Source organism: Vibrio sp. JZG120 (assembly GCF_053890955.1).
Genome location: NZ_JBSRRK010000010.1, coordinates 57,672 through 115,342 on the forward strand (window position 1 = coordinate 57,672; position 57,671 = coordinate 115,342).

Here is a 57,671-nt window from a genome sequence, read left to right on the forward strand (position 1 = left end):
GTGGGAATAATTTTCCTCTAGACTGTTGAGTTTATAAGAACCAGCCTCCGGGCTGGTTTTTTTGTGCTTCAAATTTGTGAAGAGGGGACTCAACTTTTTTATAGGAGATATATACATGCGATAAAATTAAATATATATTCATTTTAATTATTTGAATATTATAAATGGTATTGCTATGGAACAGGCTGAAGTTACCTCTCTCATTCCCATCCTTATTACTCTTTTCCTCGCTCTGACGACGAGAAATGTCGTCGTTGGTTTATTCGCTGGTGTGGTCAGTGGCGTCGCTATGCTTGAAGGGACATTTGTCGAAAAAGGACCACTAGACTCGTTTAGTGCGTTGATGAAAAGCTATCTACTGCCGCAACTTACCGATAGCTACAACGCTGGTGTGATTTTGTTATTAGTGTTCATTGGTGGTTTCGTTGCGCTGATGGAAAAGTCTGGTGGTGGCGTTGCTTTTGCTAAAAAGGTCACTCAGTGGGTGGCGAGTAAATGCCAAGCTCAACTGTCCGCATGGTTCGGTGGTGTGGTTATTTTCTTCTCTGACCTTGGTACACCGTTGATTGTTGGTCCTGTTTTTCGTCCTTTATTTGATAAGTTAAAAGTATCACGCCAAAAATTAGCTTTTATTATCGATTCTACTTCCTCTCCCGTCGCAATCTTGATTCCTTTTATCGGATGGGGCGTTTATATCATGGGATTGATTCAAAAAGAGTTTACTGCCCTGAATGTCAGTATGAGTGACTGGGATGCTTTCATTGGCGCGATCCCGTATCAGTTTTACGCCTTTCTTGCGATCGCGATTGTGCCGATTGTCTCTTTCTTCAAATTAGATTTCGGACCGATGGCGAAGGCTGAGCAGTTAGCAGAACAGGGCTCCGACTTTGGGAAAGTGCAGGAGTCTATGAATGTATTTACGCATAAAAATGCAAAATCTAGTTTTGTATGGGCGCCTTTGCTCGTTATGCTAGTGGTTCTATGTACCATCCTCGTGCCACACGGTTTTCCATTTCAAAAAGTGGCAGGATCAACGTTTAGGGCTGCACTTTCTTCTGCATATTTCTTCGCGGCCTTCACTTTAATTGCGCTGATGGCGTTTTATGGCGTAAGAAAGCTTTCGGATGGTATTCAGGTTTATCTGAAAGGGATGTCAAACATGATGTCAGTGGCGGTGATTCTGGTATTGGCTTGGGCGCTTAGCTCGGTTGGGAAAGAATTAGGTGCAGCTGCATACATTGCTGAACAAGCTCAAGCGGGTTTCCCTTATTGGCTATTGCCAGCGGTTGCCTTTTTGCTTGCTGGTATTATCTCGTTCGCGACGGGATCGTCGTGGGGAACGTTCGCCATCATGATGCCATTAGTGATCCCAACCGCTGTTGCGATTGACGCTCCTTTGTTGGTTTGTATTGGTGCGGTGTTATCTGGTGGTCTGTTTGGCGACCACTGTTCTCCAATCTCTGAAACGACGATTTTGTCGTCGACAGGGGCAGGGTGTGAGCAGTATGAGCACTTCCGTACACAGTTGCCTTACGCATTACTCAATGGAATGATTGCATTAGGGTGTTTCCTTTTAGCTGGAATCAACGCCTCGCCAGTGATTGTGCTTGCCGCTATTGTTGCTCAGTGTGTGGTTTATTTTGTGTTGTCTAAACAAAAATCAACCGCGAAGCTAGACGTGGTTTCGGGAGAACAATAAAGATAGAAATATCATAAAGCGGAGGCTCATTGGGTCTCCGCTTTTCTTTTGAGTCAAGGTAACATTTTTCTTGTGACAAAATGTGTGCGAGGACTTATTTATTCATTTTGTCTCGCAGAATCAACGCACTTAGCTCGGCGTTTTGTATATATGATCCACTATATGTCTAGTTATTCCTTGTATATTGTATTGTTAAAATCCGGAGACTAGACATGTTTGCACTCAAACATCTTCCTCTTGCATTGAGTTGTGTCCTAGCTGCACAAGCGAATGCGAGTATGAATATCCAGCCCGATCCGCAGAATCCAAACGGTTATGTCATTGCTCGTGGTGACGTTCAAGCCGTAGAGCAAAGCAAAACCTCTGACCCTATGTATGCCATTTGGTCACAAGCATTAGAGACGCGCCCGAACTCAGTGGTGGAGGCGATTGTTCCAGGAGCGGCAACCAATCCAGAAAACGTGAAGCGTGTAGAGCGTGTGTTCCCTGAAAGTGAGTGGGACTTCCTGACTCAAATGGCGGCACCTGAATACACTTACACGCGTTTCCTACGTGCAATTGGTAAGTTCCCTGCATTCTGTGGTGAGTACACGGATGGTCGAGATTCGGATGCGATTTGTAAAAAATCGATCGTGACAGCCTTTGCTCACTTTGCGCAGGAAACTGGTGGTCATATTTCGATTGATAACGTATCGGATAACCCTCTTGGATTGGAAGAGTGGCAGCAAGCTTTGGTTCATGTGCGTGAAATGGGCTGGTCAGAAGGTCAAGAAGGTTACACGACAGGTTGTGGTCAGAATGACTGGCAAAACAAGCGTTGGCCATGTGAACCAGGACAAGGTTACTTTGGACGTGGTGCTAAACAGCTTTCTTACCATTTTAACTATGGCGCGTTCTCTGAAGTGATGTTTGATGGTGATGCATCTGTATTGCTAAAAAATCCAGGCTTGGTTGCGGATTCATGGTTGAACTTAGCATCGGCTATCTGGTTCTTCCTAACTCCACAAGCACCGAAACCTGCAATGCTGCATGTGATTGACCGTACTTGGGTGCCTTCACAGCGTGAGCTTGATGCTGGTATTGGTTACGGCTTTGGTACCACCATCAACGTGATCAATGGTGGTATTGAGTGTGGTGAGCAAAACAAGGATAAAGGTCAACCTGTTAACCGTATTCGTTATTGGGAAGGTCTTGCCGCCCATTATCAAATTCCAATTGAAGCTGATGAAACAAACACTTGTTGGCAGCAGACGCCTTACGGCAGTCTGAACCTAAATGGTGCGACAGACGTGCTTTACACCAACTGGGATGGTAACTGGAAATACTACTCAGATCGCCCTGGAGGCCATTCGTTTGAATGTGAGTTGGTTGGTTTCCAAACGGCTTACTCTGCGCTAGTTGCGGGTGATTACGAGAAGTGCGTAACTAACTTCTACCAATCTCATGCGGGGTGGCCTGAAGTTCGTGTGGTTGAAAAACTAGACCCTGTTGATCCGGTCGATCCGCCTGTAGGAGGCGTGGCAGCTTGGGATGCAGGCAAAGTGTACAACACTGGTGATCAAGTCTCTTACCAAGGTGCTGTTTATGAAGCGAAATGGTGGTCACAAGGTAATGAGCCAACGAAAGGAGACCCGTGGAAGCTGGTTTCAGGCACACCTACTGAGCCGCCTACAACAGAACCTGAACCACCGGTGACTGAGCCAGAACCGCCCGTCACAGAACCTGAGCCACCAGTAACCGAGCCAGAACCACCAGTGACAGGTAATTTTATTCAGTGGGAGCCGGGCGTAACGCAAGTCGCTAACGGCGATAAAGTGACGTACCAAAACAAATGTTTTGTTGCGAAAAATGGCCCTGGAGTGTGGGAAAGCCCAACGCAGAGCAACTGGTTCTGGGACGAGATTTCTTGCCAGTAATCGAGTGAAAAATAACCTAACCATATATAAAGACTCTGCTTTTTCGCAGGGTCTTTTTTTATATATGTAGTGGTTTATTTATGGAATCTAAGTTTTCAATAACAGCTTTTCTCTTTTGTTCTGGAGCCCATTAAAATTCGCGCGCATTTTTTATCAACATTTTTGAAAAAAGGTATTTGTACATGTCGACAAAACTGGCTAACCCAGCACCGCTAGGTCTAATGGGTTTCGGTATGACCACTATTCTGCTTAATATTCATAATGCAGGATTTTTCCCAATTGACTCTATGATTCTAGCGATGGGCATCTTTTACGGTGGCCTTAGCCAAGTAATCGTTGGCATCATGTGCTTTAAACGCGGTGACACGTTCGGCACAACTGCGTTTACTTCTTACGGTCTATTTTGGCTAACATTGGTTGGTCTAATCGTAATGCCTCACATGGGTCTTCCTGCAAGCCCTGCAAGCTTTATGGGTTGGTACCTAGCGCTTTGGGGCATCTTCACTGGTTTCATGTTCATTGGTTCTCTATGCTACCCAACAGCGAAGCAAGTGGTATTTGGTTCTCTAACTATCCTGTTCTTCTTGCTTGCTGCTCGTGATTTCACTGGTAGCGAAGTGATCGGTGCTATCGCTGGCTTCGAAGGTATCTTCTGTGGCGCAAGTGCAATTTACTTCGCAATGGCGCAGGTACTAAACAACGAATTTGGTCGTGAAGTTCTACCTGTAGGTAAAGCAAAAATCGCTCGTAAAGTTGAAGCTGTCGCTGCTTAATCCTTTACACATAATACAGAAAAGGGGATTAACCAATGGTTAATCCCCTTTTTTTATGCCCTTAAACGGACCACTGCTTTTTCTTGTTTATGCGTTAAGGCTATGTTGATGGTTGTTCTACAGTTTCTGTAGTACTGTTGTCTGCCGTTGGTGCCTTACCCGTTTTACGCTTGTACTTATCTTCCCAGTAATCTGCGCCTTTAATGCCTAGCGCTACAGGGTTGAATGTAAAGTCGGTCACACCACGTTTTTGTTGTTCTTCGTAATCGTTCAATGCTTTGAGAGCTGGTTTCGACATAAAGAAGATGATCAAAATACCGACGATGTTAAGCCATGCCATTAGACCTACACCTACATCACCCATCGCCCAGGCTAAGTTGGCGGTTTTCACGGTTCCGTAGAACACGGATGAAATAATGATGACTTTCAGAATAAACATCAGCCCATTTACTTTGAATGTACGACGAATGTAAGCAATGTTCGTTTCTGCAATGTAGTAGTAAGCCAGAATGGTCGTAAACGCAAAGAAGAAGAGTGCGATTGCGATGAATGGCTTACCCACACCAGGTAGCGCACTTTCGATCGCCATTTGCGTAAATACAGGACCATTCGCACCAATATCAGCCGGTAGGTTTTGAATTAGGAACGTACCTTCAACTGCACCATTTACGTTGTACGCGCCAGTGATAAGAATCATAAACGCGGTTGCTGAACACACAAGTAGTGTATCGATGTAAATAGAGAAAGATTGAACAAGACCTTGCTGAGCTGGGTGATCAACACTCGCTGCAGCTGCAGCGTGAGGACCAGTACCTTGACCTGCTTCGTTGGAGTAAACGCCACGTTTTACACCCCAACCGATTGCCGCACCAACACCTGCCATTGGTGTGAACGCGTCACCAATGATCATGCCGAAAATGCGTGGAACCTCACCAATGTTTAGAAGGATGATGACAAATGCAGTGATGATGTAAGCCAGCGCCATAAATGGCACAACGATTTGGGTAAAGTTCGCAATACGTTTTACGCCACCGAAGATGATGAAGGCCAGAATGACACAGACAACCGTACCAGTGAAAATTTTAGCAAAACTGAAGGTACCAATAGCGGTTTCAATCATGTCACCTGAGCCAAATGCTGCTTCTACTGCGTTACCGATGCTGTTCGATTGAACGCCAGGAAGTAGAACACCACATGCAAAGATGGTTGCGATAGCGAAGATCCAAGCGTACCATTTTTGTCCCATTGCTTTTTCAATGTAGTAAGCAGGACCACCACGGAATTCACCTTCGTCTTCTTCTTTATAGATTTGCGCAAGTGTCGACTCTGCGTATGCGGTTGCAGCGCCAAAGAAGGCAACGACCCACATCCAGAATACGGCGCCTGGTCCACCAAAACCGATAGCGGCAGCAACACCAGCAATGTTACCTGTACCTACACGGCCAGATAGTGAAACGGCAAGTGCCTGAAATGATGATATCCCTTTTGTTGAACTCTTCCCTGAAAGTAATAAGCGCCACATCTCAAAGAAGTGACGAATTTGTACAAAACGCGTCATGATTGAATAGAACAAACCTGCACCAAGGCACAGATAGATCAGTACCGGGCTCCAAATAATTCCATTCAGAAAATCAACTAATGACTGCATGAGTATTTTCCCTGTTAGTTGTGTTTGTGGTTGTTTTTCACACAATACATTACCCTTTATGTAATGCAATTGTTAACTTTTTTGGCTGTAAATCCTTTGTAGCGTGATGGTGAACACAGAATGGAGAGTGATTGTTAAAATTTAGTTCTTGTTGCTTATTTGCTCCTTTGAGGTAGAAGATTTGTCTGATGATTAAATATGCAGCACATTGTCATTAAAATGTGCTGCACATTTGATGAGTTAAAAATGCCAAATAATATGCATTTTGTGGAGTAAAGGCCTGTTTGTTTTTTATGCAGATATGTCCTTATGCATAACGGCAAAGGTTAAGCTCTGTGTCATCCATCACTTTCGCTTTTTCACCAGTCATAATGCTCGCTAGTAATTGACCAGAACCACAAGCCATAGTCCAACCCAGAGTGCCGTGTCCGGTGTTAGTAAAAAGGTTATCGTATTTAGTTGCGCCAATAATCGGTGTGCCATCAGGCGTCATTGGTCTAAAGCCACTCCAAAACTCGGCTTGGCTAAAGTCGCCGCAGCGAGGGAAAAGATCACGGATGACCATTTCGATGGTGTTTTTTCGTTTTTGCGGAAGGGAGGCATCAAACCCTGCTAATTCTGCGGTGCCCGCTACGCGAATTCTGTCATCAAACCGAGTCATGGCGACTTTATAGGTTTCATCCATCACAGTAGAGCGAGGAGAGAAGTGCTCATCTTCCATTGGGATGGTGAGCGAATAGCCTTTTACTGGATAGACAGGAATCTCAATGTCGATTTGCTTGAGTAGCGCTGTAGAATAGCTGCCAGAGGCAACCACATATTGGTCCGCTTTAAACTGTCCTCGATTCGTTTGGACACCTATGATCTTTTTGCCTACTGTAACCCAATTGCTTACTTCGGTGTCGAACTCGAACCTCACGCCATGGGCCTTAGCGAGTTCTGTTAGTTGTTGGCAAAACTGATAGCAATCGCCTGTTTCGTCATCTGGCAGGTGCAAGCCACCAACCAGTTTATCTTTCACAAGATCCAGTCCAGGTTCTTGTTCAATGCAGCGTTCTACGTCCATCAACTCAAACCGAGTCCCGCTTTGCTCTAGAAGCTGCATATCCTTTTCAATGGCTTGCAGCTGTTGAGGCGTTCGAAATACTTGCAAGGTGCCGAACTGGCGACCTTGATATTCAATGGCATGTTCTTGACGTAATTGTTCCAGACACATACGACTGTGGTTAGCTATCGAAAGCATGCGAGCTTTGTTGACTTGGTAGCGAGACAGGGTGCAGTTGGCCACCATCTTACTTGCCCAACAGATCATATCGGCATTGAGGGTTGGTTTGATTTTGAGTGGAGCATGCTCTTCCATTAACCACTTTATGGCTTTAACAGGAACACCAGGCGCAGCCCAAGGCGAAGAATAGCCGTACGAGATCTGCCCAGCATTGGCGAAACTTGTTTCCATTGCACTGCTTGGTTGACGGTCAATAACAGTAACTTGATAGCCTGCTTGAGATAAATACCAAGCAGAGGTTAAGCCGATGACGCCGCTGCCTAATACGATGACTTCCATTGATGTACTCCACACATTTATCTGAGTGGTTAGTTTCTTTTCTTTACCTTTTGTTAACAATCGATATAAATTACATACAGCGTTTAGAAAAACTATAGGCTCAAGGATGAGAAGTAATTTAATAAGTGGCTTGTGTCTGTTTAGCCAAGTCGCGGAACACAGCAGCTTTACTGGCGCGGCTAAGTTTTTGCACCTCACTACGGGAGCCGTGAGCCAACAAATTATTCATTTGGAAGCGTTATTAGGTTTTACTTTATTTGAACGCCATTCCCGCGGTATTCGTTTAACCGCTAAAGGCACTCAGTTACACCAAGCAACGCAGTTTCACTTTTCTGAGCTGAGCAAACTGCTTGATGAGCTCAAAGTAGAAAAGCACACCAATGAGATCCGCTTAAAATTAACGCCTTCTTTTGCTTTTAAATGGTTAGTCCCAAAGCTGGAAAGTTTTCATCACGAGAACCCGGATATCCAAGTGCAAATCTTCGCGGAAGGGGCGTTAGTGAATAGTGAGATAAAAGATTATGACGTCGCGATAGACTATGGTCTTCATCCTTACCGAAATGCTAACGCGGAGTTGATTTTGGATGAGCAACTGCTGCCCGTAATGAGTCCGAAGTACCTTGAGGATCATGGTTGGCTAAAAGTGCCTTTTGATGAACAAGAATCCTCAATGTCAGTGAAGAAATGGCAGGAGGCGACGCTACTACACGATGCGATGCCATGGGAAAAAGCGACGCGTGACTATGAGTGGCTATATTGGGCGTCAGCAATGGGATTAGACTTTAAAACCGATGTTGGACACTTTTTTAATCGAACGGATATGGCGATGTCTGCAGCGGAAGCAGGAGTTGGGATTGCGATGGCACGAATGGCACTGATTGAGGGTGAATTGACGACAGAGCGTTTAGTTTCTCCCTTTCAGCCGGTTCCAGCCAATGCAGGGTACTACTTGATCATGAACACACGAAGCCAGTCCACAAACAAGTTTCGTACTTGGTTATTACAGCAAGTGGAGAGTAAATAGATATAGTGCTTGGTGAGTCAGATAGAAAACACCGCCTCGATGACGGCGGTGTTTTATTTTGGATTACTGTCGTTGATAAACCGACTCGCCTCGGCTGATGGTTTCTTCCACGTTTAGGTCTTTTAGCGCCTTAGGTTCAATCTTCATCGGGTTGTTATCGAGGATGATTAAATCCGCATTCTTACCCACCTCGATAGAACCTTTATACGACTCCTCAAAGTGTTGGTAAGCCGGCCAAATGGTCATGGCTTGCAGCGCGGTATACGTGTCAACACGCTGATCTGGTCCCAGTACTTTATCGGTTCTGGTGGTGCGATTGACGGTCGCATCTAATACTCGGAATGAACTTGGCAGCGCCACAGGTGCGTCATGGTGTGTACTGAATTTTAACCCCGCCTTTCTCACCGCTTGAGTTGGTGAAATGAAATCGGCACGAGGATGGCCGAGCACCGAGTCCACATGCCAGTCACCCCAATAAAAAGTATGCATTGGGAATAGAGAAGGGAAGATGCCTTGCGCAGCTAAGCGATTCACTTGGTCTTGGCGCATGGTTTGTCCGTGAATGAGTACAGGTCGGCGGTCTTGTTTTCCTAGCTTTTCATTTGCTTTGGTCACTGCGTTGATAAATTGCTCTATCGCAGCGTCACCATTGGCATGCGTTAGCACTTGCCATTCATTTTTAAAGGCCGTTTCTACGTAATCGTAAGCTTGTTGATCTTCGAAAGTTGGGTAGCCAGCGTAGTCTTTATCTTGTCCATGTGGCGGGTGGAAGTAAGGCTGACTTAGCCATGCCGTTTTACCTTGTGGAGAGCCATCAAAGTTCAGCTTTACGCCACCGATGCGGAAATGGTTGGTGTACTCTGGCGTGTTGTATTCCGAGTCCATAAAATCACTGCTCGATACCATATCGGCGTACGCAACCAAGTCGATCATCAGTTTGTCGTTTTTCGACGCGCGTTTCATCGCTTCATAACCTTCTGATGTTGCTCGTCCTTCTTGAGCCGTGGTATAGCCATATTTCGCGTACATACCTTGCGAGGCTTCTAACATGCGATCTTGAAGCTCAGAATCAATCAACTTATTGAGGTTGAACAGCATTGCAAAGTGCGCGTTTTCTTCTAGAACACCATTTGGTTCTTGGCTGTTTTCCATTCGGCGGATAATGCCACCTTTTGGATCTTCCGATTCTGATGTGATGCCTGCGAGCTCTAACGCTTTACTGTTCGCGACACTCAAATGCCCCGAAGTGTGGATGATCAATACAGGCTTATCTGTACTGACTTTATCGAGATCCGCTTTGGTAGGGTAGTAATCCAGTTGGGCGTCGTCGTAACCAAAACCTAAAATCCAACCCGTTTTCTCAATGAATAGGCGTTGCGTATTATTGTTCTCGGCATTTTTTAGAGTTTTGATGATTTTCGCTACGGTATCGGCTTCGCCGTCAGGAGATGGCAGCACGTTTGCGACCATGGCTTGCAGACCAACACCATACACATGACTGTGCGGATCAACAAAGCCAGGCAACATAGTTTTGCCTTTTAAGTCGACCAACTGTGTTTTACCGAACTTGTGTTCCATCGCTCCATCTTTGCTGCCGACATAAATGATTTTCTCGCCTAATGTCGCGACGGCTTCGGCGTACTCTGGCTTATCGCTAGCCATGGTTAGGATTTCGCCACCATAATAAATTTTGTCTGCGGCGGTTACTTTGAGTGGCTCGGCGACGGCTTCTACTTCTTTCGCTTCTTCAGAAAAACACCCCGTTAAAGCAAGCCCAGATAGGGCAATGGGGATCCAGTTTTTGTTCATCGGTCATCTCCATACAGAGTAAGTTTTTTGCCTATTGCTCCCATCTCAATGAGTTTGAGAACTCAATAGGTCACATTCACTTTAGTTCATATTGAAGGAGGATTATCAACAAGATTAAAGACTTTCAATCAAGCGCAAGTTATACCTATCGATGAATATCAAAAATGTTACCTTTTCCTATTTCATAAACGTTTCTGGACTTGGGCAATGTGACCCATAACGAGGTTCTGTGGTTAAAAAGTCGGCATGATAAGTCCACGATTTATCTCGATGACGCTCAAGGAAGAACATGAAAGACGAAACGCTATCCATCCATTTTGGTTACGAAACTGACCCTACCACTAAATCTGTCGCGACACCGATTTATCAAACGGTCGCGTACGAGTTTGATAACGCGCAGCACGGCGCTGATCTGTTTAACTTGGAAGTACCGGGGAATATCTACACTCGCATCATGAATCCGACTAACGATGTTCTGGAAAAACGCATGGCGGCGTTAGAAGGTGGCATTGCAGGGTTGGTCGTGAGCGCGGGGAGTGCAGCGATTAACTATGCGATTCTGACGTTAGCACAAGCGGGCGATAACATCGTCTCTACGCCGCAACTTTATGGCGGTACTTACACCTTGTTTGCGCACATGCTGCCAAATCAAGGTATTCAGGTGAAGTTTGCCAAAGATGACAAACCAGAAAGTTTGGCTGAGTTAATTGATGAAAATACCAAAGCGGTGTACTGCGAGAGCATTGGTAATCCAGCCGGTAATATCATTGATTTAGAACGCGTAGCAGAGCTTGCTCACGCACAAGGCGTACCTGTGATTGTGGATAACACCGTCGCGACGCCAGTGCTGTGCAAACCCATCGAGTTCGGTGCGGATATCGTAGTTCACTCTCTCACTAAATACGTTGGTGGGCATGGCACCACATTGGGTGGAGTGATTGTGGATTCCGGTAAATTCCCTTGGGCGCAGCACAAAGACCGCTTTCCCGTTTTCAACCAACCAGAACCTTCTTACCACGGCGTGGTGTATACCGAAGCGTTTGGTGAGGCGGCATTTATCGGGCGTGCGCGTACCGTACCATTGCGTAATACCGGATCTGCATTATCACCGATGAATGCATTTATGCTTATGCAAGGGCTAGAAACGTTACCGCTGCGTATGGAGCGCCATACCGAGAACACTCTCAAAGTGGCTGAGTTCTTGGAACAGAATGACAAAGTCAGTTGGGTGAGTTATGCCGGATTGCCAAGTTCTGAACACTTCCATCTCGCCGAAAAATACATGAAAGGTAAGCCTTCTGCGATTTTGTCGTTTGGTTTAAAAGACGGCTATGACGCAGGTGTGCGCTTTTATGACGCTCTGAAAATCTTTAAGCGTTTGGTGAACATTGGCGATGCAAAATCATTGGCTTGCCATCCAGCATCGACGACTCATCGTCAGTTGAGCGAAGCAGAACAAAAACAAGCTGGTGTGTCACCAGAGATGATTCGTTTATCTGTAGGTATTGAGCATATTGACGATATTCTAGCCGATTTAGAACAGGCACTAAACGCGTAAACGATTCTGTTTTTAGCTTTTGGTTACCCATAGGCCAGCCTTTAAAAAAGCTGGCCTGTTTTTATTTTATTATTTAAATATCAAAGGCTTTGGTTCTTTTGGTTTGTGGTATTCCAAAAGCTCATAGAGGGTGAAATTTATTCCCTTGTCACGTTTGGGTTTGTTCCTGATGATGTGTGCAAATCTTATACATTGGAAGGGACTCAAATGTCTTACGTATTTCACCGTCATTGCCATGCCACGCTGCCAATCATCGATAAAGGTGAGGGTGTTTATCTATTCGATAAACAAGGGAAACAGTATCTCGATGCTTGTGGCGGCGCTGCGGTATCAAACCTTGGCCACAGTCATCAAGCCGTTAAAAAAGCCATGTTGGAACAGCTCGAGCGAGTTCCGTTTGCTCATACTGGATTTTTTACTAGTGACAGCGGTGAGCGACTAGCGGAATTGATTTGTCAGTACATGCCTGAGCAGTTCAACCATGTGTATTTAGTCAGTGGCGGATCAGAAGCGGTGGAGTCGGCACTAAAAATGGCGCGGCAGTATTTTGTGGAATCAGGTAAGCCAGAGAAGAAGCAATTCATCGCGCGTCAGCAAAGTTATCACGGCAATACGTTGGGAGCTCTGGCGGTCGGTGGTAATGAATGGCGACGTGAACCGTTCAAGCCTATCTTGCATCCGAGCCATCACATTGCCCCTTGCTATGCTTATCGGTATCAGCAGAGTGATGAGTCGGAATTGGATTACTCATTACGAACGGCGAATGAACTTGAGGCAAAAATTCTTGAGTTGGGGGCTGAGAATGTAATGGCTTTTGTCGCCGAGCCTATTGTGGGAGCCACAGCTGGAGCTGTGCCAGCAACTCAAGGTTACTTCAAACGTATTCGCGAAATATGCGACCAATACGATGTGTTATTGATCTTGGATGAAGTCATGTGTGGCGTTGGGCGCAGTGGCAGTTTTTTTGCGTTTGAGCAAGAAGAGGCAGAGCCCGATCTGGTTTGTATGGCTAAAGGGCTTGGTGCGGGTTATCAACCTATTGGCGCGGTGGTTGCGAATGATCGAGTCTATCAAGCTATTGCTGATGGAAGCGGTTTTTTCCAACACGGTCATACTTTTATGGCGCACCCTGTGGCGTGCGCTGCCGCCGTGGCAACCATTCAAACCATCTTCCAAGATGACTTATTAACGGCGGTGAATCAGCAAAGTGTTTTGCTGCGTAATGAGCTTGCTTCTGCATTGGCCCATTTACCATACATTGGCGACATTCGTGGTAAAGGCTTGTTTTTTGGCATTGAGCTGGTGGCGGATAAAGAAAGCAAGGCGCCTCTGAGTAAAACCACATTGGCAGACAAACGCATCAAACATCGAGCAATGGAAAATGGCTTAATGTGCTACCCAATGGGCGGAACGATTGATGGTGTTAATGGGCACCATATTTTGCTCGCACCGCCATTCATTATTCAGTCTCATCATATTGATGAACTAGTCGGCAAACTCTCACTGACGTTAAAAGAGGTGGCGGAGACATGGAAGTAGCAAACCAATATTTGCGAGAACCTATCGCTATTATCGTGGCTCCAAACGGCGCAAGAAAAACCAAGCACGATCACGTCAACTTACCCATGACAACAGACGAACTGGTTGCAGAGGCTATTGCTTGTCAAACGGCAGGGGCTGCCATGATCCATTTGCATGCTAGAGACGCCAACGGACGTCATTCATTAGACATCGACGACAACATGGAAATTTACCATGCCGTGAAAGAAGCGGTGGGAGAAACCATGATGGTTCAGCTCACCACAGAAGCGGTGGGTTTATATCCTCCGCCACAACAGCGGGCGTTAGTCAAAGCTGTGAAACCTGAAGCGGCTTCTTTCGCATTGAGGGAGTTAATCCCCGATCGCGCAAGTGAGAAAGAAGGGCATGCCTTTTTCCATTGGTTGGCAGAGCACAACATCGTGAGCCAAATTATTCTCTACGATGCAACCGACATTGAACGTTATTTCCAACTACGCGATGCGGGCGTGTTACCTAAAACGTATCAGCATGCCTTAGTGGTGTTAGGGCGTTATCACCAAGCTCAACAGTCTTCGCCATGGGATTTACGAGGTTTGAATTTGGCGCGTTTTGTCGAGGAAGAAATTCGATGTGCCATTTGTGCTTTTGGCGCGCGAGAGCAAGACTGTTTAGCGAGTGCGATGTTACTTGGGTTTGATGTGAGAGTTGGTTTTGAGAACAACCACTTCAATGTGGCAGGCGAATTAGCAATCAGCAACGCGGCTCAGGTGGAAGCTCTACGCGATGTGGCGCATCGCTTCGCGATACCTTTACACAGTGCGCAAAGTTTGCGTTCAGTTTTAAAGTGAATCGGTTTGAAGCAAGGAAAATAAAGAAGAACGGAAAGCAAAAAGGCTCCATCGGAGCCTTTTCGGTATTTGTCGTTAGTTTTCGGTTTGCACTGCAGGTTGGCGAGCTGGGTGTTTGATAAACACCGCCACAATGGCTGCAATTGCCAGCGCGAAACAGTAGTAAGAGTTGGCAACCACTTCTAATGGAGAAAGGTTAAATACTGAGCCTAGCAACAATACTTGCGCGCCATAAGGCAAAATGCCTTGTACCACGCACGAGAAAATATCCAACAAGCTTGCTGAGCGACGAGGAGAGACATTATTCTCTTCCGCCAGTTGGCGAGCAACGCTGCCCGATACGATGATGGCTACGGTGTTGTTTGCCGTACAGCCATTGACCATCGACACTAAGCCCGCGATACCTAGCTCGCTCGCGCGGCTGTTGGCATGCTTAGAGTGGCTAGAGCCAAACGCGTGGATAAGGCTGCTAACGAAATTGGTTAGGAAAGCAAGACCGCCTTGACGACGCATCAGTTCACTCAAACCTCCAATTAGCATGGACAACAAGAAGATCTCTTGCATGTTGCCAAAGCCTTTGTATACGTCTTGGGCTAGATTAGTCAGTCCGTAATTGTCAATCGATGCCAAGCTCACGCCGCCAGCCAAAAGGATACCAATCGACAGAACCACAAACACATTCACACCAGATACCGCTAGGATCAAAATAGTGATGTACGGCAAGACTTTTAGCCACTCAATATCGCCAGTTGCAGGCACTTGAGTCGCTGTACTGTTGAAAGCGAACACTGCAATCGCGATCAACGCCGCAGGCAAAGCAATACGAATGTTCTCTTTAAACTTGTCTTTCATCTCACAACCTTGAGAGCGTGTCGCCGCGATGGTGGTGTCAGAGATGATAGAAAGGTTATCACCAAACATAGCGCCGCTCAGCACAACGCCTGCGGTTAACGGTAAGCTCATTCCTGCTGATTCAGCAATCCCCAACGCTACGGGGGCAACGGCTGCGATGGTACCCATCGAAGTGCCCATCGCTGTTGCGATAAAAGCAGAAATCAGAAAAATGCCCGGCAAAATCATGCTGGTTGGAATTGCGGATAAACCAAGGTTCACCGTTGCATCAACACCGCCAGAGGCTTTTGCTACCGCAGCAAAGGCACCAGCAAGCAGATAGATCATACACATTGCGATGATGTCTGGGTGGCCAACACCACGCATGAAGTGTTCGATTGAGCGGTTAAGTTTCTCTTTACTTAAAAGAAACGCAATGATGATGGCTGGTAATACCGCGATGGGTGCAGGCAGCTGGTAGAAGGCAAATTCAACGCCTTGCAAAGATAAGTAAGTGCCTACGCCAATAAACAGCGCAAGGAATACAATCAATGGGATCAGTGCGACCGCAGAAGGTGCAACTGTTTTAGTTGTTTGTTGGGAACCGGACATGTAAACGACAATGTTAATAATAAGAGAGAAGAGCAGACTAATATCACATTTACGCATTGTCAACGTCTAGACGTCTAAATGGCTGTTTAAATTTTGCACGTAAAGAAAAAGATAAAAGCTCGTATTACGTATCTCACTGATACCACGAGCTTTAGTTATGCACTAATGAAGGGACTGTCGTTATTGCATTGATTTGGCTTTTTTGCGTTTAACAATACCTAAAACCATCCACGTAAATAAGACAGCAGCAAATGCCCATACAAGGTATTTGTATTCGGTGTACAGGTTGCTCAACACGCTTAAATGTTCAAATGCAAAGTGAGTTAACAAGCTGAATACCAATACCCAAACCGTCGCCGCGAGGGCGTTACCGAGCAAAAACTTTCTACGTGGCATTTTCGCGATACCGCATGCAAGAGGCATAAATTGCTTCATTCCTTCAATAAAGCGACTGACGACCAAGCACGTAGGGCCGTATTTCTGGATAGTCAGTTGAAGTGTTTGCATCTTCGGGCCAGAGATATAGCCTTTTTTATCCAACCAGCCTTCAAAGTAATAACCGATTAGGTAACCACAGGTATTCCCAAAAAAGCAGCTTAGCCACGATACCATCATAACCATACTTAGATTCATGACTTGTTCTGAAGAGAGCAAAGATGCCGCGATCATCAGCGATTGACCAGGCATCGGTACACCTATCCCTTCTAGAAATATACTGACAATCAGCGCCAAGTAGCCGTATTGCTCGAGCAAAGGCTTCATTGACATGAGAAGTTCGTTAATGTGTTCCAAAAGCTTTCCCCTAATAAAAGCGGAACGAAGTTGGAGTGATACTCCGAATGTCCTACTGGGTCAATTCTTGTTTCTCACCGCTGAGAAAAACTGACATGCCTCTGATTATTGTGCGGAATCAATCTGCTGCTTGTTTTATTCGCCGCCACGCTCCCGTGTGGCGACGAATAAGGCACACCTTTATGACTCTTTAGCTTTAGTAAATGCGCCATACAAATCAAGACGTCGGTGACGTAAGTTGGTTACTGAACCCTCGGTATTCAGTTGCTTCAACTTAGTCAAATCAACATCGGCGAAGATCATCATTTCGGTGTTGGCGCTTGCTTCTGTCAAGGTCGCATCGTGCGGGAAGTAGATATCCGACGGTGAGAATACGGCAGATTGTGCGTACTGGATGTCCACGTTATCAACACGAGGTAAGTTACCAACACTACCACCAATTGCAACATAGCATTCGTTTTCAATGGCACGCGATTGGGAACAAATTCGTACTCGTTGATAGCCATTTTTTGTGTCCGTCCAGAAAGGAACGAATACAATTTGTGCGCCTTGTTCTGCTAACATTCTTCCCAATTCAGGGAATTCGCTGTCATAACAAATCAGTATGCCGACTTTGCCCGCATCGGTTTCGAAAACTTGAACATTGTCACCACCGTCGATCACCCAGTCTCTTTGTTCATGAGGCGTGATGTGGATTTTATATTGAGCGTTAATTTCACCATCTCGTTGCAGCAAGTAGGCCACATTATACAGTTTGCCATCTTCGATAACGGGCATACTGCCTGCAATAATGTTGATGTTGTAGGTGACTGCCATCTGTGAGAAACGGTTTTTGATCTCTTCTGTAAAGCTAGCCAAAAAGCGGATTGCTTCAACGGAATTTTTGTCGTTTTGCAAGCCCATCAGCGGTGCGTTAAAGAACTCAGGGAATAGGGCGAAATCGGCCTTGTAATTCGCAAGAGAAGAAATGAAGAACTCAGCTTGATCGAGCAAATCCTCCAGGTCATTCATCGCGCGCATTTGCCACTGTACAACACCAATTCGAATCAGAGTCTTTTCTACATCGTGTACGGATTGAATATCCTCTTCGTAGAAAAAGTTATCCCACTCCAGCAGTGTCGCGTAACCTTTAGAAGCGCTATCCTCTGGCAAGTAGCCGCGCATGATTCGCTTTACATCGAAGTCGTTAGCAAGCTGAAAAGACAAAATAGGGTCATGAAGCTCACGGCGCTTTACTTTGTCGATGTACTCTGCAACGCTCAGTTCATCTGCGTATTGGTGGTAATTAGGAATGCGACCACCGGCTAAAATGGCTTTGAAGTTCTTACTACGGCAAAGCTCTTTACGTGCATCATATAAACGTCGACCTAAACGTAGCCCTCGATAGTCCGGGTGGACAAATACATCGAGACCATACATTGCATCACCAGTTACTTGATTCTGTATGACGTTGTTTTCGGTAATGATGTCGGTATATAGGTGAGGAAGAGAAAAGCGGTTGTAGTCCACTTTAATGGTTAATGCTGCACCGACTATTTTGCCGTTATCTTCAATACAGATTTGGCCATCAGGAAACTGATGAATGAGATCCATAATCGTCAGCCGTGGCCATGAGCCGCCAACATCAGGAAACACTAAGTCCATTAGTTCTGCAAGCTCAGGGTAATCCGTTGGCTCAATGGTACGTAATGAGAGTTTGGGCGAATTGCTGTCCATATCTTTCAATCCATTTATCCTTTTGAAACAGTGTTAATGAGAATGCCACAATTTGGAGCAGACAGATACTGAAGTCTTTGAGTTGTTTTGGGTTACCAAAAGCATTTCAAGAAAACAATATTAGCTTAGTTTGCTCTTCAACCATTCGTAAAACGCCGCCACTTTCTTAGCCGATAGGCGATAATTTGGGATCATCACGTAATAACCATAACCACTCTGTAAAGATAGGTTGAGAATACGTTGGATATCCCCTCTTAAAATAGAATTCTGCGCCATAAAATCAGGAAGTAAGGCGAGTCCTTTTCCCATTTTGACGGCTTCGTAAGCTAGGTAAAAATGTTCAAAGCCTACAGAGTGATAGGTAACGGTTGATTCTACTGCATGCGCAGCCTTAAATTGCTCCCACAATTGAGGGCGAGTGATTTGAGGTATCAGCGGATAGTCGCTAACAGCGTGCACATTCTTGAGTGCAGGAGTATTAGTACAACCGACCAATAGCAGTATTTCTTCGCATAGTAAGTGGCTGTATTCATAATGCGTGGACAATGGAAGACAACGAATATGCAAGTCGCTTTCACCGCTTGAACCTTTGACGTTCCCATCTCCGGTACAGATTCTTACACGGATATTGGAATGTCGCTGGTGGAAGTCATCAATATGAGGCACCAACCAAAGGCTAGCGAAAGAAGGAGTAACATCCACGGTGAGCAATTCTTGCTTTGAATCTGATTGGATTAAGTTAGCGGTTGCATTCTGAATAAGTTCTAGTGCTTCTGTGACTTGCGGTAGGTAGCGTTTTCCTTCCTCAGTTAACTCAATACCATTCGAGCCTCTTTGTATTAAAGGTAAGCCCACTAGTTGTTCAAGCGCGGCGATTTGTTTGCTTACTGCGCTTTGTGTAATGCATAGGGCATCCGCCGCTTTAGAGAAGCTGAGGTAATTTGCAACCGCGACAAACGTCCTTAATGCTCGGATAGAAGGGTACTCACTGCCTTTTAACATACTTCAGTCCCATGGAGATAGCCTCTTCACAGAGTAGGAGATTTACCTATTGAAGCAAAGAGAGAAAAAGCCGATGTGTGATTACCTTCCTTACTCGTTCATAAAGAATCCAGACCAAAAATTAAGAATCCTAAATATAATGGGTATGTAAATAATTGATGATTGGGGGTTGTTTATTGATTTCTCCTATCTTTTGAAAAAACTACAAATAAAATAGAATGTTTTACATCATTAGTATTTACAGAAATCTAATATTGTTTTCTCAAGGTAAATAAAACAGTATAACTTTTAGTTTTGTTGTTCTAATTTCAAAATAATGTCAATTTTTTATAAAGTAGAAAGTGTTTTTTATTAAATTAAAATTGGCATTGCATTTGCTTTGTATAATTCGAACTTTCAATGGCACTTATATTAGGAGAACGAAATGAAAAGCAATGTTGTTACTTTGATTGGCCTTTTTTCTTTAGCAACGTTTAGTACTTTATCTCACGCAGCGGACTCCAAAGATCATGGTGTTTATGTCGGCGCCAATTATGGTTACTTAAAAGTTGATGGACAAGATGACTTTGATGATGACAGTGATGCTATTCAAGGTTTGGTTGGTTACCGTTTTAACCCTTACTTAGCGTTAGAGGGCGGTTACATTGATTTTGGTAGCTATGGTAATAACTTAGCAAATGCCGAAACGGACGGTTACACCGCAGCACTAAAAGTTACAGCCCCTATTGTTGATCGTGTCGATCTTTACGCAAAAGGCGGTCAAATGTGGTACTCGACGGATTACAACGTTGCGGGCTTCCAAGGCAACAAAGATGACGAAGGTGTATTCGCTGGTGCCGGTGTTGGTTTTAAAGTTACTGATAACTTCTTAGTTAACGCAGAATATATGTGGTATGACGTAGAACTGAATGCAGAGAACGTCGCGAATGGTGCAAGCACAAAAACTGATTTTAACCAAGCATCGCTAGGTGTGGAATATCGTTTCTAATATTGTTAACCATGTTTAACCCAAATAAAAATGCGAAGCTAAATGGCTTCGCATTTTTATTTTTTAAGAGATTTAATTATCTGCATAAAATTACTAATGAATAAAATATTTATAAAGTTGGAAGTGTTGATTATTAGAGATCATCTGCTTATTTTCTATAGGCTATAAAAGAAGCCGTGCACTAATAGCAAGTAACATCGTAAAAGTAGATCGTGTACTGTTGCAACATAAGTACGGATAGCAGATACAAAAAAGGCCACCCGAAGGTGGCCTTTTCCAAACGTTTGGTGGAGCTGGCGGGACTCACCTTCAACTGCCTTAAAAAACAGTTACTTCAATAGGTTAGGGTGTTTGTGATTTTTGAGAATAACCCTTTAGTACCTTATCTTAGTACCATATGAGGCCAGTATCAATATGGAAGCCTATTATCCTAAGTTAAGGACGCCAGTTCAGCTCCCTGTTTGGGAGTTGAACCGATATCTATGATGCGCTGATCACTTAATCTGACTTTTGACGGCGTTAATCCTTTCCAACTGCGACGCACTTAGTGAGTGTTGCTTTAATTGCTCATAGCTTTTTAATAGTCTGTTTTGTTGACGTCGAATTTGTCGCTCATTTAACTCTTCTTTTGCGTTTAACCACTTATCAAACTGCGTTTGCATCTGCTTGATGAGTTTTTCAATTTCAAGGGCTTCAGTGGCTTTTTTATATTGGTATTGCCAAGTTGATAGTCTGCGTCCTTTCTCTTTTTCAATTGGCTCATAGCTCCGGTAATCTATGCCGACATGTTGCAGTACTGCGCTGTTGAATGCTTGCTTAATGACTTTTGTTGCTTTTTTCCGTTGTAATTCCGTGAGGACTCGATTGCCGACAATCTTACCAATCATCAAATGCACATGGTCGCCACTACCTTTTTTTCCTTTCTGTTCCTGCTGGTGCAAGACAGCTCGAATTTGTTGTCGGTATTGCGAAAATTCAGATTTGTTAAGTTGACACAATTTAGCAAGAGCCAATGCGCAATCTTTGACAATGGATTGCCACTGCTCATAGCTAGGTCTGTAGCCCCTTGGCAACGTAAGGCAATATTCCATGGCGTAGGTCGATAGTGGGCGGCCTCCACGGCGGTTATTTAGCTGCTGATTAAGCCTGAATTGTTCGCCTGTAAGAGCAATGCGCTTGGAGGTAGCGCCACATCCGAAGAGTGATACGAGGTCTTCGGTGTATTTGTGGTTGGCGTGTTCGGTGTTTAGTAGGTAACGCTCTCGCATCATTACACCATCTGATGCAAGTCGAACGGGTTGTGTTGTTACAGTCCAGTTTTTAATCATGAGATATGTTTTTTATAAACATAGAAAATTATTTTTTTAGATTCAAACAACTTAAAATCAACTGGTTATGCTGGATAGTGGTTTCCAGATAGAACAACCCACTTCGTTCTTATGTTGTTCTCTGGCAAGAATGGAGACCCTTCTTGACTACCCCTTTTTCAAAAAATGCCATCGTTTGAATAAAGAAAAAATAGTTATTACTCTTTAAATAAACGCTATGGAAAAAGAAATTACTGCTTCGGATTTAATTGAACTTCTGCATGATTTAGAAGATCTTGAAACCACAGATCTTGAGAGCTTAGTGCTTGAAGGAGCTATGAACGCTGGTTTTGTTACCAAGGGTGATTCAGTGAAAAACCTATACAGACGAGCATGGGTTAAAAAAGTGACAGAACATGCTAATGATGCTTATAGATTAGAGGATGTTGCCACAGGTGAGAACTTGGCAGCTACGATCGATAACGTAAAGGCACTATTGAAAGCGAGAGAGACCAAAGTCACTGATATACTGGAATTGCTCGCTAAGCAAATATTAGATGCAACACCTCCGTATAAAAGCTGATTGGATTCAGTAGCAATTTATATTTGTTTATTTGATTCAAGCGTCCGAAAGGGCGCTTTTTTGTTAGATGTCGCTGTCACCATATGAGCCGTAGGGTATAATCAGCGCAATTTTCTCAATTGTGCTGTTTACAATGACTAACAACAACTTCTCCCAAACCGCTGCCTTTATCTGGTCGGTAGCTGACCTGCTTCGCGGTGACTTCAAACAATCTCAATACGGCCGTGTTATCTTGCCGTTTACTCTACTTCGTCGTCTTGAGTGTGTGCTTGAACCAAGCAAAGATGCTGTGGTTGCCGAGCATGAACGCATCAAAGCGATGAACCTGCCAGAAGAAGCGCAGGAAAAGTTCTTACTACGAGCAACCCAATCACTCGCACAACCTGATGGCTTGTCATTCTTCAACACCTCGCCAATGAACCTCGGCAAGATGGGGCAGAGCAACATCAAGGCGAACCTTGAGAAGTACGTGCAGTCATTCTCCAAAGATGCGCGTGAAATCTTTGAGCACTTCAAGTTCGATGAATTTGTTGGTTTGCTGGAAGATGCCAACCTGCTTTACAAAGTGGTGAAGAAGTTTGCCACCACCGACCTTAGCCCAAACAGCATTTCCAACCACGATATGGGCTTGGTGTTTGAAGAGTTGATCCGCCGCTTCGCGGAAGGCTCAAACGAGACCGCGGGTGAGCACTTTACCCCGCGTGACATCGTGCGCCTGACTACCTCTTTGGTATTTATGGAAGACGACGAAGCCTTAACCAAAGATGGCATCATCCGTACCATCTATGACCCAACAGCGGGTACAGGTGGCTTCCTCTCTTCAGGCATGGAATACGTGCACGAACTCAACCCAAAAGCGGTGATGCGTGCGTTTGGTCAGGAGCTAAACCCAGAGTCCTATGCTATCTGTAAGGCAGATATGCTAATCAAAGGGCAAGATGTTAGCCGCATCAAGCTAGGTAATACTCTGTCAAATGACCAACTGCCCGCCGACAAGTTTGACTACATGCTGTCTAACCCGCCGTTTGGTGTGGATTGGAAAAAGATTGAAGGTGAAATCAAAGACGAGCACCAGCAAAAAGGCTTTGATGGACGCTTTGGCGCAGGCTTGCCGCGAGTCTCTGATGGTTCGTTGCTGTTCTTGATGCACCTTATCAGCAAGATGCGTGATAAGAAGAATGTCGATAACCAAGTGATCGATGGAGGTCGTATCGGCATCATCCTTAATGGTTCACCACTATTTACTGGTGGTGCGGGTAGCGGTGAGAGTGAAATTCGTCGCTACATCCTTGAAGCTGATCTACTTGAAGCGATTGTTGCGCTGCCTACCGATATGTTCTACAACACAGGTATTGCGACCTACGTTTGGGTACTGAGCAATAAAAAAGACCCTGCACGTAAAGGCAAAGTGCAATTGATTAATGGCGCTAACTTTAGTACTAAAATGCGTAAGTCATTAGGCTCTAAGCGTCACTATTTAACCGATGAAGAAATTCGCACCATCACGAAGAACTTTGGTGACTTTGAAGAAATTGATACCTTGACCAAAGATGGTGTGACGGACAACCAAAAACACTTTGCCAGCAAGATATTTGATACTTATCAGTTTGGCTACCGCCGACTAACCATAGAGCGTCCACTGCGTCTGTCAGCACAAATCACCGATGAAGCGGTGGAATCACTGCGCTTTGCTCCCAAGCCATTTTATGCCGTAATGCAGGCAGTCTTTGAACAGTTTGGCCCAGAGTGGACGGAAGATACCTACGGCTCACTAACTGGCGTGGAAAAAGAAGTTCGAGTTCTGATCAAAGCCGACTTCCCTGAGTTGAAAGAAAAGCAAATCAAAGACGTACTGGACAGCAAACTGTGGCTAAGCCAAAAAGTCTTGATGGATAATGCCAAAGCCCTGCAAGTTGCGATTGGCGATAACCTTGGCGGTAAAGCGAAACAGTCTGATGACTTCAACCAGTTTGAGCTGACTTTGAAAGGCGCGTTCAAAACCACTGGTATCAAGTTCGATGCCAAGCAGAAAAAGCAGTTTATTGATGCGGTAACGTGGAAGAACCAAGACGCAGAACCTGTGATCAAAAAAGTGCTGAAAGAAGAGGCACAGCCGCTATACGGTGCGTTCGACTATAAGGGTAAGGTTGTTGAGTTCCAACAAGATGGTGACCTACGTGATAACGAGAACGTACCACTTGACCCAAGCGTGACTACATCAACCCTGATTGAAAGCTACTTCAAACGCGAAGTGCAGCCTCACGTTGCCGATGCGTGGATCAACGCGGATAAGCGTGATGACAAAGACAATGAAATTGGTGTGGTGGGTTATGAAATCCCATTCAACCGCCATTTCTATGTCTACCAACCGCCGCGTGAGCTAGAAGCTATCGATAAAGACTTAGATGCTGTGAGCAAGGACATTATGAGGCTATTGCAAGAGGTGCATTCATAATGAGTAAGTATCAAGCATACCCAGAATATAAATATTCCGGTGTTGAGTGGTTGGGCGAGGTTCCAAAGCATTGGAAAGTAAAAAAGATTAAACATTTTGGTAGGGTTATCGGTGGTTTTGCATTTAAGAGCGGAGATTTTATTAAGCAAGGGTACCCTGTTATTAAAATCACTAATGTTTCTCATTTGAAAATGTCATTTGATGACGAAGCCTATTTGCCCGAAAAGTTTGCTCATGAGAATGCTGAATATATTGCACCCCTGAACTCTTTAGTTTTTGCTATGACACGTCCAATTATAGCTGGTGGAATTAAAGTCGCCAAAATGCCTAAATTAGAAAGGATGCCATTGATAAACCAAAGGGTTGGTTTTCTAAAAGTTGAGGATGAAGATTTAACTGACTACATTTTATTTTCATCTCTAAGCAATAGTTTTATTGCTCAATTTAAAAACAATATGACCATTACCAATCAACCTAATATATCAAGTGAGGGTATTGAGTCAGTATCATTTCCTTTTCCTCCAGAAGAAGAGTTAAGACAAATCGTAGCCTTCCTCGACCACGAAATTGCCAGAATCGATACCCTGATCAATAAGCAGCAGCAACTGATTAAGCTGCTAATAGAAAAGCGGCAAGCGGTGATAAGCCATGCGGTAACCAAAGGATTTAACCCACACGCACCAATGAAAGATTCTGGTGTGGAATGGTTAGGGGAAGTGCCGTCACATTGGGATGTGACGAAGTTTGGTTACATTTCGCAAGTTGTGCGAGGAGGTTCACCAAGACCAGCGGGAGATCCTACTCTTTTTGATGGTGACTACTCCCCTTGGGTGACCGTTGCTGAAATCACTAAGGATGATGAAATATACCTTTCTGAAACTGAGACATTCTTAACCAAGAAAGGAAGTGAGCAATGTAGGGTGTTTACATCTGGAACACTATTGCTATCAAACAGCGGAGCAACATTGGGTGTACCCAAAATACTATCGATAAATGCAAACGCAAACGATGGGGTGGTAGGCTTTGAAAACCTTACTTTAAATTCAGAGTTTGCTTATTTTTATTTGAGTACGTTGACACACGACTTAAGGGAAAGAATTAAGCAAGGTTCAGGGCAGCCGAACTTAAATACAGATATCGTTAAGAATATTTTTGTCCCTATTCCTGCGTCGCCAGAAGAAACAGACACGATTGTGTCATACATCAAATCAATGTGTGAAAAGTTTGATGCTTTGGCCTTGAAAGCGAAAAATGCTATTTCATTAATGCAAGAACGCCGCACAGCCCTTATATCAGCCGCTGTTACTGGCAAGATTGATGTCCGTAATTGGAACGATGAGGAGAAAGGTAACGAGGAGAAGAAGAGTGATGCTATACAAATTTAGAACGCTAGATAACTTCGAATTTGTGTTAGATATTATTGCTAATAAACGTTTATATGCAGCGACGTTTGATTCAATGAATGACCCAATGGAGGGGTTCTACACTTACGGTGATGCTATTTCAGATGAGTCACTAGCGGCTCTGGAAGAGTACAAAAGCTCATTAAGGTTTTGCTCGTTATCAATAAGTAATAATAATCCTCTGATGTGGGCACATTACACAAACGGTAATCGCGGTATTGCTATTGGTGTTGAAATTATTGGTGACTTTGATATTCGAGCTGTAAATTACGAGTCGCAGTCTAACCTTATCGCTTCAGTTCCATCGTCAATAGAAAGAGCGAAGAATGTACTTTCTTATAAAGCTAATTTTTGGCATTACGAAGAAGAGATCCGGGTCTTCGCTCAGACGGGGGAATTCATACCAGTAAAAGTGAAAGAAATTCTATTTGGCGAAAGAGCTAACGAATCGCAAAAAGAATTGTTAAAGACTATCGTTCAAGCTGTAGATCCATCCATTAAGCTAAAAGACTGGACTGAGGAAATGGTCTATTGCCATGTTACTCCTGTCTACAAATTGGATGTGATACAGGAGAGTCATGATGTCTAGAGATTCAACTATAGAACGGGTATTTCAGGACGACATCATCAGACAAATGGTTGCCAATGGCTGGGTGCAAGGCACTGGCGAGGGCTATAACCGCGAATCGGCATTATACGAAGCGGATGTGCTGACGTTTATCAAAGAAACGCAACCGAAAGAGTGGGAGAAGTTCTGCAAAGTCTTCCCGACCGACTCAGAGCGCCACTTCCTTGATGCCTTGGTCACTCAGCTTAAAAAAGCCGATGAGAACGCCACTGATCGTGCGTCACGTACCTTTGGCACTTTGGGCGTGCTACGTCATGGTTTGAAAATCCGCAATGCCCGTTTTGAATTGTGTCAGTTTAAGCCAGAGCATAACCTCAACCCTGAAACCTTGACACGTTATAAGAAAAACATTTGTCGTATTGTGCCTGAGCTGGTTTACAGTCCGTATGCAACACAAGCTGAATTCGAAGCTACAGGTAAACAGGCTAAGAAGTGGAGAATTGACTTAGTGCTGTTCGTTAACGGCTTGCCCGTCTCTACCCTTGAGCTGAAATCCGAGTTCAAGCAAGCGGTAGAAAACGCCATTGCGCAGTACAAGCTGACTCGTTTACCGAAAGACCCTGCCACTAAAAAGCCAGAACCGCTTTTGAGCTTTAAACGTGGTGCTTTAGTGCATTTCGCGGTAAGCCAATACGAAGTTTACATGGCGACCAAACTTGCGGGTGAAAACACCTTCTTCCTGCCATTTAACAAAGGTACACACGATGGCGGCAAGGGTAATGACATTCCTGAAGATGAAAATCGATACGCCACCGACTACCTATGGAATGAGGTGTTAACGCCTGATAACCTGCTCAACATTATCGGGCGCTTTATCCATCTTCAAATAGAAGAGAAGGAAGATTGGGAGGGGCGCAAAACCAAGAAAGAAACCCTGATATTCCCGCGTTACCACCAGTGGGATGTGGTAACGAAGTTGGTAAATGCGGCGATTGTTGAGGGCACAGGAAATAAATACCTGATCCAGCACAGTGCAGGTTCGGGTAAGTCCAACTCGATTGCATGGACAGCACACCAACTATCGACCTTGCATGATGAAAAGGGTAACAAGCAGTTTGATTCAGTCATTGTGGTTACTGACCGCACTGTGCTGGATGACCAGCTACAAGACACTATCTATCAGTTTGAACATGCTGATGGTGTTGTAGGACGTATCAACCGCAAAGAAGGCGATGGTTCTAAATCAGAGAAGTTGGCAACGGCATTGGAAACCTCTCAGCCAATCATCATCGTGACCATTCAAACCTTCCCGCATGTGTTAAAAGCTATTGAGAACTCAACTTCACTCAAAGAGCGCCGTTACGCCGTCATTGCCGATGAAGCGCACTCGTCTCAGACAGGCGCAACCGCTCGTCAGCTTAAAGAAGTTCTGATGACGGATGAAGCCGATGATGACACCGAACTTTCCTCAGAGGATATTCTTGATGCTACCGTTGCGGCGCGTCGTGGCAGTGCCAATTTGAGTTACTACGCCTTTACCGCGACACCAAAGCCCAAAACGCTGGAGTTGTTTGGTCGCAGACCTGCCCCAGAGCAGCCAGCTTCTAAACGCAATTTGCCAGTGGCTTACCATATCTATTCAATGCGTCAGGCGATTGAGGAAGGCTTTATCCTTGATGTGCTAAAGAACTACACCAACTACAAGGTGATCTATCAGCTCAAACAGAAGCTGGAAGCGGAAGATAAAGAGGTCGATTCGGGAAAAGCCAAGGTTAAACTCAATAACTGGGTACGCCTGCACGATCACAACATCTCGCAGAAAGTGAAAGTGATTGTTGAGCATTTCAAAAAGAACGTGATGGGCTTATTAGGTGGTCAGGCAAAAGCCATGGTGGTCACTAGCTCTCGTAAAGAGGCTGTGCGCTATAAGCTGGCGTTTGATAAGTACGTTTCTGCTTCCTCTGAGAACAACAGCGGCTATGCAGGTATTCGTGCGATGGTCGCATTTTCTGGCGAAGTTGAGTTTAACGCTGCCGACCCAGACAGCACGGCGTTTATGGATCAGAAGTTTACTGAGCACAACATGAACCCTGACCTTAAAGGTCGTGAGATGCGCAAAGCCTTTAACACAGATGATTATCAGGTGATGCTGGTGGCAAACAAATTTCAGACGGGCTTTGACCAACCAAAGCTCTGCGCCATGTATGTTGATAAAAAACTGGCTGGCGTTGAGTGTGTGCAGACGCTTTCTCGCCTCAACCGTATCTATCCGGGGAAAGCAGAATGCGGTACTTTCGTACTCGATTTCTACAACGACCCGCAAGATATTCTTGATGCTTTCCAGCCTTATTATCAAGTGGCTGAGCTTGAGGATGTCACTGACCCTGACAAGATTTTCGACCTATCGGAGAAGCTGCGTGCGAGCGGTATTTTCTTATGGTCGGAGGTAGATCAATTCGTTGATGCCTTCTTTACCAAGAACAAATCTAATGCGGCTATCAGTAATATCTGCAAGCCAGCGATAGACCGTTGGCGCAAGCGTTATACTTCTGCGGTAGAAGCATACATTCACGCTAAAAACGTGTTTGAACGCACCAAGCAAACAGGCGATGCCGTGTTAATCGCTAATGCAGAAAACACCTTCAAAGAGTGCAAGCAGGAGAAAGACCGCCTAGAGATCTTCAAGAAAGACTTAGGTAGTTTTGTGCGCTTCTATGAGTTTATGTCGCAGATTGTTGACTATGACGACAAAGAGCTAGAGAAACTGAGCCTGTATGCACGCCACCTTCGCCCAATGCTGCGCGAGAAGGTTATTGAAGAGGATGAACTTGACCTTGGTAATGTGGTCATGAGCCACTATCGTCTGTCGAAGATCCGTCAACAGGACATTCAGCTTCAAGAGAATACGCCTGAGTACAAGTTGCACCCAAGCAACGATGTAGGTACAGGCAAACCGAAGGACAAGAAAGAAGAGTTCTTGTCTCACATCATTGAGCGATTGAACGAGGTGTTTGTCACCGACAACCTGACCGATAAAGACATGATCAATTATGCCTTTACGGTGCGTGACAAGCTCACCGAGAACGAAACAGTAATGAGCCAAATAGCCAATAATACTCGCGAGCAAGCCATGCTAGGTGACTTCCCACGCGCGATTGATGATGCGATTTTGAATAGTAATGAAGCGCACCAAGAGCAGATGATGCAGTTGTTGTCAGACCCGAACAAAACCAAACAATTTGCGCGGGTTATCTTCGATATGTTGAGTGGGTATAAAGGGTAAGGAAGTGGATTTTGTGATGAAGGGGCTGGTTGAATCAGCTTAAAGTTTTTTGAGTGAATTGCATGAGCCAGTTTATGGCTGGCTCATGCTTTAGGATATTCCGTTCTTTCAGTTAATTAAATAAACGTAAAAAACGGAATCAACTGATGCCAGTTAAGCGTTGTTGATAAGGTAATATATTTTCTTTCGCCCTGTTTTTCCGCTAACCTCAAAGTTGATGAGCTTACCGGATACACGGTCAATTATTTCAGCGCACTTGTCACGGCCATATTTTGTGTTTTTTAAAAGAAAATCTCTTAATTCCGTTTTATCCATCTTATTGCCATCTAAAACAGACTTTATTAATGAAATGGCATCAGGGTACTTATCAAGATAATCATTATATTTAAACACTTCATCTTGTAAAGTTTTTGCCTTTTTATGCGTGTTTTCATCGATATTGCGAACAGAATTTATCATATCAACATACTTCAAATTTTCTGCTTTTTGGTATGCGAATGTCAGCTCAAGGGCATTATTACCACGGAGTTTTTGGTTTATCAGTTGAATGTGTTTTGTTTGGGTTCCATTTTCGTCAGTATTGTCATATTTAATGTCCATCATGTAGATACAATCTACGTCTTCGACAAGATCTGATGTCCCAGAATAGACAAGTTTGTTGTCGCCATCTCGATTTTTGTTGGTATGACCTAAACCGATAAAGGTTCCCCCCCTCATAACAAAATCTCTGACAGTGATACCAAATCTACGCATATGTTTTTTGTCCATTGTGTCAGCGAACTTCTTAAGAGTATCCACAATGATCACAACATCCTTTGCTGCATCATCATCAGATAATCCGTCTAAGATGGCTAACAGAGAATGTGATTCGAAGCCGTTATATCCGGGAACAAGCACGTGAACCCCAATACTTTCCAAAATTTCAGTTTTTTCAATAACTCCATTTTGAGTGTCATCAGCATTTATATAAAAGACCGATAGATCGTTAGTAAGACCTGCTGCATGAGCTTGTTTCAGTTGGTTGATGATTAATAAGGTTTTGCCAGCATTCGGTGGTGCAAAAAGAGTACTTGACTGTCCTTTGAGAACTAAACGGTCAAAGATAAAAACGCTCTCAGCAGCGTTCTTCTTAATATTATCTAAGTCCTCATTGATAGCGAGTTCAATGAGTGTTGCCAATGTATTTTTTTTTCATTAAATAAACTTTCAGTAAATTTTGGGTGAGCGAATCCGTTCACCCAAAATATATGGGTTAATAAAATATTTTTTAGTTGTGGTGGTGCTGTTTAAATAGATATCACGCTAAATTATATGGGCGAATATGTTCGGTATGGCTCGTATCTATCATATTAACAACAGGAGCAAGAATTCTAGGATGGTATTGCTCACTGTACGTATCAAACGACTCAGAATTATGTTTATGGCCAACAATGCACTCTATAATCTCTTTGGAAATTCCTAACTGTTTCAACTCATTGATGAACGTGTGTCGGAAAGAGTGTGCATCTAACCCTTTACCTAAACCCAATGAATCCCTACGGCGACTAAACCACTTCGAAGCGTTAGTCGAGTAGTAGCCATCAACAAGAGGCAGTTCTGGGAAGAGACGACCATCGTTTTTTGAATCTACGAATGATAAGAAACCTCTTGCAATCAATTCATTATGAATAGGGATCAGCCTGATAGATGAACTATTTTTGACACTCTGCCCTTGGAAGTTCTCCCTAATCTTAAGACAGTAAACACCATCAACTTGAGTTACATCATCAAAGATTAGTTGGCAGATTTCATTTAGCCTTGCCCCTGTGTAACGTAACAATAGTGGTACCCAGTAGTAATAAGAATGAAGGTAGCGATGAGATTTGTAGTCTGTCATGTTGAAAATGGCAGCAAGGTGGTGGTCGGAAAAGCATAGGCGTTTCCGACCACCTTTTTCACTCTTTTTTGGAAGTCGATAGAATACATTGTCCTTAACGTATCCATGAGCTTTGCTCCAGTTAAGAAAAGTAGAGAATTTTTCGATTATCCCTTTGACGGTTGTAAGGGAAAGGGATGGTTTAGGCTTTGGCAAGGCAGCATTTTTGAAGATTACGTCGTACCCTGTTAGTCCCGCAAACTCAGAGTGTTTCTTTGCGTTTGTGGGATAGTGGCTCAAGGCGTCTCGAACGCTTTCAGCGCCTGCACGATCAAGCTCGTTTAAGTCATCAAAGCCGATAAGGTGCAATACTCTCGCAAGAAGTTCATGATCTTGCTGGATGTTTTTTAGCTTAGATTTGCCGAGTTTGATACGTGAATCTGTGTAAGCATCTAGTAGTTCGACACCTGTTAGTGGTTCTAGTGTCTTATGGCTTCGTTGCACTGGTATTTCAAGATTGAGGATAGCTTCGAGATTTACGTTATCGCTGAAATTAGAGCGTAAGCTTTGTGCTACAGAAGAAGATAAATTCATAATAACTCCTAATTAATCAATTGCTTTTCAATCAATCTAAGAAGGTCTTTCACGGCCGTAAAGAAAAAAAAACTAGCAACCTATTAATCACATACATGTATGCATATTTAACTGCAACTTATTTTTTAAATTGTTGTTTTTAAATTGTTTATTTGGTTTTTTTGAGCTAGTTGCTGAAAGAATGAGCGAATGAGTTTGTTTTTTTTGGGCGTGAAATCACGCCCAAAATTAAAGCCACATAACTGTTTAAGAGGTCGCTAGGGTCACTCAGTTGAATAGTTTTGCACCTTATCTAAGGGGAGGGGATCAATCAGGTTTACGACAGTCATCACTTGCTCAATGTTCAGATCCTTCCCGTATCGGTCGTAGGTAATGTTATTTTGTGCATGACCGAGAATTGCTCCAGCAGCAATATGGGACACCTGTTTCTGTTTAAGCTGTGTGGCAACGGTATGACGGAATGAATGAAAGTCCTGCCCTTTCGCAAAACCTAACCGAGTCTTGAACCTGCCGAACCATTTTGAAGCAGCACTGCCGAAGCCATCCCTTGAGTCCTTAAGCTCCGGAAATAGTCGGTCATGTTGAACTGAGGTTACAAAATCAATAAACCCGATATCAATTAGTCGTTGATGGATTGGCACAATTCGGCGGCTGGTTAAGTTCTTCAGTTTTTGCCCTTCAAACCTATCATCAATTTGAAGTACCCAAACTCCTTCCATTTTGTATATATCAGCTTTGTAAAGCTGACAGAGTTCATTGAGGCGGGCGCCAGTGAAGTATCCAAGTAATGGAAGCCAGTAGTAATGGGGGTGCCTAAAGTCTTTCTCACAATGAACAGGAGTGCTGAACAACTTATGTAAATCGGCAGTAGAGTACGCAGATTTTGCAGCGCTATCCTTTCTTTGCTTCTTAAACCTGATGGCTTTGAATGGATTAATATCAGTTAGTTCATTGATAACACACCACTCAAAAAAGCCTGACATCTTTTGGCTATAGTCCTTGACGGACTCTTCACTGAGTGTAGGCATATTAAGGCTATTATTGAGTTTAACCGCCTCCTTGGCTGTTAGGCCTTTGAATTGGTGGTGTTTCTTCATATTTACGGGGTAATGTCGCAATAGCTGCACTGCGTCCTCTGCATCGCGTCTGCGAATTAAAGGGAGATGGGATTTTCCAACTAAATCAAGAACAGTTTTGCACTTAGCTTTCAGCATTCCAACGGCCTTAGGAGAAATATGCTGAGCCTTATAGAGACAAAAGCGCTCTAGCATCTTTTCTGGGCATAACACCTTAAGCTTTTTCTGTTTTGCTGGTGGGTGCTTTTTTTCGTTATGAATGGGTCTGACTTGCTTTGGTGCTGTGGTTGCAGTCGGGGATATGATGGTGCGACGAACCTGTATCTCTAGCTCTAATGCTAAAAGCGTAGCTTTATCTTTGCATGATGTTTTTAGCGATCGTTTAACTTCACGAAGCCCGTCAAATAAGTGTCGATGCTCAGAGGGGATTTGATAGCGAAACTGCCAAATGCCAGATTTTGAAATAGATAAATAGCGCATGTTTTAGTACCAAAATGTAGTACAAACAGCCTAATATTGAAGTGGCGAATACAAAAAGGGCGATAACTCAGAGAGTTACCGCCCTTTCCAAACGTTTGGTGGAGCTGGCGGGAGTTGAACCCGCGTCCGAAAACCGTTCATCATTGGTACTACATGCTTAGTCGATCTTTAATTTCGCCACCCACCTGCGAACCGACACGCTAATGAATGACTAGCCTGAATTAAAATTCGCCGTTCATCTCTCAGGCGGGAGAATCCGGGCTAGCGCGTTTGGGTTTGATCCCTCGTTATTCCCCGTCTTACGTGCGGAAGCTAGGGCGAGAGAGCTCTGAGCAGGTTATTAAGCTGCTAGTGCGTAGTTTTCGTCGTTTGCGACTATTTTTTTGCGGTTTGTTAACGAGGCCTACCGCACCTCGGCATGCACCTCAGACTTCTGAATTCCCGTCGAATCCTAAATCAGCCCCAGGTAATATTCGCATAGTAACAGAAAAGCATTGGCTGTCCAGTACTATGCGTTTAAGTGGTCAAGATTAACGCAGTGTACTCTTCATTACGCGTGCTTTCTCTCTTGCCCAGTCTTTTTCTTTTAAATCCGTACGTTTATCGTGCAGCTTTTTACCTTTTGCTACGCCAATTTTTAGTTTCACCCAAGAGCGAGACCAGTACAGAGAGAGCGCCGTTAATGTCATACCTTCACGGTTCACACGTCCGAATAGGTTGTCTAGTTCACGACGACTCATTAGTAGTTTACGCACACGTGTGGGGTTCGCCACAACGTGTGTCGATGCCTGATTTAAAGGAGTGATTGTCATGCCACTCACAAAGGCTTCACCGTCACGCATAAATACGTAACTTTCAGAAATATTGGCTTTACCTTGGCGAAGGGCTTTCACTTCCCAACCTTGGAGCTCCAAGCCAGCTTCGATTTCATCATCGATGAAATACTCGTGGCGAGCTTTTTTATTCAGCGCGATAGTATTGCTACCCGCTTTTTGTTTCGTTTTTTTCTTTGCCATAATAGCGACATTATACGGGTTGGATATCGGATAGGAAATCCTTTTATTTGCGCAATCGTGGAATAAAAGTAAAATTGGCAGGAGCTTTAAATCTGTACATGTATCGATAGGAGTATGTATGAAGCAAGTCAGCCGTTCTGCGCTTGTGTCTTTTAGTGCTGAACAGATGTTCAATCTGGTTAACGATGTTGCTAAATACCCTGAGTTTCTGCCTGGTTGCTCGGGCTCTAGAATCATTGAGTCTTCGGGTAATGGTATGGTGGCTTCTGTCGATGTGGCGAAGGCTGGTATCAGCAAAACGTTTACTACTTCAAATGAGCTGATCCCAGGCCAAGCAATTATGATGAACTTGGTGGATGGTCCGTTTAAGACATTGCGTGGTGGTTGGATTTTTACCGCGCTAGATGAGCAAGCTTGCAAGGTTGAGCTAAAGCTTGAGTTTGAATTCTCAAGTAAAATGATTGAGATGGCCTTCGGTAAGGTTTTTAACGAGCTTACCAGTAACATGGTAAATGCATTCACTAAACGCGCAAAACAGGTCTACGAGTGTTATGAGTATTGAGTCAGATATGATTCACGTAGAGGTTGTCTATGCTCTTCCTCATGAACAGCGTGTATTTAATTTAGTGGTGAATAATCACGCAACGGTAGAAGAGATCATTCGACAATCTGGCGTGTTAGAGTTATACCCTGAAATTGATTTATCTAAGAATAAAGTGGGTGTGTTTAGTCGTAATGTGAAGTTAGATGCGACCGTTCGAGATCGAGATCGAATAGAGATATATCGTCCGTTACTCGCAGACCCGAAAGAGATTCGTCGTAAGCGGGCGGAGCAGGCTAAAGCCGAGGGGAGTGCAGACCCTGTCACCGGTGGCAAGCCTAGCTCTGTACGTAAGAATAAGTAGACTTGATATCAGTCCCAATGGATGGCGTCGTCATTGATTCAAAGTGTGATTGCGCGATATCTAGATAATAAAAAACCTCTCATGTGAGAGGTTTTTTGCAAAAGTCGTTTACTGAATCTGTTCGTAAAAAGCGTCACTTTTTGGGAAGTCACCGCTGATATCTGCGAGTGTGCCTTGATCGTTAAAGTTAACGATCAGGTCTTTTTGCACTGGATCACCGTGACCAGGAGTATGGTGATAGATGTAGTACCAAGTGTTTGGGTAGCCGTTTTCAATAAGCATTGGCGACCCTAGTACGAAGCGAACCTGTGCTTTAGTCATCCCAAACTTTAATTTATCTACCGCACTTTGTTCTACATAGTTGCCTTGGTTGATATCAATGCGATAAACCAGTTTTTCCAATACCGAACATCCTGTCAGCAATGTCATTGCTAATGGTACGGCAACTAACCACTTCTTTAATTGCATAATAATTTCTTAGTAACCTTTAAAATACTGCGCTGATAATAAACAAGCTCGACGCAGATGTAAAAAGCTATGCGTCGTATGATAGGAAATCTGACAACGAATTTTGAGTTGAGTTGCATTTATTGATTCTCTCACATGTATGTTTATGTCGATGAGCGGTTTTCTATCCAGTTTAAGCGGTAACTAATGACAAATAGCCAAGTTATTGAGCTATGGGGTGGTACTGACCATTATTTCGAAAGGGAATCAGCACCCAAGCACTTTGATATGGTGATGGGGGAGGTAGAGTCACGGAGCAGTGTTCGTGACTCTATCTTTGGAAGAGCATGGCTAAGCGGCGATGAGGAGCTCTTTGGCGTTTGCAAGGGTAGAATCTGTAATTTGGCTACCTCCAAGTAGGCGAGCTAATTCTGCCACACGCTGTTGTTCATCTAATGCGTGCATTTGTGTTTCGGTTTGGCCAGCTTTGGTTTGTTTAGCCACGAACATTTGTTGATGGCCACACCCCGCAACTTGAGGGAGGTGAGTGACACATAATACCTGAGTAGACTCGCCAAGCTTGCGTAACATTTTGCCGACGACTGCTGCTGTTGGACCACTAATACCGACATCCACCTCATCGAAGATCAAGCTTGGTGTATCCACTTTCTGAGCGGTAATCACTTGGATAGCTAAAGAGATGCGTGATAGCTCACCGCCTGACGCAACTTTTGCTATAGGTTGCAATGGTTGCCCTGGGTTAGTCGATACTAAGAAGCACACACTGTCCATGCCAAGTGGTGATGGGTGCGTGTTTTCATTGCTGACTTCGATATTGAATACCGCTTTTTCCATGCTCAATTCGTGCATGCTTTGCGTGATCAGCTTATTCAGCTCTTTAGCGTAACGGCTGCGTGATTTGTGTAGTTTTTCTGCTTGGTTTAGGAAGCTTTGGTACTTTTGTTCCACTTCTTGCGCGAGTTCATCTAAACGTTCATCAGAGCAATCTAACGCTTCTACTTGAGCCAGAAGATCTTGGTGATGTTGGTATAGTTCTTCTGGCATCACGTGGTGTTTGCGAGCAACAGACATCACTTTAGAAAAACGTTCTTCTACATAAGCCATACGAGCAGGATCCACATCGATGCCATCTAGATAACTGCGTAATTCGTTCTTCGTTTCTTCCAGTTGAATCATCGCTTCTGACAACATGTTGGGTAGCTCAGATAGCTTTTCATCTAACTCAGCTAGTTGAATTAGGGAGTGATTGGCCGATTGCAAAATACCAAGCGCATTGACTTCTTCACCTTCGTAAATAAGTTCGATGGCTTGCTGACAGGTAGTGGCGAGTTCACCACTGTTGGATAGTCGTTTGTGCTCTTGCTCGAGCTCTGCAAATTCTTCTTCACCTAGCGATAACTCATTTAGTTCTTTGATTTGGTATTCAAGCAATTGTTTTTGCGCCTGGTTTTGCTGGCTATTTTCTTTTAGTTGCTTGAGGTTATTGTCTGCCTGACGCCAATGCTGGTAAGCACTTCGTGTGCTTTTTAGTAGGTTTAGATGACCTGCATATTGGTCGAGCATAGCCATTTGGTGTTCGCTTTTCATCAATTGATGATGAGCGTGTTGCCCATGGATATTGATCAGCAGTTGCCCTAGAGATTTGAGTTGTGATAGTGGGACAGGACTGCCATTAATGAAGGCTCTTGAGCGACCTTCTTTTGTGATGATGCGACGCAAAATACATTCACTGCCATCAAGCAGATCGTTATCTTCTAGCCAACGCGTTGCATGTAGGTTGTTGTCCAGTAAAAAAGCGGCACTAACTTCGGTTTTTTCTTCACCTTGTCGAACCATGCCAGCATCGGCTCGTCCGCCTAAGCAGAGCCCTAAAGCATCGATAGCAATGGATTTACCCGCGCCTGTTTCACCTGTGATGGTGGTCATGCCCTTAGACAGCTCGAGTTGTAAAGACTTAACAATCGCAAAATTATTAACACTTAGATGAGCCAGCATTTTTTATTTACCTGTATAACTGAACAATACTGTATAAGAGAACAGTATATACTGTTTCTTTATACAGTAAAGACAGGTGGGAAAAAATTTCTGTGTGGGGTGCTTTTTTGTGATGAAGTGGGAAAAATGAGCCGAAGTGATTACAACGACTCATTAAAATTGAACAGGTTACGGACGAGTTGGGTTAATCGTGAGCGGCTCTAATGTGACTACTGCATTCACACCAGCACCTGGATGATCCACGTATGATGTGTCTTGCATTAGTGTGTAGTAAACGTCGACGAAGTCATCATCATTCGTTAGGACGCCGTCAGGGATCGTGTCGATGATCTTATTCGTGATTTGCGGAATAATCGCGTAAGCCTGAACTTCTGGATCTGGAATCGCTTTCAGCACTTCCCCAGCAACTTGAACAAGGAGTTTTGCCAACTGTTTATAGTCTGTACCATCATCTTGTTCCATGAGCACGATGTCCGCAGCGCCCCAACGGTAACGAGACCAGTGAATAATGATCTGATTTGGGTAGTAATCTTGGTTATCGTAGTCTAAGTATGGAAGCTCTACTAAATCGAGAGTAGGTTCATCACGACTTGGATTGACGCCCGTTACGATAGCGTAGATTTCTGCCTTGCCAGAGATCCAAGGTTCTTTGTCATCGGCTAGACGGATCTTTTTCAACTGCGTGGTTTGAATTGGAGTCGCTTCGTCCACAGTGCTACTTGACAATAGCGGTGCATTTTGACGCTGTTCATCAGAAAAATACGGCTGAACTAAAGTAGGCTGACCGAGTTTTTTCATTTCAGCCTGCATAGCTTGCAAGCCAGCCTTTAGCTCTGCAGAGCTGTTGTTATCAACGACAAGTACAGGTACATCAGGGAGCTGGTAAACATCGAGTTGATGGATGTTGCCATAAACATCAAATGCTTCGATGTATTGCCAATTCTCATCATCACCACTTGGTTCAAATGCAAATAATGGCTCGACCTCGCCACTTTGCCATGCTGATATCATGCTCTCATTCGCTAAACGAACTTCCAGCAACTGATCTGAGTATTCAGAAATACCTTTCCAGCTACGAATTTGAGTGTCAGCTTGTACAAGCTGACGGCTAAACTCGGAGTTGGGGTTTTGTTGAACAAATGCTGATACAGAGACGCTAGTCTGTTGTGGAGTAATATCTCTTCTCAACATGGGTTCAATGGCAGCATAGTTCTCACTCAATTGTTGAGCGAGGGCACGCTTCGTCTTAGTGATATCTTCCGCTTTTGCGTTGGATACACTGTTGACTTGCGTTTCCTCTGATTGGCAGCCAATAAGTGCTAATGTACTGAGAACAGACAGAATGATGGTTTTCTTCATAATATGTCCTTTATTGATTTTATGAAATAGAGTTAATACTCTATTCATGGTGAGAATATCACCGGACATAGATCATTGAATTTGCTTTTCTATCTTTTGTGTAAACTTTGCCCACAGGATCAAAATTTATAAACTTCTCTTTAATGACAGCAAATATCGTGTCGCCTCACTACTTTGTGTCTATTTCTTGTCTAAGAAAGCCAAAAGCCAGTGGCAATTAAGCTACTGGCTTTTTTATTGAAGTCATTTCCCTGAGTAACAAGTGTTAGAACAATTTACTAGACCAACCAAGCTTGTTACGTAAAACGTGATAGTAGCTGTAGTCTTTGGGATGGATGAGTTTGAGCACATTTGGACTTTGATAGATGTGGATTTCGTCGCCTGGAGAAACAGGGAGAGACACTTGTCCATCACAGCTAACTTCTTGTGTTCCTCGGTTTTCTGGTGACACCACCAATTTAATTCGACGCTTTCCATCAACCACCAAAGGTCGACTCGACAAGGTATGAGGGAACATTGGCACGAGTGAAATGGCATTCAAGCTAGGAGAAAGAATTGGACCGCCGCCAGAAAGCGAATATGCAGTTGAGCCCGTTGGTGTGGAGACAATCAAACCATCGGCTCGTAAAGAGAAGGCGAAGCTTTCATCGATGTACACTTCAAATTCAATCATATGGGCAATTTGCCCTGGGTGAAGTACAGCTTCATTTAGCGCAGCGTTGTGGCTTTTAATTTGCCCGTGACGGTGTACTTCCGCTTCTAAGAGAAAGCGCTCTTCTTCAATATACTCACCGTCGAGTACCGCTTGCAGAGACGCTTGGAACTCGTCTGGGTTTAAGTCAGTTAAGAAGCCCAGGTTTCCACGGTTCACCCCTATGACTGGAACATCAAATCGGGATAAAATTCTTGCCGCGCCTAGCATGTTGCCATCCCCACCAACCACAATGGCTAGATCGGCATTTTTTCCTAGTTCAACTAAACTGGCAAATTGACTCTGCGGGATATCATCCAGTATTGCGGCAAGGCGATCGTCAATAAATACTTTATAGCCTTCAGAGGTCAGCCATTGGTACAACTCTTTATGAGTTTGAATTGCTTGTTGATCTCTTGGTTTTCCGATAATCGCGATCACGTTACATGGATTTTTCATAGCATTTCCGCATTAAAGAGGCTTGAATCAGGAATCTTCATCCCCATAATAATGGCAAGTCACCTAAATATGCGAATTTTTATGTGGTTAAAGCCCGCAAAAACGCGCATGGCTTTAAGGGCATTATGTTGAATTCTGGAGATATCATGAGCAACGAAGAAAACAAAGTTACAGAAGAAGAGCTTGATCAAATCATCGAAGAGGCTGAAAAAGTAGAAGCTGAAGCACAAGAAGTAGAAGCTGAGCTTGAAGAAATTGGTGATGAGACAGACGCTAAGATTGCTCAACTAGAAGCGGCACTACTGTCTAGCGAGGCAAAAGTAAAAGAGCAGCAAGATGCGGTGTTGCGTTCTAAAGCTGAAGTAGAAAATATGCGTCGTCGTACTGAGCAAGAAATCGATAAAGCACGTAAGTTTGCGTTGAACAAGTTTGCCGAAGAGTTGCTTCCTGTTATTGATAACCTAGAGCGTGCAATTCAAGCGGCAGATACAGAGAATGAAACGGTTAAGCCGTTCCTAGAAGGTGTTGAGTTAACACACAAAACGTTTGTCGACGTTGTGGCGAAATTTGGCTTGAAAGCAATCAACCCTGAAGGTGAAGCATTTAACCCAGAGTTCCATCAAGCGATGTCGATTCAGGAAAGCCCTGATCATGAATCAAACACAGTTATGTTTGTTATGCAAAAAGGCTACGAACTAAACGGCCGTGTGATTCGTCCGGCAATGGTAATGGTTGCTAAATAACCTTAACTGCCTGTTTTCAAATATAAAGCGCCCATCATTTTTTGATGGGCGCTTTTTTGTTTTAAACGTAAGTTGTTGTAATGAGCTTCATTGTATATCGATAAAATGGAAGTTTGATCCCCTTCATATTTTTTCTTATTGGTTAATTATTTTCCTATAGGAGATTTCTTCTCATCTCACTGCGTGTTTATGAACGAAGAGGGCTATAAGTAATTGTAATCATTCGTTGTGTGAATGTTTGTCCTGCATAGGAATGTAAAGATAGTCATTTTTTCTACAACAATTCCGTTAACAAAAATGTAAATTATCACTTTATTTTGTAACCTTCGTGTGTATGATTTGCGACTAATGCTTTAAAAGTAAGCATATATAACTACAAAGATGTAAATAGCAAACACAACATATCGGAGATTTATAATGGATAAATCGCTTTCTAGTAAGATTTTTATAGGCTTGTTTGCCGGCCTTGTGCTCGGAACAGCAATTCAGTACTTATTTAGCGGTATTGCGATTTTTGATACATACCTACTTGGAGCAGCAGAAGGCGTTGGCGGCATGTTTGTCTCGCTGATCAAATTGCTTGTTGTTCCTTTAGTTTACGTTTCAATCGTATGCGGCATTGTTGACTTGAAAGACATCAGTGCATTTGGTCGTCTTGGTGGAAAAACTTTTACCCTCTACATTCTTAACACCATCATTGCGATTACGGCGGCTTTGACTGTTGGTTTGATTTTCCAGCCAGGAGCGGGTGCTAATCTGGCAGGAACGGTATCTGAGGCCGTACAGCTGACGACGACAGAAACGCCGGACATTTTCTCTCTAGTTGTTAACATTGTTCCTAGCAACCCAGTACAAGCGTTTGCTAACGGCGACATGCTGCAAATCATCTTCATGGCAATTCTGACAGGTCTTGCAATTCAAGCTTTGGATTCTCGTGGTGGTCCTGCCATCCGCACGTTCAAAATGGCAAATGAAATCATGATGAAACTGGTTGGGTTAGTGATGAGTCTTGCGCCATATGGTGTGTTCGCGCTAATGATTCAATTGGGTGCAACACTAAACGCCAATACATTGATGTCCGTGGCTGGTTATGTGGCCTTGGTGGTTGCGATGTTGGTGTTCTGGATCTTCTTCTTCTATCCAATGGCAGTAAGTCTTGCGACAGGGACCTCTCCAAAGACTTTCCTACGTGCAACTCGTGAGCAGATTCTGTTCTCTTTATCTACCGCGAGCTCAAACGCGACTATCCCGGTAACGATGCGAACACTGACAGAAAAGCTTCAGGTCTCTAAATCGGTTGCTGGCTTCGGTGTACCACTGGGCGCAACGATGAACATGTCTGGTGTGTCTATCTATATTGCTCTAGCAACGATGTTTGTTGCGAACGCTTTTGGCCAGCCAATTAACACCGCAGACATCTTCACGCTTGGTTTAACTATTCTTCTATTATCTATTGGTGCTGGTGGCGTTCCTGGAGGCGGCGTGGTAATGGTAGGCGTTTTGCTTCACCAACTAGGCTTACCACCTGAAGGCTTGGCAATTATTGCTGCGGTTGACCGTATTAATGACATGTTCTGTACGTCTTCAAACGTTGTGGGCGACACGGCGGTAAACACCATTGTTGCAAAAACAGAAGGTGAGATTGGTAAAGAAGAAGGCGTTGACGCTGAGCCTGCTCAAGCGAACGCTTAATGTCTTGAATCATTTATTTTAACCCTAATATTGAAACGAGCTCTTATGAGCTCGTTTTTTTGTTTAGGAAGAGTCGGGCATAAATACATTTACCTGAGAAATGGTGTTTTGTTGCGCTACAGCAGTGTGACGAGTTCCCAACTAATCAGAAAGAAACACATAAATTTCGAAAAAAGACGCTTTTTTTTAATTCTGCCCTTGAAAAGCATTTTGCCGCCCTTATCTATGTGGCATAGAGAAGCAAACATTGATTATTTTTGTTTGTGAGCAAGGGTTGAAACCCGATTCTCCTCCCCCCACATTGGGGTTATAACCAAACGAAAATAGAATTTATTCGGAGATAGCCAGATGGGTAAAATCATTGGTATTGACTTAGGTACTACTAACTCATGTGTTGCTGTATTAGACGGCGACAAACCACGTGTAATTGAAAACGCAGAGGGTGAACGTACTACTGCATCGGTTATTGCTTACACTGACGGTGAGACGCTAGTAGGTCAACCTGCGAAACGTCAAGCAGTAACTAACCCAGAAAACACGCTATTTGCAATTAAGCGTCTAATCGGTCGTCGTTTTGAAGACGAAGAAGTTCAGCGTGACATCCAAATCATGCCTTACAAAATTGTTAAGGCTGACAACGGTGACGCTTGGGTAGAAGCAAAAGGCCAAAAAATGGCGGCTCCTCAGGTTTCTGCTGAAGTTCTTAAGAAAATGAAGAAAACTGCTGAAGATTTCCTTGGTGAGGAAGTAACTGGCGCAGTTATCACAGTACCTGCTTACTTTAACGATGCTCAGCGTCAAGCTACAAAAGATGCTGGCCGTATCGCAGGTCTAGAAGTTAAACGTATCATCAACGAACCAACAGCAGCAGCGCTAGCTTACGGTCTTGATAAGAAAGGCGGCGATCGCACTATCGCGGTATACGACCTTGGTGGTGGTACATTCGATATCTCTATCATCGAAATCGATGAAGTTGAAGGCGAGAAAACATTCGAAGTTCTAGCGACTAACGGTGATACTCACCTTGGTGGTGAAGACTTTGATAACCGCCTAATCAACTACTTAGTAGACGAGTTTAAGAAAGAGCAAGGTATCGATCTTAAGAACGATCCACTAGCAATGCAGCGTGTTAAAGAAGCAGCAGAAAAAGCGAAAATCGAGCTTTCTTCTACTTCTCAAACTGACGTAAACCTACCTTACGTTACTGCAGATGCAACTGGTCCTAAGCACATGAACATTAAAGTGACTCGTGCAAAACTAGAATCTCTAGTTGAAGACCTAGTACAACGCTCTCTTGAGCCACTAAAAGTAGCTCTAGCTGACGCTGATCTATCAGTAAACGACATCACTGACGTAATCCTAGTTGGTGGTCAGACTCGTATGCCAATGGTTCAAGCGAAAGTTGCTGAGTTCTTTGGTAAAGAAGCGCGCCGTGACGTAAACCCTGACGAAGCAGTAGCAATGGGTGCTGCAGTTCAAGGTGGTGTACTTGCTGGTGACGTTAAAGACGTACTACTACTAGACGTAACTCCACTGTCTCTAGGTATCGAGACAATGGGTGGCGTAATGACTAAGTTAGTTGAGAAGAACACAACTATCCCAACTAAAGCGAACCAAGTTTTCTCTACAGCGGAAGACAACCAGAGCGCGGTTACTATCCACGTTCTACAAGGTGAGCGTAAGCAAGCGATGTACAACAAGTCTCTAGGTCAATTCAACCTAGAAGGCATCCAGCCTGCACCACGTGGTATGCCACAAATCGAGGTTACTTTTGACCTTGATGCGGACGGTATCCTACACGTGTCAGCGAAAGACAAGCAGACTGGTAAAGAGCAGAAGATCACTATCCAAGCTTCTGGCGGTCTAAGCGATGAAGACATCGAGAAAATGGTTCAAGAAGCAGAAGCTAACAAAGAAGCGGACAAAAAGTTCGAAGAGCTAGCGACTGCACGTAACCAAGCTGACCAAATGATTCACGGTACTCGTAAGCAAGTAGAAGAAGCTGGTGAAGCACTACCTGCAGAAGAGAAAGAGAAGATTGAAGCAGCAATTTCTGAGCTAGAAACAGCGCGCAAAGGCGAAGACAAAGAAGCTATCGATGCTAAAGTTCAAGCACTAATGACCGCTTCTCAAAAACTGATGGAAATCGCTCAACAACAAGCTCAAGCGCAGCAAGCACAAGGTGCTGACGCCGATGCACAGTCTAAAGAAGACGACGTTGTAGATGCTGAGTTCGAAGAAGTTAAAGACGACAAGAAATAATATTTCTTAACCAGATGGCTGCAAAGCCATCTGGGGTCGATAAGACTTCGTGTGCGGGCGTTTGGGGCAACTCTTACGCCCGTCTGTTTGTAAACGCTGTCTTTCTAGTTAAGTATGTTGCGGATAAGTGCACTTACCTAGAACGATACAAACACCAAGCGGTGAATCGATGCCGTTTGTAGTAATTAACTGGTGACGAAGAACATGTCAAAACGTGATTTTTACGAAGTATTAGGCGTAAGCCGTGATGCCTCAGAGCGCGATATCAAAAAGGCGTACAAGCGTCTAGCGATGAAATTCCACCCAGACCGAAACCAGGGTGATGAGTCTGCGGCGGATAAGTTTAAAGAAGTAAAAGAAGCGTACGAAGTTCTGACCGACCCTCAAAAGAAAGCGGCGTACGACCAGTACGGTCATGCTGCTTTTGAACAAGGCGGCGGTGGTTTCGGTGGCGGCGGCTTTGGTGGCGGCGGTGCTGATTTCGGCGACATCTTTGGCGATGTATTCGGCGACATTTTTGGTGGTGGTCGTCGTGGCGGTGGTGGTCACCGTGCTCAACGTGGTGCGGACTTACGTTACAACATGGAACTGACGCTAGAAGAGGCGGTTCGTGGTGTAACGAAAGAGATCGAAGTACCAACACTAGTACACTGTGATACCTGTGATGGTAGTGGCGCGAAGAAAGGCTCATCTGCTGAAACATGTGGTACCTGTCATGGTCATGGTCAAGTACAGATGCGCCAAGGCTTCTTCGCAGTGCAACAAACCTGTCCAACCTGTCACGGTAAAGGCAAGATCATTAAAGACCCTTGTAATGAGTGTCATGGTCAAGGTCGTAAACAGAAAACCAAAACACTTAACGTTAAGATCCCTGCAGGTGTTGATACTGGCGACCGTATTCGTCTATCTGGCGAAGGTGAAGCGGGAGAGATGGGAGCTCCAGCGGGTGACTTGTATGTACAAGTGCACGTGAAAGAGCACCATATCTTCGAACGTGATGGTAACAACCTATACTGTGAAGTGCCTGTAAGCTTTGCGATGGCGGCTCTAGGTGGTGAAGTTGAAGTACCAACTCTAGATGGTCGCGTAAGCCTAAAAGTACCTTCAGAAACGCAAACAGGTCGTATGTTCCGCATGCGTGGTAAAGGTGTGAAAGGCGTTCGCGGTGGCGGTATCGGTGACTTGATTGTTAAGTTGGTTGTTGAAACACCAGTAAACCTAAGCTCACGCCAAAAAGAACTGCTCAAAGAGTTTGAAGAGTCTTGTGGTGGTGAAGCGGCGACAAAGCACAAGCCTAAATCAGAAGGCTTTTTCAACGGTGTGAAAAAGTTCTTTGATGATTTAACCAGCTAGACGTTAGTGAAAAGCACAAATACAAAGGCCTGCTAAAATGCAGGCCTTTTTGCATCTCGGTGTTCTTTCTAATTCCAGCAATCACTTGGTTCTTCGACATTTGTTGACGTTAAAGTAATCGTTTTAGCGCCAGTCAAGCACTCGTCGTCGTCTTGTCCCAGAGCCGATTTTGCTGTTGCTGTAATGGTATAGGCCGTACTTGCAGAGCTCGCAATATTGAAAGAAAATCTATCTGTGTCTGAATCACATAGAGTGCATGTGCCTCCAGAGATAATATGACTCCAGTCGTACCCACCATCATAAGATGTCTCTAGCTCTAGCTGAATTCGACTAAGATCGCTCAAGGCAACCGTCCTATGAGACTTGATTACATGATTGGTGTAAGAAGGGTAGGCGACAGCCGCAATGATCCCGACAATCACTACGGCTATCAGTAATTCGATCAATGTCATCCCTCCCAATCTTTTTTTGTAGCTGTTACAGCGAGAAATTCGAATCATCACGAGTAGTTTCCTTTTCACTTTTCCGCCTATTTTTGGCAGGTGATAGCATCTGTGCAAGATGAATTACGGCCCTTTTGCCGTTTACATAGGAATTTGGGAAATGCCTCGCGGGTTTACGTTGTTGGAGCTTCTTATTACTGTGGCTGTACTGAGTATTATATTGGCGTTTGCAGCACCATCTTTCCAAAATGTTTTTGAAACCAACAAAATGCAGCGCTTAGCTAATGAATTGCATGGCTTTGTTATTGAAGGCAAGTCTGAAGCAGTATTACAGCGTGAAAGACTTTGGGCACACATCATCATGCCCGGTAGTTCATCCAGTGATGGTAATTGGCGTATCGAGCTTACTGATAACGGAACGGAGGGGGAAGGGACAGTTTTGTTCTCTTTTTCAGGAACACCTTATGAGGGGATCGTCGTTACACCTAGCTACGCTTCAGACCAAATCAGTTTTGACGACGTTTATGGCCGTCCGTCATCAGGCAGTATTCGTTTTTATCCCGTAGGGGAACCTTCAAAAGTCCTCAAACTTATTTCCCACACTTTGTCTGCTCGCGTGCGAGTGTGTAGTGATAGCAGCAATAAAGAATATTACGGTTATTCAACTTGCTCTTAAAAGGATGATTATGTTTAAACAAAAAGGGGCAAGCCTTGTTGAGTTTATGATCGCATCTGCACTTGGGCTTATTTCTCTTGCGACAGTGGGGGCAATTTATGTGAGTGGTCAAAGGGTGATAATGGAACGGTCGAAAGAGCTAATGTTGTTACAGAACTCTGAAAGTGTTGTGCAAATGCTCAAGAGTGACATTCAGCGTGCTGGTTTTGATGGTAACGATGGCCATTCTATAAAAATATCTGGCTCATCGAACACCATTTACACTCTCGATGATGTTGATAGAGGTGTGATTGCTTATGCCTATTACATAGGTGTTTCTGGCGCTTTTCCTTTATATAAAAACGTAGCTTATGAGCAACGAGTTGGCACGCCAGAGTCGCTATTTGTTTGTGAAAAAAAGCAAACAACGATATGGGATGTTGATGACGTGATTAACCTTGCAGGCACTGGCTCATGTAAAAATCTTTTTGATAAGAAAGTTATTCACGTTAATCGTTTTGACCTTACTAGTGAACTGTTAGAAAACACTGATGCAAAAAGTGCACTGGTGACCGTTACATTGGGAACCGAATTGAAAGATGTGACTGATATTCGCACTCAGCAGTCGTTTACTGCAATGCAAAGGAACTGGCAATAATGAATAAACAACAAGGTGCAGCTGCGTTGTTAGTTGTGAGCGTATTGCTAGTTGTGGCATTAATGATGTCTCTCGGTAGCTATAAATCCCTCTTTTACCAAATTAAACGAGCCAATAATCAAATTGAAGCAAGACAGGAACATTGGCGTGCAGAAGGAGGGCTAGAGTGCGTCTATAGCAAGACAAAAATAAATAAAACATTGCCAACTAATGTGAATGATTGCATCACAGCTATGGGGCTTGATGCCTTAACATATTCCTCGGGCTCTTCAAGTCTAGTGACTTCAACGATAGGTAATCGGGAAATTAAAAAGACCATTAAACTACCTACAAGCAGTGGGGCTGGAGCGATAAAATCTAAATCCGACCTCGTGATTAATGGCTCATATACGAGCTCTCCAGATCCGAGTAAAAGTCTCGGTAATAATTTCTGGGAATGCACTTCTGTTCTTTACTACAACTTTTTTTATGCAACAAGTGTAAACACTTTTCACCCCTATCAGCTATCTGATAAGCCTTATTCGAGTTTCCCTGACAGTCCTGCAGGACAAGAACAAAAGTGCGCATCTACTCACTATAGTTGGGGAACAAGTGTTGCTGCATCTGAGAGTGATTATCGTCAGTCTTCGGATATGGATCCGTTTAAAGATGTATTTGATGTCCCTCGAAGTGAGTGGTTCGATGTGATGTCGGATAATTCACTGTTCGGATATGTACCCTTGTCATTAAATAGTATGAAATTGAACTCAAAAGCAGATCTCCCTTCTCCTGTATTCAACGAGACATGCGCGGAGGGGATTGTTAGCAATATCGAAAATGGGAAAGATCTTATTTGGGTTTATGGTGGCTGTGAAATTAATACGGCCGATTTTACGAGTATAAAGAACGCAATAGATAATAGCCTGGGTGGGAGCGGGATAATTCTAGTCGTTCAAGACGGTATTTTTTCTACGATAGGCACGCAGGATTTCAAAGGAATGCTTTACCACTTTATTTCTCCGCTGTATACCGAACCTACAACTGGGGCTACATTTGATTTTACCGACTGGTCTGGCTCTGCCAATGATGCCGCATTGGATGGCGTCATAGCGGCTTTAAAAACAACAGTGCCTATGGAAAAGACAAAGGTTGGCTATTTTCAGCACGGTGCATTTAACCCGTTAGGAGGATTTGTCATGGATGCACCAGGAACATTTGCACTCTTTAATGCCGCGTTATCATTCCAATACAATCGCGATGTAATTGAGGAGCCTCAAGAGAAGCTGAAGAAAGCACATTGGAAAAAGGGCTCTTGGAATGATCTCTAAACAAAAAGGATTTAACCTTCTAGAAGTCTTAATTTCTTTCCTGCTTCTTGGCGTAGGCGCGTTAGGCTTAACGAAGCTAAACGTGTATCTAGAACGTGAATCCGAATATGCCATAAAAAGTATTGAAGCACTTCGTCTAGCAGAAAACCAGCTTGAATGGTTCCGAACGCGTGGTGCTTCGGATGCGCTTTCTACGATTTCTACGGCCAGTTTTGCCTCTATCGTGACAGGATCTTCCGCCACTGGAGCGTACACGGTGGAGTGGGATGTGCCACCTGCTACTGTATCAGGTTCACTAAAGACGATCATCATCACAACAAGTTGGGAAGATAGAATGGGGCAGACGCAATCCGTTAAGCTGAAAACTATGATTTCACAGTACAGTGAATTCGAAAACTAGTTCAATTGCATACATGGGCTGAGACAAATGTGGGTGTAATACCTGTTTGATACCGGATTTGTCACGGTTAATAAATGGTTTTTGAACTGTTAATTGAGTTGATGTGCTACTGTTTTTATTATGTTTAATTGAAGTGGTGTTTTTGCAAAATATGTCTCCAATTATGAAAAAAAATATAGAACCTTGTGCTTTCTCCATTAGTGTTTACTAGAATACTCGTTGGATAGTAGGCCGTTATAATTATTCAAATAGGCCTTGGCACCAACATCATTCACTATGGAGTTACCATGAGTAACCAAGCTGTAAATAAGGCACCATCATCGAAGCCGAGCGGGATGGAGCGCTTTTTAAACTTTATCGAGAGGACAGGTAACAAAATCCCTGATCCTGCGATTTTGTTCTTCTGGGCATTGATCATTACTTGGGCGGCGTCAGCACTTTTGTCGAACGTATCGTTCGATCTTCCAAACCCTCGAACGGGCGAAGCTCTTACTATCACCAACTTACTTACGGGCGAAGCGCTAGCAAGTTTCCTTGCGAACATGGTGACGACGTTTACTGGCTTTGCGCCACTGGGTATCGTGCTTGTCGCAATGCTAGGTGTGGGTGTTGCAGATTCTTCGGGTTTTATTACGACGGGTCTTAAGAAGATGCTGAACTTCACGCCAGCTAAGCTTCTTACTCCAATGCTTATTTTGGTTGCCATTGTATCGCATACTGCGGCAGATGCAGGCTATGTTCTGGTTATTCCTCTTGGCGGTATAATCTTCCATGCGGCAGGTCGTCACCCTTTAGCGGGTATTGCGGCAGCATTTGCAGGTGTATCTGGTGGTTTCTCTGCAAACTTTATCCCTTCTGGTATCGATCCACTACTAGCTGGCTTTACACAAACCGCGGCGCAGGTTCTTGATCCTGAATATGTGGTTAACCCATTAGCGAACATCTTCTTCACTGGCCTATCTTCCATCATTATTGTGGGGATTGGTTGGTACGTGACAGAGAAAATCATCGAGCCTCGTTTATCAAAAATGCCAATTGATGACGATGCGGAAACCGCGCCAAACCTAGGTTCATTTACTGAACTGGAATCAAAAGCATTCCGTTATGCAGGTTGGGCAATGATGGCGGGTATTGCTTTACTTGTTGCAGCGTTAATTCCAGAAACATCAGCACTTCGCTCGCCTGAAGGTGAAATTACTGCCTTCTCAGCACCGATAATGAAATCTATCGTGCCGTTGATCTTTATTCTGTTTATCATTCCTGGTTACGTTTACGGTAAAGTGTCTGGAACGTTCAAGACCAGCAACGACATTATCAAAGCGATGGCTGATACCATGTCAACCATGGGCGCATACATTGTTATGTCGTTCTTCTGTGCTCAGTTCCTATCTGCATTTGCTCAGTCAAACATCGGTACGATGCTAGCGTTGTATGGCGCAGAAGGCTTAAAAGCGATGAACCTACCAGGTGAAGTGACTATCATCGGTATGATCCTTCTAACCGCGTCTGTAAACCTACTTATTGGTTCGGCATCGGCAAAATGGGCTTTAATTGGTCCAATCCTAGTGCCAATGCTAATGGCGGTTGGTATCTCGCCTGAGCTATCTCAAGCGGCTTACCGTGTGGGTGACTCTGTATCGAACATCATTTCGCCTCTAATGGTATTTTTCCCTCTTGTAGTGGTTTACTGTCAGCGTTATGTGAAGTCGGCTGGTATCGGTACGCTTGCGTCACTAATGATGCCATTCTCGATCGCAATGCTGATCGGTTGGTCTATCTTCCTAGTTGCTTATTGGATGGTAGGTATCCCGCTAGGCATTCAAGCTCCTTACACTTACACAATGTAAAAACGTGTAGGGTGTGAAAGCCGCTAATTGGCAGCCGAAAAGCGCAGGTCTTCGATCTGCGCTTTTTTGTTCTCGCAAAACGAACATTGATAGATCTTGTAACTAGGCTTTTTGGAGTAGCAAACTTTGCCCCGTGATGTGTTGCTGTAGTGAAACCGAAGTTAGTGATAAAATTCCTGAATTCAATCTTTTTTTGTTTCTTTGGAGCCTCCTTTGTCTAACCATCCTTTTACCCCTCAAGATGAATTGTTTATGCGCAGAGCGATGGTGCTTGCTGAGCAAGCAGAAGCAGAGGGGGAAGTACCTGTCGGCGCAGTGCTTGTCAAAGATGGTGAAATTATCGCTGAGGGGTGGAATCGCTCTATTGGTACTAATGACGCTACCGCACATGCTGAGATTCAAACACTGCGTAAAGCAGGCCAAAAGCTAGAAAATTACCGCCTTCTTGATACGACTTTGTATGTAACACTTGAGCCATGTCCAATGTGTGCGGGAGCCTTACTGCATAGCCGCGTTAAGCGGGTCGTTTTTGGAGCGCCAGATTTAAAAGCGGGAGCAGCAGGAACAGTGCTTAATTTGTTTGAAAGCCAAGCTGCTTACCATTACGCCTTAGTTGAAAAGGGGCTGCTAGAAGATGAGTGCCGCACTCAGCTACAAGCGTTTTTTAAGCGTCGCCGTAAGGAAATTAAAGCGAAGAAACAAGCACAAAAAGCATTAGAAAATGGAGAGAGTGGACAAAATTATGGAAATAGTGAGAGTTAGCAAACATCTACAACCGGGTAGATGTTTGCCTGAACGTACTAGTGATTGACTAAGTGTACAAAAACACGATTACGTGAACTTACTTTCTTTTTCATACATGTCAGTTTACGTTTACGTCGGATAGCAGCTACTGTGTTATTTAAACGCTTTGACTGCACTCTACGTCTTCTCATATTCAAAACCTCCTGCAGACAAGACTTATACCAGTAAATAGCGGTTCATCGATGCTTTACAATAGGCTCGATAATCGCACTAAACATTTGATGGTTTAAACGTTCTTCATTTGACTCCTGCATTGCACAGAGCCAGCAAATAATTTCAATACGATGCTTAATAATAGGAGTGGCGTTATTTCGGCAGAGCGTAGCCGATAGCGCCGCTTCATCAGTGAGCTAAACCATGTGGTTACGAAGCAATCTGTTACAAAGCAATCAGTTTAACTAACGGTGAAAAAAAGGCGACCAACCAAAGGAATGGTTGAGTGTGGTTGGTGTCACTCAGAGTCTTGGATTCTAGATAAGTTTTCGCTAGGACTCAATAAAAATGACGAGCTCATGGGCTCGTCATTTTTTAGTTTACAGCGGGTTTATTCTTCAAGGCTTTCTTGTTCGGTGTCTTCTTCAACCGTGACGTCAGAAGCACCTGATACTTGCTCGACGACAGCCTCTACTGCTCCTGATATCAAAATGTCGGGGTTGAGCGGCGGGATAACTTGCAAGTCATCGCTATTCTCATCAATCGCTGGTCTTTGGCTGACATGACCAATGATGGATTGATAATAACGTCGAATATTTTCTACGTAATTACGCGCTTCATCACCTCTGGCGTACCCATAGCGAGTTTGACTGTAGTAACGCTTCTGACGCAGTAAAGGCAATCTGTCTTTTACATCCGCCCAAGCGTTTGGATCGCCACCTTGCGCTTTAGTAAGTCGTCGTGCGTCCATCATGTGGCCATAGCCTATGTTGTATGAAGCCAGGGCAAACCATATTTTTTCATGCTCGTTGATGCTATCAGGCACGCGACCTACAATGCGACGTAAGTACTCGACACCACCACGAACAGATTGCTCAGGGTCTAAACGGTTTGTTACCCCGACGCTTTTCGCTGTTGGCAGAGTAAGCATCATCATCCCTCTAACACCTGTTGGCGATTTTGCCGCTGGCTTCCAGTGTGATTCTTGATACGCCAATGCTGCAATTAAGCGCCAGTCGAACTCTTCGCTGTACTTTTGGAATAAAGGTGCCCACTTAGGCAATTTGTCATCCAGAGCTCGAATGAATGCGCGAGTATCAACGTAGTCAAATGCTTCAATATGACCAATGTACTTCTCTTCGAGAGTGGACAGTTCTCCTGATTGTTTAATGTTACCGAAAAACTCTATCAGCATCGCATACAAACTTTCGTCTTCAGAGCGTCGAGTAAACCACGATACTGGTTGATCTTCTGTAAGTTCAAACGCGAGCGCAAGATCGGGGTAAAGGCGCTGAGCTAGGGAAAGTTCTACAGAGTCAGTCACAGTAAAACGCAACTCACCAGTGGATACATATTTAAGTAAGTCTCTCGTGTCAGCATCGCCAACAATTTCAAACTGCAGCTCTGGGTATTTCTTCTTTAATGCGGTTAGGGTCGGAACATATTGCGATTGTTCAACGATCTTTAATGTTTGCGCGCCTGCATTTGTATCTTCGTCTGATTCGCTGTCTTTCGATGCTTGGTATTCAATCAGCTGTTCGATATCACGTGGTCGAAGTTGCCCCTTTTTATACACAACTTGTTGGCTTACATAATAATAAGCAGGGCCAGGTCTAAAGCGTTTTACCGCTTGTGACGTTTGATTTAAGCCCGTAGCAATGAGATCAATATCTCCTTTCTTAAGAGCAGGAAAAAGCTCAGCTTGGCGAAAGGCAGGTTTAATCTCGAGCTTGACGCCGAGCTGCTCCGCAAACTGACGCGCCAATTCGTAATCCAACCCCGCGGGACCATCGGGACCAATATAATAGGAAAGCTGATTGTTTAGCGTGCCAACACGAAGCACGCCACGTTCCTGAATTTTTTCGAATTCACTTTTGGGTTCCGACTCAATCTGGCAGGCAGAGAGTAGTAGCACAGAAACAAAAATTAGAGCGCTGCGCTTGAGTCGGTTGAGCTGGCTTATTTGCATTAATAGGTACATCTTAGGAAATTTCTATTTGCCTTTATATCAAAGCGAGCTCATGGGGCAAAGTGAATCACACACTTATAGCGTGACATTGTGTGTTTTATCGACATTTTAGTCGTAATTCAAATTTGACAAAAAAAATGACGCAAACGGTTGCTTTTGGTGTTACATCACAAAAACAATTGCTATATAATGCGCTCGCAATGACGAGGTGGAATCGGCATAGGTTCGACAGGGCTTATTTTAAGTGTCTGAATTTATTCCAATATCACCTTAATCAATTGCATAAGAGACCTAAGCACATGAGAATTTTGCGTGGCTCCCCAGCTCTTTCTGAGTTTCGTGTTAATAAACTACTGGAACTTTGTCGTGAACAAGATCTGCCTGTAACTGGCATTTATGCCGAGTTTATGCACTTTGCCGATCTAAAGTCTGACCTTGATGACCAAGAGTTAGAAAAACTTGAAAAGTTACTAACTTACGGCCCAACCATCGAAGAGCATGAGCCAGAAGGTCTTCTACTTCTTGTTACGCCTCGTCCAGGCACTATCTCGCCTTGGTCTTCTAAATCTACCGATATCGCTGTTAACTGTGGCTTGGATAAAGTGAAACGTCTAGAGCGCGGTACGGCTTATTATGTCGAATCTTCAGTTGTTCTATCAGAAGCTCAAGTTGGCGCTGTCAAAGCGTTAATTCATGACCGCATGATGGAAACGGTATTTACAGCATTTGAAGCTGCGTCAGCGCTGTTTACAGTCGCTGAGCCTAAGCCTGTGGCGCATGTTGATATCTTAGCGGGCGGTCGTCTTGCGCTTGAAGAAGCAAACGTTTCCCTTGGCTTGGCACTCGCAGAAGATGAAATTGATTACTTGGTAGAGAACTTTACTAAGCTTGGGCGTAACCCAAACGACATTGAATTGATGATGTTTGCTCAGGCGAACTCAGAGCACTGTCGCCACAAAATTTTTAACGCAGATTGGACTATCGACGGGGTAGATCAACCTAAGTCTTTGTTCAAAATGATCAAAAACACGTTCGAAACGACACCTGACTATGTGCTGTCTGCATACAAAGACAACGCGGCCGTTATGACGGGCTCTAAAGCGGGTCGTTTCTTCCCAGACCCTAAATCTCGTCAATACACTTACCACCATGAAGATGCGCACATCTTAATGAAGGTAGAGACGCACAACCACCCAACGGCAATCTCTCCATGGCCGGGCGCATCGACTGGTTCAGGCGGTGAGATCCGTGACGAAGGCGCGACGGGTATCGGTGGTAAGCCAAAAGCGGGTCTGGTTGGTTTTACAACCTCTAACTTACGTATTCCTGGTTTTGAACAGCCATGGGAAACCGACTTTGGCAAGCCAGGTCGTATTGTTAACGCGCTAGACATCATGCTTGAAGGTCCTCTAGGCGGCGCGGCATTCAACAATGAATTTGGTCGTCCAAATCTATTGGGTTACTTCCGTACTTACGAAGAAAAAGTGACCTCTCACGCGGGTGAAGAAATCCGTGGTTACCACAAACCAATCATGATTGCTGGTGGTATGGGTAACATTCGTGACAAACACGTGCAGAAGAAAGAAATTCCAGTGGGTGCGAGCTTAATCGTACTTGGTGGTCCTGCAATGAACATCGGTCTTGGTGGTGGCGCGGCGTCTTCAATGGCGTCTGGTCAGTCAGCAGAAGATCTGGACTTCGCGTCAGTACAGCGTGAAAACCCAGAGATGGAGCGTCGCTGTCAGGAAGTGATCGACCGTTGTTGGCAGCTAGGCGACGACAATCCAATTGCATTTATCCACGATGTGGGTGCGGGCGGTATCTCTAACGCATTGCCTGAACTTGTCGACGACGGTGAGCGTGGCGGTAAGTTCCAATTACGCGATGTACCAAACGATGAGCCGGGCATGAGCCCACTGGAAATCTGGTGTAATGAATCACAGGAACGTTACGTTCTTGCGGTAGCGCCAGAAAACATGGAAGCATTCGACGCAATCTGTAAGCGTGAACGTGCACCATATGCAGTGGTGGGTGTGGCGACAGAAGAGCGTCATCTAACGCTAGAAGATTCTCACTTCGACAATACACCAATCGATATGCCAATGGATATCCTGCTTGGTAAGCCACCGAAGATGCACCGTGACGCAACCACACTAAAAGTGGAAAGCCCTGCCATTGTTCGTGAAGGTATTGAGCTTAATGAAGCGGTGGATCGCGTACTTCGTCTTCCAGCGGTTGCAGAAAAAACATTCCTAATTACTATCGGTGACCGAACAGTAACGGGTCTGGTTGCTCGTGATCAAATGGTTGGCCCTTGGCAGGTACCAGTAGCAAACTGTGCAGTAACAGCGGCAAGCTATGACACTTACCACGGCGAAGCAATGTCGATGGGTGAGCGCACGCCAGTGGCATTACTAGACTTTGGTGCATCGGCTCGCCTAGCGGTTGGTGAGTCACTAACGAACATTGCGGCAACAGAAATCGGTGATATTAAACACATTAAACTGTCTGCGAACTGGATGTCGCCAGCGGGTCACCCAGGTGAAGATGCCGGTCTTTATGAAGCAGTCAAAGCGGTGGGTGAAGA

Annotated in this window: 45 protein-coding genes and 1 other RNA gene (2 of these 46 cut by a window edge); 27 read left to right on the forward strand and 19 right to left on the reverse strand. The window is 44.3% G+C overall.

Features of this window, described 5'->3' with window-relative positions; genetic code table 11:
* The 4 genes from guaA to ACWPOD_RS18325 all read left to right on the forward strand — a co-directional run.
* Positions 1-10 carry the 3' end of a glutamine-hydrolyzing GMP synthase gene (guaA, locus tag ACWPOD_RS18310; RefSeq protein ID WP_005391523.1) on the forward strand. 1,544 nt of this gene lie to the left of the window's left edge, so the window shows 10 of its 1,554 coding nt (coding positions 1,545-1,554); its start codon lies off the left edge, out of view; the stop codon is at positions 8-10.
* Positions 11-175: 165 nt separating this feature from the next.
* Positions 176-1,699, forward strand: a complete 1,524-nt coding sequence (locus ACWPOD_RS18315) for a Na+/H+ antiporter NhaC family protein (RefSeq protein WP_006741871.1) — start codon at positions 176-178, stop codon at positions 1,697-1,699.
* A 212-nt stretch (positions 1,700-1,911) separates the two neighbouring features.
* Entirely contained in the window at positions 1,912-3,615 is a 1,704-nt protein-coding gene (locus tag ACWPOD_RS18320) for a chitinase (protein WP_005391520.1), read from the forward strand.
* 182 nt (positions 3,616-3,797) lie between these two features.
* Positions 3,798-4,388 carry an acetate uptake transporter gene (locus ACWPOD_RS18325; RefSeq protein WP_005391518.1) on the forward strand — a complete coding sequence of 197 codons (591 nt, stop codon included), beginning with the start codon at positions 3,798-3,800 and terminating at the stop codon, positions 4,386-4,388.
* Between the two features lie 100 nt (positions 4,389-4,488).
* Here the strand turns inward: ACWPOD_RS18325 and ACWPOD_RS18330 are convergent, their stop codons facing one another.
* Both ACWPOD_RS18330 and ACWPOD_RS18335 read right to left on the reverse strand, forming a co-directional pair.
* A complete protein-coding gene (locus ACWPOD_RS18330; protein WP_012842106.1) occupies positions 4,489-6,036 on the reverse strand; it encodes an alanine/glycine:cation symporter family protein in 1,548 nt (515 codons plus the stop codon).
* A 307-nt stretch (positions 6,037-6,343) separates the two neighbouring features.
* Complete coding sequence (locus ACWPOD_RS18335) at positions 6,344-7,600, reverse strand: D-amino acid dehydrogenase (RefSeq protein ID WP_456232113.1); 1,257 nt, start codon at positions 7,598-7,600, stop codon at positions 6,344-6,346.
* A 106-nt stretch (positions 7,601-7,706) separates the two neighbouring features.
* Here ACWPOD_RS18335 and ACWPOD_RS18340 point away from each other — a divergent pair, with 106 nt between their 5' ends.
* Positions 7,707-8,624, forward strand: coding sequence for a LysR substrate-binding domain-containing protein (locus ACWPOD_RS18340; RefSeq protein ID WP_167426851.1), 918 nt, complete (start codon positions 7,707-7,709; stop codon positions 8,622-8,624).
* A 63-nt stretch (positions 8,625-8,687) separates the two neighbouring features.
* Here ACWPOD_RS18340 and ACWPOD_RS18345 read toward each other — a convergent pair whose 3' ends face one another.
* Complete coding sequence (locus tag ACWPOD_RS18345) at positions 8,688-10,433, reverse strand: amidohydrolase (RefSeq protein ID WP_167426850.1); 1,746 nt, start codon at positions 10,431-10,433, stop codon at positions 8,688-8,690.
* A 289-nt stretch (positions 10,434-10,722) separates the two neighbouring features.
* Between ACWPOD_RS18345 and ACWPOD_RS18350 the strand changes: the two genes are divergently transcribed.
* The 3 genes from ACWPOD_RS18350 (at position 10,723) to ACWPOD_RS18360 (ending at position 14,360) form a co-directional block, all read left to right on the forward strand.
* Positions 10,723-11,991: an O-acetylhomoserine aminocarboxypropyltransferase/cysteine synthase family protein gene (locus tag ACWPOD_RS18350; RefSeq protein WP_005391505.1), complete on the forward strand. Its 1,269-nt coding sequence runs from the start codon at positions 10,723-10,725 to the stop codon at positions 11,989-11,991.
* 207 nt (positions 11,992-12,198) lie between these two features.
* Positions 12,199-13,530: an aspartate aminotransferase family protein gene (locus ACWPOD_RS18355; RefSeq protein WP_456232114.1), complete on the forward strand. Its 1,332-nt coding sequence runs from the start codon at positions 12,199-12,201 to the stop codon at positions 13,528-13,530.
* The gene (locus ACWPOD_RS18360; RefSeq protein WP_456232115.1) at positions 13,521-14,360 is read left to right on the forward strand and encodes a 3-keto-5-aminohexanoate cleavage protein; all 840 of its coding nucleotides are present in this window, start codon (positions 13,521-13,523) and stop codon (positions 14,358-14,360) included. The genes ACWPOD_RS18355 and ACWPOD_RS18360 overlap by 10 nt, the downstream gene beginning before the upstream one ends.
* Before the next feature lie 75 nt (positions 14,361-14,435).
* Here ACWPOD_RS18360 and ACWPOD_RS18365 read toward each other — a convergent pair whose 3' ends face one another.
* The 4 genes from ACWPOD_RS18365 to ACWPOD_RS18380 form a co-directional block, all read right to left on the reverse strand.
* Complete coding sequence (locus ACWPOD_RS18365) at positions 14,436-15,803, reverse strand: Na+/H+ antiporter NhaC family protein (protein ID WP_167426846.1); 1,368 nt, start codon at positions 15,801-15,803, stop codon at positions 14,436-14,438.
* A gap of 180 nt (positions 15,804-15,983) precedes the next feature.
* Complete coding sequence (locus tag ACWPOD_RS18370) at positions 15,984-16,571, reverse strand: DedA family protein (protein WP_046874326.1); 588 nt, start codon at positions 16,569-16,571, stop codon at positions 15,984-15,986.
* A 204-nt stretch (positions 16,572-16,775) separates the two neighbouring features.
* Positions 16,776-18,311 (reverse strand): bifunctional GNAT family N-acetyltransferase/carbon-nitrogen hydrolase family protein, encoded by a 1,536-nt coding sequence (locus ACWPOD_RS18375; protein ID WP_005391488.1) that lies wholly within the window; start codon positions 18,309-18,311, stop codon positions 16,776-16,778.
* Between the two features lie 120 nt (positions 18,312-18,431).
* Complete coding sequence (locus ACWPOD_RS18380) at positions 18,432-19,313, reverse strand: LysR family transcriptional regulator (protein WP_253645032.1); 882 nt, start codon at positions 19,311-19,313, stop codon at positions 18,432-18,434.
* Between the two features lie 424 nt (positions 19,314-19,737).
* Between ACWPOD_RS18380 and ACWPOD_RS18385 the strand changes: the two genes are divergently transcribed.
* Positions 19,738-20,301, forward strand: a complete 564-nt coding sequence (locus ACWPOD_RS18385; protein ID WP_258643812.1) for a porin family protein — start codon at positions 19,738-19,740, stop codon at positions 20,299-20,301.
* A 494-nt stretch (positions 20,302-20,795) separates the two neighbouring features.
* Here the strand turns inward: ACWPOD_RS18385 and ACWPOD_RS18390 are convergent, their stop codons facing one another.
* Positions 20,796-21,629, reverse strand: a complete 834-nt coding sequence (locus tag ACWPOD_RS18390) for a hypothetical protein (protein ID WP_193448491.1) — start codon at positions 21,627-21,629, stop codon at positions 20,796-20,798.
* 217 nt (positions 21,630-21,846) lie between these two features.
* Here ACWPOD_RS18390 and ACWPOD_RS18395 point away from each other — a divergent pair, with 217 nt between their 5' ends.
* The 5 genes from ACWPOD_RS18395 to ACWPOD_RS18415 all read left to right on the forward strand — a co-directional run bounded on the left by ACWPOD_RS18395 (position 21,847) and on the right by ACWPOD_RS18415 (position 29,900).
* On the forward strand, positions 21,847-22,191 hold the full coding sequence (locus ACWPOD_RS18395) for a hypothetical protein (protein WP_025501823.1): 345 nt from the start codon (positions 21,847-21,849) through the stop codon (positions 22,189-22,191).
* Positions 22,192-22,324: 133 nt separating this feature from the next.
* Positions 22,325-24,646, forward strand: a complete 2,322-nt coding sequence (locus tag ACWPOD_RS18400) for a type I restriction-modification system subunit M (protein WP_456232116.1) — start codon at positions 22,325-22,327, stop codon at positions 24,644-24,646.
* Positions 24,646-26,031 carry a restriction endonuclease subunit S gene (locus ACWPOD_RS18405; RefSeq protein ID WP_456232117.1) on the forward strand — a complete coding sequence of 462 codons (1,386 nt, stop codon included), beginning with the start codon at positions 24,646-24,648 and terminating at the stop codon, positions 26,029-26,031. Before ACWPOD_RS18400 ends, ACWPOD_RS18405 begins: the two co-directional genes overlap by 1 nt.
* On the forward strand, positions 26,012-26,638 hold the full coding sequence (locus tag ACWPOD_RS18410) for a DUF2971 domain-containing protein (protein WP_456232118.1): 627 nt from the start codon (positions 26,012-26,014) through the stop codon (positions 26,636-26,638). Before ACWPOD_RS18405 ends, ACWPOD_RS18410 begins: the two co-directional genes overlap by 20 nt.
* Complete coding sequence (locus ACWPOD_RS18415) at positions 26,631-29,900, forward strand: type I restriction endonuclease subunit R (protein WP_456232119.1); 3,270 nt, start codon at positions 26,631-26,633, stop codon at positions 29,898-29,900. The genes ACWPOD_RS18410 and ACWPOD_RS18415 overlap by 8 nt, the downstream gene beginning before the upstream one ends.
* Positions 29,901-30,053: 153 nt before the next feature.
* On the opposite strand, the gene ACWPOD_RS18420 is transcribed toward ACWPOD_RS18415, so the two are convergent.
* The 5 genes from ACWPOD_RS18420 to smpB all read right to left on the reverse strand — a co-directional run bounded on the left by ACWPOD_RS18420 (position 30,054) and on the right by smpB (position 34,921).
* Positions 30,054-31,079, reverse strand: coding sequence for a hypothetical protein (locus ACWPOD_RS18420; protein ID WP_456232120.1), 1,026 nt, complete (start codon positions 31,077-31,079; stop codon positions 30,054-30,056).
* A 118-nt stretch (positions 31,080-31,197) separates the two neighbouring features.
* Positions 31,198-32,349: a site-specific integrase gene (locus tag ACWPOD_RS18425; RefSeq protein WP_456232121.1), complete on the reverse strand. Its 1,152-nt coding sequence runs from the start codon at positions 32,347-32,349 to the stop codon at positions 31,198-31,200.
* Between the two features lie 263 nt (positions 32,350-32,612).
* Entirely contained in the window at positions 32,613-33,905 is a 1,293-nt protein-coding gene (locus ACWPOD_RS18430) for a tyrosine-type recombinase/integrase (RefSeq protein WP_456232122.1), read from the reverse strand.
* Between the two features lie 96 nt (positions 33,906-34,001).
* Positions 34,002-34,369, reverse strand: a transfer-messenger RNA (tmRNA) gene (gene ssrA, locus ACWPOD_RS18435).
* Positions 34,370-34,435: 66 nt separating this feature from the next.
* The gene (smpB, locus tag ACWPOD_RS18440; protein ID WP_005391476.1) at positions 34,436-34,921 is read right to left on the reverse strand and encodes an SsrA-binding protein SmpB; all 486 of its coding nucleotides are present in this window, start codon (positions 34,919-34,921) and stop codon (positions 34,436-34,438) included.
* 118 nt (positions 34,922-35,039) lie between these two features.
* On the opposite strand from smpB, the gene ACWPOD_RS18445 reads away from it, so the two are divergent.
* Together ACWPOD_RS18445 and ACWPOD_RS18450 are read left to right on the forward strand one after the other, a co-directional pair.
* A complete protein-coding gene (locus ACWPOD_RS18445; protein ID WP_005391473.1) occupies positions 35,040-35,483 on the forward strand; it encodes an SRPBCC family protein in 444 nt (147 codons plus the stop codon).
* Positions 35,473-35,826: an RnfH family protein gene (locus tag ACWPOD_RS18450; RefSeq protein WP_114323832.1), complete on the forward strand. Its 354-nt coding sequence runs from the start codon at positions 35,473-35,475 to the stop codon at positions 35,824-35,826. The genes ACWPOD_RS18445 and ACWPOD_RS18450 overlap by 11 nt, the downstream gene beginning before the upstream one ends.
* Positions 35,827-35,934: 108 nt before the next feature.
* Here ACWPOD_RS18450 and bamE read toward each other — a convergent pair whose 3' ends face one another.
* The 4 genes from bamE to nadK all read right to left on the reverse strand — a co-directional run bounded on the left by bamE (position 35,935) and on the right by nadK (position 40,798).
* The gene (bamE, locus tag ACWPOD_RS18455) at positions 35,935-36,294 is read right to left on the reverse strand and encodes an outer membrane protein assembly factor BamE (protein ID WP_005391468.1); all 360 of its coding nucleotides are present in this window, start codon (positions 36,292-36,294) and stop codon (positions 35,935-35,937) included.
* 330 nt (positions 36,295-36,624) lie between these two features.
* Complete coding sequence (gene recN, locus ACWPOD_RS18460) at positions 36,625-38,289, reverse strand: DNA repair protein RecN (RefSeq protein ID WP_104971335.1); 1,665 nt, start codon at positions 38,287-38,289, stop codon at positions 36,625-36,627.
* 168 nt (positions 38,290-38,457) lie between these two features.
* Complete coding sequence (locus tag ACWPOD_RS18465) at positions 38,458-39,648, reverse strand: DUF3103 domain-containing protein (protein ID WP_456232123.1); 1,191 nt, start codon at positions 39,646-39,648, stop codon at positions 38,458-38,460.
* Positions 39,649-39,913: 265 nt separating this feature from the next.
* Positions 39,914-40,798 (reverse strand): NAD(+) kinase, encoded by an 885-nt coding sequence (gene nadK, locus ACWPOD_RS18470; protein ID WP_005391462.1) that lies wholly within the window; start codon positions 40,796-40,798, stop codon positions 39,914-39,916.
* A gap of 146 nt (positions 40,799-40,944) precedes the next feature.
* On the opposite strand from nadK, the gene grpE reads away from it, so the two are divergent.
* From grpE to dnaJ, 4 genes are all read left to right on the forward strand, one after another.
* Positions 40,945-41,541, forward strand: a complete 597-nt coding sequence (gene grpE / locus ACWPOD_RS18475) for a nucleotide exchange factor GrpE (RefSeq protein ID WP_012842091.1) — start codon at positions 40,945-40,947, stop codon at positions 41,539-41,541.
* Between the two features lie 417 nt (positions 41,542-41,958).
* Positions 41,959-43,233, forward strand: coding sequence for a dicarboxylate/amino acid:cation symporter (locus ACWPOD_RS18480; protein ID WP_012842090.1), 1,275 nt, complete (start codon positions 41,959-41,961; stop codon positions 43,231-43,233).
* A 348-nt stretch (positions 43,234-43,581) separates the two neighbouring features.
* Positions 43,582-45,495 carry a molecular chaperone DnaK gene (dnaK, locus tag ACWPOD_RS18485; RefSeq protein WP_005391455.1) on the forward strand — a complete coding sequence of 638 codons (1,914 nt, stop codon included), beginning with the start codon at positions 43,582-43,584 and terminating at the stop codon, positions 45,493-45,495.
* A gap of 204 nt (positions 45,496-45,699) precedes the next feature.
* On the forward strand, positions 45,700-46,848 hold the full coding sequence (gene dnaJ / locus ACWPOD_RS18490) for a molecular chaperone DnaJ (RefSeq protein ID WP_005391453.1): 1,149 nt from the start codon (positions 45,700-45,702) through the stop codon (positions 46,846-46,848).
* Between the two features lie 68 nt (positions 46,849-46,916).
* Here the strand turns inward: dnaJ and ACWPOD_RS18495 are convergent, their stop codons facing one another.
* Positions 46,917-47,348 carry a type IV pilin protein gene (locus ACWPOD_RS18495; RefSeq protein ID WP_047010170.1) on the reverse strand — a complete coding sequence of 144 codons (432 nt, stop codon included), beginning with the start codon at positions 47,346-47,348 and terminating at the stop codon, positions 46,917-46,919.
* 103 nt (positions 47,349-47,451) lie between these two features.
* Between ACWPOD_RS18495 and ACWPOD_RS18500 the strand changes: the two genes are divergently transcribed.
* The 6 genes from ACWPOD_RS18500 (at position 47,452) to tadA (ending at position 52,920) form a co-directional block, all read left to right on the forward strand.
* Positions 47,452-47,967 (forward strand): GspH/FimT family pseudopilin, encoded by a 516-nt coding sequence (locus tag ACWPOD_RS18500; protein ID WP_167394139.1) that lies wholly within the window; start codon positions 47,452-47,454, stop codon positions 47,965-47,967.
* 10 nt (positions 47,968-47,977) lie between these two features.
* Entirely contained in the window at positions 47,978-48,604 is a 627-nt protein-coding gene (locus ACWPOD_RS18505) for a PilW family protein (RefSeq protein ID WP_104971338.1), read from the forward strand.
* Complete coding sequence (locus ACWPOD_RS18510) at positions 48,604-49,911, forward strand: hypothetical protein (RefSeq protein ID WP_258680471.1); 1,308 nt, start codon at positions 48,604-48,606, stop codon at positions 49,909-49,911. Before ACWPOD_RS18505 ends, ACWPOD_RS18510 begins: the two co-directional genes overlap by 1 nt.
* Complete coding sequence (locus tag ACWPOD_RS18515; protein ID WP_167426841.1) at positions 49,901-50,311, forward strand: type IV pilus modification PilV family protein; 411 nt, start codon at positions 49,901-49,903, stop codon at positions 50,309-50,311. Before ACWPOD_RS18510 ends, ACWPOD_RS18515 begins: the two co-directional genes overlap by 11 nt.
* Positions 50,312-50,598: 287 nt before the next feature.
* Positions 50,599-52,158: an AbgT family transporter gene (locus tag ACWPOD_RS18520; protein ID WP_017635695.1), complete on the forward strand. Its 1,560-nt coding sequence runs from the start codon at positions 50,599-50,601 to the stop codon at positions 52,156-52,158.
* Positions 52,159-52,410: 252 nt separating this feature from the next.
* Positions 52,411-52,920 carry a tRNA adenosine(34) deaminase TadA gene (gene tadA / locus ACWPOD_RS18525; RefSeq protein ID WP_373273872.1) on the forward strand — a complete coding sequence of 170 codons (510 nt, stop codon included), beginning with the start codon at positions 52,411-52,413 and terminating at the stop codon, positions 52,918-52,920.
* A 586-nt stretch (positions 52,921-53,506) separates the two neighbouring features.
* On the opposite strand, the gene mltF is transcribed toward tadA, so the two are convergent.
* Entirely contained in the window at positions 53,507-55,084 is a 1,578-nt protein-coding gene (mltF, locus tag ACWPOD_RS18530; RefSeq protein ID WP_164666709.1) for a membrane-bound lytic murein transglycosylase MltF, read from the reverse strand.
* Positions 55,085-55,383: 299 nt separating this feature from the next.
* Here mltF and purL point away from each other — a divergent pair, with 299 nt between their 5' ends.
* Positions 55,384-57,671: the 5' portion of a phosphoribosylformylglycinamidine synthase gene (gene purL, locus ACWPOD_RS18535; protein WP_456232131.1), read on the forward strand. The gene runs 1,606 nt beyond the window's last position; 2,288 of the gene's 3,894 nt are visible here — the first part of the coding sequence; the start codon lies at positions 55,384-55,386; its stop codon lies beyond the right edge, outside the window.

Excerpts from the sequence above, each read along its gene's own strand:
- ACWPOD_RS18315 (WP_006741871.1), top strand. The coding sequence starts at position 176 with ATGGAACAGGCTGAAGTTACCTCTCTCATTCCCATCCTTATTACTCTT.
- ACWPOD_RS18320 (WP_005391520.1), top strand. The coding sequence starts at position 1,912 with ATGTTTGCACTCAAACATCTTCCTCTTGCATTGAGTTGTGTCCTAGCT.
- ACWPOD_RS18325 (WP_005391518.1), top strand. The coding sequence starts at position 3,798 with ATGTCGACAAAACTGGCTAACCCAGCACCGCTAGGTCTAATGGGTTTC.
- ACWPOD_RS18330 (WP_012842106.1), bottom strand. The coding sequence starts at position 6,036 with ATGCAGTCATTAGTTGATTTTCTGAATGGAATTATTTGGAGCCCGGTA.
- ACWPOD_RS18335 (WP_456232113.1), bottom strand. The coding sequence starts at position 7,600 with ATGGAAGTCATCGTATTAGGCAGCGGCGTCATCGGCTTAACCTCTGCT.
- ACWPOD_RS18340 (WP_167426851.1), top strand. The coding sequence starts at position 7,707 with ATGAGAAGTAATTTAATAAGTGGCTTGTGTCTGTTTAGCCAAGTCGCG.
- ACWPOD_RS18345 (WP_167426850.1), bottom strand. The coding sequence starts at position 10,433 with ATGAACAAAAACTGGATCCCCATTGCCCTATCTGGGCTTGCTTTAACG.
- ACWPOD_RS18350 (WP_005391505.1), top strand. The coding sequence starts at position 10,723 with ATGAAAGACGAAACGCTATCCATCCATTTTGGTTACGAAACTGACCCT.
- ACWPOD_RS18355 (WP_456232114.1), top strand. The coding sequence starts at position 12,199 with ATGTCTTACGTATTTCACCGTCATTGCCATGCCACGCTGCCAATCATC.
- ACWPOD_RS18360 (WP_456232115.1), top strand. The coding sequence starts at position 13,521 with ATGGAAGTAGCAAACCAATATTTGCGAGAACCTATCGCTATTATCGTG.
- ACWPOD_RS18365 (WP_167426846.1), bottom strand. The coding sequence starts at position 15,803 with ATGTCCGGTTCCCAACAAACAACTAAAACAGTTGCACCTTCTGCGGTC.
- ACWPOD_RS18370 (WP_046874326.1), bottom strand. The coding sequence starts at position 16,571 with ATGTCAATGAAGCCTTTGCTCGAGCAATACGGCTACTTGGCGCTGATT.
- ACWPOD_RS18375 (WP_005391488.1), bottom strand. The coding sequence starts at position 18,311 with ATGGACAGCAATTCGCCCAAACTCTCATTACGTACCATTGAGCCAACG.
- ACWPOD_RS18380 (WP_253645032.1), bottom strand. The coding sequence starts at position 19,313 with ATGTTAAAAGGCAGTGAGTACCCTTCTATCCGAGCATTAAGGACGTTT.
- ACWPOD_RS18385 (WP_258643812.1), top strand. The coding sequence starts at position 19,738 with ATGAAAAGCAATGTTGTTACTTTGATTGGCCTTTTTTCTTTAGCAACG.
- ACWPOD_RS18390 (WP_193448491.1), bottom strand. The coding sequence starts at position 21,629 with ATGATTAAAAACTGGACTGTAACAACACAACCCGTTCGACTTGCATCA.
- ACWPOD_RS18395 (WP_025501823.1), top strand. The coding sequence starts at position 21,847 with ATGGAAAAAGAAATTACTGCTTCGGATTTAATTGAACTTCTGCATGAT.
- ACWPOD_RS18400 (WP_456232116.1), top strand. The coding sequence starts at position 22,325 with ATGACTAACAACAACTTCTCCCAAACCGCTGCCTTTATCTGGTCGGTA.
- ACWPOD_RS18405 (WP_456232117.1), top strand. The coding sequence starts at position 24,646 with ATGAGTAAGTATCAAGCATACCCAGAATATAAATATTCCGGTGTTGAG.
- ACWPOD_RS18415 (WP_456232119.1), top strand. The coding sequence starts at position 26,631 with ATGTCTAGAGATTCAACTATAGAACGGGTATTTCAGGACGACATCATC.
- ACWPOD_RS18425 (WP_456232121.1), bottom strand. The coding sequence starts at position 32,349 with ATGAATTTATCTTCTTCTGTAGCACAAAGCTTACGCTCTAATTTCAGC.
- ACWPOD_RS18430 (WP_456232122.1), bottom strand. The coding sequence starts at position 33,905 with ATGCGCTATTTATCTATTTCAAAATCTGGCATTTGGCAGTTTCGCTAT.
- smpB (WP_005391476.1), bottom strand. The coding sequence starts at position 34,921 with ATGGCAAAGAAAAAAACGAAACAAAAAGCGGGTAGCAATACTATCGCG.
- ACWPOD_RS18445 (WP_005391473.1), top strand. The coding sequence starts at position 35,040 with ATGAAGCAAGTCAGCCGTTCTGCGCTTGTGTCTTTTAGTGCTGAACAG.
- ACWPOD_RS18450 (WP_114323832.1), top strand. The coding sequence starts at position 35,473 with ATGAGTATTGAGTCAGATATGATTCACGTAGAGGTTGTCTATGCTCTT.
- bamE (WP_005391468.1), bottom strand. The coding sequence starts at position 36,294 with ATGCAATTAAAGAAGTGGTTAGTTGCCGTACCATTAGCAATGACATTG.
- recN (WP_104971335.1), bottom strand. The coding sequence starts at position 38,289 with ATGCTGGCTCATCTAAGTGTTAATAATTTTGCGATTGTTAAGTCTTTA.
- ACWPOD_RS18465 (WP_456232123.1), bottom strand. The coding sequence starts at position 39,648 with ATGAAGAAAACCATCATTCTGTCTGTTCTCAGTACATTAGCACTTATT.
- nadK (WP_005391462.1), bottom strand. The coding sequence starts at position 40,798 with ATGAAAAATCCATGTAACGTGATCGCGATTATCGGAAAACCAAGAGAT.
- grpE (WP_012842091.1), top strand. The coding sequence starts at position 40,945 with ATGAGCAACGAAGAAAACAAAGTTACAGAAGAAGAGCTTGATCAAATC.
- ACWPOD_RS18480 (WP_012842090.1), top strand. The coding sequence starts at position 41,959 with ATGGATAAATCGCTTTCTAGTAAGATTTTTATAGGCTTGTTTGCCGGC.
- dnaK (WP_005391455.1), top strand. The coding sequence starts at position 43,582 with ATGGGTAAAATCATTGGTATTGACTTAGGTACTACTAACTCATGTGTT.
- dnaJ (WP_005391453.1), top strand. The coding sequence starts at position 45,700 with ATGTCAAAACGTGATTTTTACGAAGTATTAGGCGTAAGCCGTGATGCC.
- ACWPOD_RS18495 (WP_047010170.1), bottom strand. The coding sequence starts at position 47,348 with ATGATTCGAATTTCTCGCTGTAACAGCTACAAAAAAAGATTGGGAGGG.
- ACWPOD_RS18500 (WP_167394139.1), top strand. The coding sequence starts at position 47,452 with ATGCCTCGCGGGTTTACGTTGTTGGAGCTTCTTATTACTGTGGCTGTA.
- ACWPOD_RS18505 (WP_104971338.1), top strand. The coding sequence starts at position 47,978 with ATGTTTAAACAAAAAGGGGCAAGCCTTGTTGAGTTTATGATCGCATCT.
- ACWPOD_RS18510 (WP_258680471.1), top strand. The coding sequence starts at position 48,604 with ATGAATAAACAACAAGGTGCAGCTGCGTTGTTAGTTGTGAGCGTATTG.
- ACWPOD_RS18515 (WP_167426841.1), top strand. The coding sequence starts at position 49,901 with ATGATCTCTAAACAAAAAGGATTTAACCTTCTAGAAGTCTTAATTTCT.
- ACWPOD_RS18520 (WP_017635695.1), top strand. The coding sequence starts at position 50,599 with ATGAGTAACCAAGCTGTAAATAAGGCACCATCATCGAAGCCGAGCGGG.
- tadA (WP_373273872.1), top strand. The coding sequence starts at position 52,411 with ATGCGCAGAGCGATGGTGCTTGCTGAGCAAGCAGAAGCAGAGGGGGAA.
- mltF (WP_164666709.1), bottom strand. The coding sequence starts at position 55,084 with ATGCAAATAAGCCAGCTCAACCGACTCAAGCGCAGCGCTCTAATTTTT.